Source organism: Shewanella denitrificans OS217, from assembly GCF_000013765.1.
Taxonomy (GTDB): Bacteria; Pseudomonadota; Gammaproteobacteria; order Enterobacterales; family Shewanellaceae; genus Shewanella; species Shewanella denitrificans.
Genome location: NC_007954.1, coordinates 4,496,014 through 4,545,906, shown reverse-complemented (window position 1 = coordinate 4,545,906; position 49,893 = coordinate 4,496,014). Strand labels below are relative to the sequence as shown.

Genomic DNA, 49,893 nt, shown 5'->3' with positions numbered 1-49,893 from the left:
CCCCGAATTTTTTGCCAAAGGAGATGTATTCTATAGTGAGAAGTGTCAGATCGCTATCCTTTAAAACATAATTATCCCCAAGGAGATCATTCGGTGTGGATATCTGGGATCTTGCGGGATCAAAACCGATCCACTTTTAGGGATCTATTTAGCAAATACACGCAATTGCTGCTTTCTTATCGGATCGAGATTGATCTATAATGCCCCCGCTTTGATCGGCTCAAACACACTATGAACCACTAGATATTGTGTTGATGCACAGAGTTATCCACAAACTATTGTGTGTGGAACGGCTTTTATCGCAGAATTGATTTAAAGTTTATCGGCAGAATTTTTTCATATTATGGCTTTGCTTATTGACGCTAGCTATTAAAGTGATTACAATTCGGCCTCTTTTTTGCTCTTACCTCAAATCGAGGTAAGCAATATTCACTTAACAAAGACGGATTGCCATCATGAGTAAACGTACTTTTCAACCTAGCAACCTGAAGCGCAAGCGTTCTCACGGCTTCCGCGCTCGTATGGCCACTGTAGGCGGCCGTAAGGTGCTTGCACGTCGTCGTGCGAAAGGTCGCGCTCGTTTATCTGCGTAAGTAGATAACTAGGTGACTAGCTATACCTTTTCGCGGGAGTTACGCTTGTTAACTCCCGCGCAATTTAAATCTGTGTTCTCCAATCCTATCAAAGCATCTTCTGCTGAAATCACTCTGCTTGCTATTCCAAATATTGAGCAACATCCACGTCTTGGGTTAACTGTCGCTAAACGTTTCGTTAAGCGGGCAAATCAGCGTAACCGTATTAAACGTGTGATAAGAGAAAGTTTTCGTTTGAATCAACATGATATTCCAGCTTTGGATATTGTTGTGTTAGTCAGAAATGGCGTGATGGAAATGGAAAATGCAGACCTAAATAAACTGATAGAGAAGTTATGGCGCAAGCTCAGTCGCCGCTACAATGGCTAGCTACCACGGTAATTCGTGGCTATCAACTCTTCATCAGCCCTCTTATGGGACCTCGATGTCGTTTCAATCCTACTTGCTCACACTATGCTATCGAAGCAATTAAATTGCACGGAACAGCGAAAGGTAGTTGGTTTGCATTGAAACGCATATTAAGATGTCACCCTTTACATCCCGGCGGAAGCGATCCCGTCCCTCCTAAAAATGACAGGTGTAATAAATAGGCTATGGAATCTCAACGCAATATATTGCTTATCGGTTTGTTGTTTGTCAGTTTTTTACTTTGGCAACAGTGGCAAACAGATAATGCGCCGCAAGTAGCGGCTCCACAAACACAAGTTAAATCCCACGTTTCAGCTGAAACTAGCTCAGATGTACCTGAAGCCGATGGCAGTGTGAGTACAGCTGTTGTGGCTTCAACAAATCTTATCAATGTCACCACAGACCAACTGGTAATAAAAATTAATCCACTGGGTGGCGATATTGTTTATGCAGCATTAGTTAAGCATAAGACTGAAATCGATAAGAATGACCCTTTCATATTGCTCGAGCAAAGCAGTGATTTTAACTATATCGCTCAGAGTGGCCTGATTGGCCGTGATGGTATTGATAGCAGCACTAAAGGCCGCGCTCAATTCACCACCACCTCAAGTGACTTCAGCTTAGCCGATGACCAAGACAAACTCACAGTACCACTTACTTTAGTGACTGATACTGGCGTTCGTTACACTAAGGTATTTACTTTTACTCGTGGTCAATTTGATGTTGGCGTCGACTATCAAGTAAACAACACCTCTGATAAGTCACTGCAATTGCAGATGTACGGTCAAATCAAGCAAACCATCAAGCCTACCGAAGGTAGCATGATGATGCCGACTTACCGTGGTGCAGCTTTCTCTACCTCTGATGTGCGTTATGAGAAGTATGACTTCGAAGACATGGCTGACATGAACTTAAGCAAGTCGACCTTAGGTGGTTGGGCGGCTATGTTACAGCACTACTTCGTATCCGCTTGGATCCCACCTGCGACAGATGCCAATACCATCTTCTCTAGTGTCAGTGCCGGTGGTTTTGCCAACATAGGTTTCCGTGGTGCTGTTTATGATGTCGCCCCGGGTAGCGAGCAGAGCATAAGCGCTCAGTTTTATGTGGGCCCTAAAGATCAAAAAGCCCTTTCTGCCATTTCAGAAACCTTAAATCTCGTTGTAGATTATGGTTTCCTATGGTGGTTAGCGATTCCTATTTATAAGTTACTGATGATATTCCAATCACTAGTAACTAACTGGGGTATCGCTATTATCTTAATCACCTTAACAGTGCGTGGTTTGTTATACCCACTGACTAAGGCTCAGTATACCTCTATGGCTAAGATGCGTAATCTACAGCCTAAGCTTGCTGACATGAAAGAACGTTTTGGTGATGACCGTCAGAAGATGGGTCAGGCCATGATGGAGCTCTACAAGAAAGAAAAAGTAAACCCTATGGGTGGCTGTTTACCTATCTTGTTACAGATGCCTATCTTCATCGCACTCTACTGGGTATTGCTAGAAAGCTACGAGCTACGTCACGCTCCATTCATGTTGTGGATTAATGACTTATCGGTTCAAGATCCTTACTACGTGCTGCCATTACTTATGGGTGTGTCTATGTGGTTAATGCAGAAAATGCAACCGATAGCGCCAACCATGGATCCAATGCAAGTTAAGATGATGCAGTGGATGCCTGTTATCTTTACGGTATTCTTCCTCTGGTTCCCAGCAGGTCTAGTGCTTTACTGGTTAGTGGGTAACTTAGTGGCCATCACTCAGCAAAAGATTATTTATGCAGGTCTTGAGAAAAAAGGCTTAAAATAAGCCCAAGCTCAGCAAATAATTTATTGTGTAGTTAGATAGAAAGGCGGCTTAATGGCCGCCTTTTCCTTTGAAAAATTAGCAGGTATTCCCGTGACAACAGACACTATCGTGGCACAAGCCACAGCGCCTGGCCGAGGCGGCGTAGGCATCATTCGTATTTCTGGTGATTTAGCCACTAATGTGGCCATGGCAGTGTTGGGTAAAGTGCCTAAGACACGTTACGCCGATTACTGCGACTTTAAAGATGCCGATGACAGGGTGATAGATCAAGGTATAGCGCTGTTCTTCAAAGGGCCCAATTCTTTCACAGGTGAAGACGTATTAGAACTGCAAGGTCACGGCGGGCAAATCGTGCTGGATATGCTGATCAAACGTGTGATGCAAGTCAGCGGCGTGCGCATAGCTAAACCCGGTGAGTTCAGTGAGCAAGCCTTCTTAAATGATAAGTTAGACTTAACTCAGGCCGAAGCCATCGCCGATCTAATCGATGCCACCAGCGAGCAAGCCGCCAAGAGTGCTTTGCAATCCTTACAGGGTGAATTCTCAAAGGAAGTGCATGAGCTGGTTGAGCAAGTGACTAACCTGCGCCTTTATGTGGAAGCGGCGATAGATTTCCCCGATGAAGAAGTGGATTTTTTATCTGATGGTAAAATAGCCAATGCCCTTTACCGTATTATCGCAAAGCTCGACACAGTACAAGACAGCGCTAAGCAAGGTTCTATCATACGTGAAGGCATGAAAGTGGTTATTGCTGGGCGCCCCAATGCCGGTAAATCAAGCTTGTTAAATGCCTTAGCAGGGAAAGAGTCTGCCATAGTTACAGAAATAGCGGGCACCACCCGTGATGTACTGCGTGAACACATTCATTTAGACGGCATGCCGCTGCACATTATCGATACTGCAGGCCTTAGGGATACCTTAGATACTGTAGAGAAAATTGGTATTGAGCGCGCCTGGGCCGAGATAGCCACCGCCGACAGAGTCTTGTTTATGGTCGATGGTACTACCACAGATGCCGTCGACCCCCATGATATTTGGCCTGATTTTATTGACCGCTTACCCACAAGACTTGGGGTCACTGTGGTGCGTAACAAGGCTGACTTAACTGGCGAATCGCTCGAGAAGTCTCAAGAGCAAGGCTTTGATGTTTACCGCATTTCGGCGAAAACCGGTTTAGGCGTTGAAGAACTCAAACAGCACTTAAAATCATTAATGGGTTACCAGAGTAATCTTGAAGGTGGTTTTATCGCTCGTCGCCGTCATTTGGAAGCCCTAGAATTAGCCGCCAGCCACTTACAACTCGGTAAAGAACAACTAGAGGTCTACCTTGCAGGAGAACTGCTGGCCGAAGAACTGCGTATGGCCCAGATGGCCTTATCTGAAATTACCGGTAAATTCACCTCAGATGATTTGCTCGGTAAGATTTTTAGCTCCTTCTGTATCGGTAAATAATGTATCGGCAAACAGTGTCTCGGTAAATAGGCGTAGATAGTATGACTCTGGCGAATAATGTTGTTGTGCTCGACTTTGAAACTACCGGTTTATCCCCAGACATGGGCGATCGCGCCATTGAAATTGGCGCGGTTAAGTTGGTTGATGGCCAAGTGGTAGATAGCTTTCAAGCACTGATAAACCCGGGTCAAAGGGTAAACAGCTTTATTGAGCAATACACAGGCATTAGTAATCAAATGCTTAAAGATGCCCCAAGATCAAACGTGGTGATGGGGCAATTTACAGAGTTTATTGCTGGATTTAATTTAGTGGCCCATAACGCCAGTTTCGATAAGAAATTCTTAGATGCCGAGTTTTCAGCCAATAAGCTCAGTTATAGCGGCCAATTTGCTTGTTCTCTATTGTTATCGCGGCGCATAAGCCAAGAGGCCCCCAATCATAAACTCGGCACCTTGATCCAGCACCATCAATTAGCTAACGACGGCGTATTTCACCGTGCCTTAGCCGATGCCACCATGACAGCTAATCTATGGTTACATCAAGTGTCTTTACTGCAGCAACGACTCCCTACTCAGCAAATCACCTTAGATATCATCAATAAAATATCCCGCTTGCCTAAGGCTAAAATAGCCAACTTCTTTCAGACAATCAAATAGATAACATGAAATCGCATAAATTCATGTAAAACAGATAACTAGCTTAATTAAGAGATGATTATGCTATGGCATTTTATCATCATTTTTTAGCTTGCCAGCTATTGCTATTTGAGCGGCTTACCGATTAAATTGCGCTGCTTTCTCCCCCCTATGATGGAGACTTAAAACATGAGAGCAGTGGTTTGTAGTTTGTTGATGTTCAGCGTAATAAATCTGACGGCTTGTGTTGCAACCCAGCATACCTTTGCCACAAAAATAAAAGCGGAAAGCGAGCAACATTTAGATCTTTCTCAACAATGGGAACAAGGCCATAAAGATGTAAAAAATGCTAGAGAGCTCCTAAATGACGGCCAAAAACAGATAACTAAAGGTAGAGCTGAAATTTTAGAGGGTGAAAGACGGCTTGCACAGGCGCGAATTGAAGCACAAAGACAACGGCAGATTTTTATCAATAAAGCCAATAGCCTGAGCAATGTTCAATCAGGAATTCAGGCCACTAAAGTAACGGAGCAGCTAGAAGATATAGCCGATCTCTGGGAAGATGCAGATGATAAGTTCGTTGACGCTAAAGCGTTAATTGAAGACGGCAATACCAAGGTTGCCGAAGGTGAAAGCCTACTACAACAAGGTCAAACCTTATTGGGCAATGGACGCGCTAGAATGCAGCAAGCCGAAGCTAAATACAAACAACGCACAGGCTCGACAGATCAAGGCCAAGGCCTAGTTGAACAAATGTATATCCAAGAACAACCACGTAACTTCTAATAGATAAAATAACCGATATTGGACTCTGGCTACCCAGTATCGGTTTGACATAAACTAAGCTAATTTGGGCTAGCGCTTAACCCCGCAAAACCCTGCAATTATATCCCTCAGCGATTATCTAAGTGTAACTGTAGCCAAAGTTCTAATAACGTCACTTGCCATAAGCGCGAACCGAAACGAGTCAACTGCTGCTCGGGAGAGGCCAGCATGGTATCGATATAATCTAAGTTGAATATCCCCCGTGTTCTGGCGATGGGTTCACTAAACACTTGTTTAGCGAGCGCTAGGTAGGGCCCTTGCATGTTCCTAAGTCCAGGTACAGGAAAGTACCCCTTAGGTCTGTCTATGACTTGGTTGGGGATAAGCTTTCGCGCCATCTGCTTTAATAAATACTTGCCGCCATCTTTAATCTTAAGCTGATAAGGCATTCGGCTGGCGAGCTCCACCAGCTTATGATCGAGAAATGGCACCCTAGCTTCAAGGCCAAAGGCCATGGTCATGTTATCGACTCGCTTGACGGGATCATCAACCAGCATGACTAAGGTATCTAGCATTAAGGCTTTATCTATGGCATGAGTCGCTTTGCACTGAGCAAAGTAATCACGAACAAAATCTCCCGCATGATCGCCATCGGCCATCTTAGGCGTCACCAACTGCTGATACTCACCATATTGCCAAGAAAAATAATTGTCCTGATACACTTGGGCCGCCATTTGCTCACTGGCATCGACCATAGGTGGATACCAATGATAGCCAGCGAACACTTCGTCGGCCCCCTGACCACTCTGTACCACTTTGACATGCTGACTGACGGTTTTTGATAACAAGTAAAAGCCAATAACATCATGGGAAACCATAGGTTCAGACATAGCAAGGATGCAATCGGGAAGATGTTGCAGCAGCTCTGCGTGATTAACCTGTATTTTTTGGTGCTTGGTCTGGTAATGTTCTGCTATCACATCAGAATAAATAAATTCATTACCGAGTTCATCCGCCACATCATCGAAACCAATGGAGAAGGTATGGATTTGTTTTTGCCCTAGTTCATGCATTAGCCCCACTAAAAGTGAGGAGTCCAATCCACCAGATAACAAGACTCCCACAGGAACATCAGCCTCTAATCTGCGCCTGACACTGTCATACAAGGCTTGTTCGAGTTGCTGTGACCACAGCTCTTCACTCATTGCCTCTGCTGACGGCTGTGACATCTGATATTGCTCGGTATCACTGTTATCCAGTTGCCAATAGCTCTGTTGGTTAATCTCTCCAGCGGCAGATATTGTCATCCAATGACCTGGTTGGAGCTTTTTGATGCCCTTAAACAAGGTGTGCTCAGTCACTATGGCGCGAAAACACATATAGTGATTGAGTGCCACTGAGTCTATTTCGGTACTCGCCTCAGTGTGAACTAATAAGGCGGGTAAGCTAGAGGCAAAGACTAAGCCCTTATCATGAATAAAGTAGTACAAGGGTTTAATGCCAAGTCTGTCTCTGGCTAAGAAAACCTTACCCGTATCGCGCTCATAAATAGCGAAAGAAAACATGCCATTAAACTGATTTACACAAGACTCACCCCAATGGTCATAGGCTTTCAATATGACTTCAGTGTCACTGGAGGAAAAGAATTGATAACCCAGATGTATCAATTGCTCCCGTAAGGCGCGGTAATTATAGATACAGCCATTAAAAACCAAGGTTAGCCCTAAGGTGGCATCCACCATGGGCTGAGATCCTTGCTCAGACAGGTCGATAATTTTAAGGCGTCTATGACCGAAACAGCAGCGCCCCTGACTAAAAACCCCGGTTCCATCAGGCCCTCTAGGTGCAAGCTTGGTTAACATTCGAGCCACCTGGTTCACGTCAGCTTCGCCTGCAAAGGCTATTTCTCCGGCAAGGCCGCACATACTCTCTCCCTTTGATCTACTGTTGTATTAACTTAGTAAAAAACTGCAGCTTCTCAAGGAAACTCAGATAAATAAGCCAGATTTCCCCCCGCTACCCCCCATGAAATGAGTGAATGCCGCCGCGGTTATCGACGCTGACTGCTACACTTTCTCATTCAGGTTATAAATTAAATAGTAGAAGCAATCATGAAGATAGCCATACTCACAACCAATCAGGCCGCGGATGATAGCCGCTTAGTTGCCACGGCTCGTAAAAAGGGACACAGTGCCAACCTACTCGATTTGCGTCAGATGAGTATCGCACTAAGGCCCAGTGTGGCGGATATTTACTATCAGAATGAATTAATCACGCATCATTTTGACGCCATTATTCCACGGCTCAATGTCTCCTATACGGATTATGGGATTAATCTTCTGCAGCAATTTATCTGTTCCAATACCTATGTCAGTGAGTCCCCTGAGGCTTTGCGCCTGGGTAGAGATAAACTTAAGTGTCTGCAGCATCTGCTCAGTAAAGGACTGCCTTTTCCAACCACAGCCATCGCCTATACGCCGGATTTTTTTAACGCCATTATGCAGCAGCTGCAATTGCCGCTGGTGGTTAAACTCATAGAAAGCACCGAAGGCACTGGGGTGTTTCTGGCAAGGACACACAAAGAAGTCGACAACTTATGCAAAACATTTTCTCTTGCGGGAGTGAGTTACCTTATCCAAGAGTTTATTGCAGAAGCCGCCGGCCATGATGTTAGGGCATTTGTGGTGGGCAACAGAGTGGTCGCCGCGATGCAAAGGGATTCACAAGATGATGATTTTAGGGCCAACGTATCCTTAGGGGCGCATTCATCAGCAGTCACGCTCAGTGCAGATGAACAAGAATTAGTGCTAAAAGCGACTCAAAGCATAGGGGTTCATGTGGCAGGGGTGGATTTTGTCCGCTCTAACCGAGGCCCCTTGTTGTTAGAAATCAATGTTTCCCCCGACTTTACTGGCGAGCAAGGCATAGAAGCAATCACCCTGCGCGATGTGGCCGCCGACATTATCGATTATACCGTCCAGCATGCTGAGGCTTTTTATCAAGGGCGTAGCAAATATTAGAAACACTAGGAGATAACGCAAATGTGTAGATGGTTAGCTTATTCTGGCAGGCCTATTTTCCTCGACTCATTAGTCACTCAACCTTCTCACTCCTTGGTTGCCCAAAGTTTACATAGCCAACTCAATGTCAGTTCCGCCGGCGTGCTGTTAAGTACTAACGGCGATGGCTTTGGTATAGGTTGGTACCATAAGCGCCCAGAACCTGGGGTATTTAAAGATGATAAGCCTGCTTGGCATGATGAGAATCTGAAAAACTTATGTCATCAGGTCAAATCACATATTTTCTTTGCTCATATAAGGGCCACCACCACAGGCGATGTACAGCGCACCAATTGCCATCCATTCCAATACAAGAACTGGTTATTTCAGCACAATGGCCATGTCAGTCATTTCGACAAAATTCGCCGTGAATTACAGCTAGAGATAGCCCCAGAACTCTATCCACACCTTAGGGGAACCACAGACAGTGAGACATTTTTTCTTTTGGCTTTAACCTATGGTCTGATGGAGCAACCTAAACAGGCCATGCAGAAAATGGTGCGGCGGGTAATAACCGCGTTAGAAGGGGTAGATAAAGCAGGGGTACTGAATTTATCCTGTGCCTTATCTGATGGCGAAAAATTATTCATCTTACGCTTTGCCCATAATGAAGCGGCAATGACACAGTTTTACTCTGCCGATACCGACTGCTTTCATGAGTTTAATGGACAATGTAACCCTATCCCCAATGGCAGCTTAGTCGTGGTGTCTGAACCACTGGATAAAGCCAGTGATAAATGGACCTCCATCCCCACCAATACCTTCACCAGCATAATTAAGAATAGAGTCCACAGCGAAGTCTTTCTATGATTGTCAGCCTGTAGACCTTTTACAGGGTATCTAAAGCGGATCTAATTAAGGTGTATGTCACTCAGCCAACTCATCGGCCAGCTTATCCACCAGTAAACGCACCTTAGGCGAAAGGTGGCGATTGTGAGGATACAGAGCCCATATCCCTTCTTTAGATTGCTGAAAAGGCTCGAGTAATACCATAAGCTTACCTTCAGTCAGTGCTTGGCTAACGTAGTAATCCGGTAATTGCACTATCCCAAGCCCCCGAATAGCGGCATCCAGTAAGCTAAAACCACTGCTGCAGTGCAAACTACCCTGCACTTTTATATTCTTCACCTTGCCCTGTTCGATAAATTGCCATTGAGACTGGCTGCCTATCAGGCAATTATGTTGGCTCAATTCAGACAAGCTATATGGGGCGCCATAGGTTGCTATGTAGCTAGGTGCAGCGCACACGTATTGACGCCGGCTACTGAGGCGCTTGGCCATCATGCTCGAATCCCCCAATTGCCCTAGACGAATGGCTAAATCAAACCCACCATCGATAAGATCTAGCCTTTGATTGGTCAGCTCACATTGCACTTCGACTTGTGGGTATTGGGCCATAAAAGCAATCACTATCGGCATAATATGCGTCTCACCATAGGTGACTGGTGCCGTCATCTTGATAAGGCCTTGAGGTTTATCCTTAAGGCTTGATATGGCGCGCTCTGCATCATCCAAACCATTGAGCACCTGACGACAATGTCGATAATAAACAGCGCCTTCTTCTGTTAGGGCCACTTTGCGGGTGGTGCGATAAAACAACTTAGTGCTTAAACGATCTTCAAGCTGGCTGACTTGACGACTCACCTGTGCTGTAGAAATACTGAGTCTTTTTCCCGCAGCGGTAAAACTCTCAGTTTCAGCCACAGCGACAAATTCAGATATGCCCTCCCACTGCATCATTATTACACCCTCGTAAAGGTTATTTGTAAAATAGGCTAATTATCATCTGAATATAAAGAAATACAATAGATAAATCGACTAAGGACTAAACTTAGTCAACTCAAAGTTAACCCTCACCATTAGGACATTATTATGACAGCGCAATTTATCAAGTCTAAAGCCGCTATCGCCTGGGGCCCAGGACAAACACTCTCCGTTGAAGAAGTTGATGTGATGTACCCCAAGGCCGGTGAGGTTATGGTGCGCATTGTTGCCACGGGTGTTTGCCACACTGATGCTTTTACTTTATCAGGCGACGATCCTGAAGGGGTATTCCCAGCGATTTTAGGTCATGAAGGCGGCGGCATAGTTCACATGATTGGCGAAGGCGTCACTAGCGTAAAAGTGGGCGACCATGTCATTCCGTTATACACGGCAGAATGTGGCAAGTGTAAGTTTTGTACTTCAGGTAAAACTAACCTGTGTAGCGCAGTACGTGAAACTCAAGGTAAAGGCTTAATGCCTGATGGCACCACGCGTTTTTATAAAGATGGTCAGCCAATATTTCATTACATGGGCTGCTCGACCTTCTCTGAATACACAGTATTACCTGAAATTTCACTGGCTAAAGTCAATCCTACCGCCCCCCTTGAAGAAGTGTGTCTATTAGGTTGTGGCGTAACCACAGGCATGGGCGCCGTGCTTAAAACGGCTAAAGTTCAAAAAGGCGATACCGTGGCAATATTTGGCCTTGGCGGCATAGGTTTATCCGCTGTGATTGGCGCGACTATGGCGGGTGCAAGCCGGATTATCGGCATAGATTTAAATGAATCTAAGTTCGAGCTGGCGAAAAAGCTTGGCGCCACAGATTGCATTAATCCCAAAGATTTCGATAAGCCTATCCAAGAAGTGATTGTTGAAATGACTGATGGCGGCGTGGACTTCTCTTTTGAGTGCATAGGCAATGTCAACGTGATGCGCAGCGCCTTAGAGTGTTGCCATAAAGGCTGGGGTGAGTCTGTGATCATAGGTGTTGCTGGTGCTGGGCAAGAAATATCAACCCGTCCTTTCCAGTTAGTCACAGGCAGAGTCTGGCGTGGCAGTGCCTTTGGTGGCGTAAAGGGACGCAGTGAATTACCCGGTATCGTAGAGCAGTACCTTAATGGTGACTTTAAGTTAGATCACTTTATTACCCACACCATGGGGCTTGAGGATATCAATAATGCGTTCGAATTGATGCATAAGGGCGAAAGCATTCGCACAGTTATCCATTTCGATAAGTAATGTGATTACTATCAATAATTTACTGCCGCCCTAGCCAAAAGCTAGGGCCAAAAGGACATGCTATGACGCTAGATAATATCAGCAGTAATAAAAGTTTTTCAGGTTGGCACAAGCAATATCGTCACCATTCACTCAGCTTAAACTGTGACATGCGCTTTGCTATTTTTTTACCGCCACAAGCCATGAATGAAAAGGTACCTGTGCTCTATTGGTTGTCAGGACTCACTTGCACAGATGAAAACTTCATGCAAAAAGCGGGAGCCCAAAGACTCGCGGCAAAGCTTGGCATCGCCATTGTGGCGCCTGATACTAGCCCTAGAGGCAATGATGTACCCGATTGCCCAGAGGGTGCTTATGACTTTGGTTTAGGTGCAGGCTTCTATGTTAATGCCACCGAGGCCCCCTTTGACACTCATTACCAGATGTATGACTACATAGTGAATGAATTGCCAAGCTTGATTGAAGCCCATTTCCCTATAAACAACAAACGCAGTATTGCAGGCCATTCCATGGGCGGTCACGGAGCACTCACTATCGCCCTAAGAAACCCTGACAGATACCAAAGTGTGTCGGCATTTAGCCCTATTTGTAATCCCATCAATAGCCCATGGGGCATAAAAGCCTTTAGCGGTTACCTAGGTAAAGATAAGCAAAACTGGCTGAATTACGACAGCTGCGAGCTGATAAAAAAAAGTCATCATTTTGTGCCCGCGCTGGTGGACCAAGGTGAAGACGATAACTTCCTTAAGGAGCAGCTAAAGCCTGAAAATCTACAAGCAATAGCTAAAAACATCAACTACCCACTGAAGTTAAGGATGCAGCCAGGCTACGATCATAGCTATTACTTCATCGCAAGCTTTATTGAAGACCACTTAGATTTCCATGCAAAACACTTAGGCTAACTTATACCAATCACATTAATTATGTGATCTATCAGAGCGCCTCAAGCTTTTCAATTCAAGGCGCATTAATGCAGTAAGGGTTATTCCCTTTCAAACCTCATTCTTACACAGGAATGCAACGATGAAGAGGAACGCTTGAGACACTCCCAAGGGGCGGGTTTCAAAGGGGATTTCTCTGCGTTGAAGACTTTTGACATAGCACCACTATGCCTTCAAGCCTCCGCCTTGATTAATCCCCTTTGAATTCCCGCTGAATGACCAGATAATTAATACGATTGGTATTACCCTATTTTAGGCGAGCAAAGTAATCCTTTGCCGCCGCCCTCACCTTAGGCGCTAACAACAAAGCAGATGTCATGGTTGGTATGGCCATCAAGGCATAAGCGCCATCGATAATATTAATAATCTCACTCACGGTTGCCGTTGCAGCGAACAAAATAGCCAGCAAATAGAAGTATTGATACAAGCGAATGCGCTTGCGACCAAACAAGAAGGCGAAACACTGGCCCCCATAAAATGCCTGAGTAAATATGGTGCTGATACTGAAAAAAACCACACATAAAATCAGTAAATAAGGCCCAACACCTGGCATAGTGATATCAAAAGCTTGCGCCGAAAGATTCACCCCTTCAGCTTCTGTTCCTTGCCAAACCCCTGAAATCAAGATAATAAATGCCGTCGCCGTGCACACCAATAAGGTATCGATTGCAGGTCCTAACACAGCCACTAAACCTTCTTTTACAGGCTCATTGGTTTTCGCACTGCCATGGGCCATCACCTTAGTAGCGACCGTGGCAATACGTTTAATTCCGCCTAAAATCACACTGGCAACGATACACATCACCACTATGCCTAAGCTTAAATCCAGCCAAAATGTCGGCTAAATCCATGGTTTTCTCGTTAATTATTGGTTAAACACTTACAAGGAAAATACTGGCTAACTTGGCTCTACGCAATGGAAATTCAGGTAAACTAGCCACAAAAGCACAGACAATTTGGAGTTTATATGGCAAATATAGCCTTAATAGTAGGCACGACCTTAGGCGGAACAGAGTATGTTGCCGATGATATGGCAGCACAATTGACGGAAATAGGCCACCAAGTAGAGGTATTAATGCAGGCAGATCTGCTGCAATTATCAGCAGATTCTCTATGGATAATTGTCAGTTCAACCCATGGAGCAGGTGAATTACCGGACAATATTCAGCCTTTTTATGAGCAATTAATGGCAAGTGATCGCGATCTTAGCGGCTTGAAATTTGCCTTATGTGCCATTGGCGACTCAAGCTATGATACTTTTTGCCAAGGTCCTGAAAAAATAATAGATCAGCTAAAACACTTAGGTGGCGATCCCTTTGTGGATAAGATCCAAATAGACATCCAGTCCACCCCCGTGCCTGAAGAGCCAGCGCTTGCTTGGTTAGCCCAATGGCAAGATCAATTAACTTAAGCCTATATTGTTAACTCAATCATAAATACCCACAGTTCAAACCTCTCTTATCCACAAATAACTATTTTATCTAATAAGTTTGTGGATAAGCTATTATTTTTAGCGATCATAACTCTGTACTGTTCTAGGTCCGATCTGAGCAAAGATCCACCTTGTGGATAAGTACCCGATCTATCCCCACCTTATCTTGAGTTTGATCGCTAATTGATCACAGGATCGAGAACTCGTTATCTTATGATTATAAAGGCTTTTTAGGGTTACACACAGAAAAGTGCGATCCTAATAGTAAACATAATAAAGAGATCTATATAAAGATCTTAAGATCTATTAAGCAAACCCTCTGCGATCAAACCAGTGAAATAGATCATTCACGTACACCAAAGCAAGTGCTAAAATAACTTCCTTACTCAATTTTAAATTGAACGTTACGGTTAAGAAATCTAAGGTCGCAAAATGCATTTTCACGAAAGGTTTGATGTTATTGTTGTAGGTGGTGGTCATGCCGGAACTGAAGCGGCATTAGCGTCTGCAAGAATGGGTTCGAAAACGTTACTGCTCACTCACAACATAGATACGTTAGGGCAAATGTCTTGTAACCCAGCGATCGGTGGGATTGGTAAGGGCCATTTAGTCAAAGAGATCGATGCTTTAGGTGGTGCTATGGCAATAGCCACTGATTTCGCAGGCATACAATTTAGAACCTTAAATTCGAGCAAAGGCCCAGCAGTGCGTGCAACCCGGGCACAAGCGGATCGCGCCTTGTATCGTCAAAAAATCCAGCAAATTTTACAAAGCCAACCAAACTTACGTATTTTCCAACAAGCCGTTGATGACTTAGTTGTTGAAAATAATCAAGTGGTTGGTGTGGTAACCCAAATGGGATTGGCCTTTGAATCACCAACGGTAGTGTTAACCACAGGCACGTTCTTAAGCGGTAAAATTCATATTGGCATGCAAAACTACAGTGGCGGCCGTGCTGGCGATCCACCGGCAATTGCTTTAGCCAATCGACTACGTGAATTGCCTATTCGTGTTGGACGCTTAAAAACCGGTACACCACCTCGAATCGATGCCAACAGCATAGATTTCTCACAAATGACTGAGCAAAAAGGCGATACTCCTTTGCCTGTGATGTCGTTCGTTGGCAATGTAGATCAACATCCGCGACAAATTTCGTGTCACATCACCCATACCAACGAGAAAACTCACGATATCATTCGTGGTGGACTAGACAGAAGTCCTATGTATTCAGGGGTTATTGAAGGTATTGGTCCAAGATACTGTCCATCAATTGAAGATAAAATCCATCGCTTCGCCGATAAGACTTCTCATCAAATATTTATCGAACCTGAAGGCTTAAGCACCAACGAAATCTACCCTAATGGTATTTCGACTAGCTTGCCATTTGATGTGCAATTGAATTTAGTCCGTTCAATCAAAGGCATGGAAAACGCTGAGATTATTCGCCCAGGCTATGCCATTGAATACGATTATTTTGATCCTAGAGATCTTAAAAACTCGTTAGAAACCAAAACCATTAATGGTTTGTTCTTTGCAGGACAAATTAACGGCACCACGGGCTATGAAGAAGCCGGTGCTCAAGGTTTATTAGCCGGTATGAATGCCTCCTTGCAAGTGCAAGGCAAAGAGACTTGGTGTCCACGTCGGGATCAAGCCTATTTAGGGGTATTGGTTGACGATCTATCCACCCTAGGGACTAAAGAACCCTACCGCATGTTCACCAGCCGCGCCGAGTACCGTTTGCTGTTACGTGAAGATAATGCTGATTTACGATTAACTGAAAAAGGCCGCGAACTTGGCTTAGTCAATGATGATCGCTGGGCTAAATTTACCGAAAAGCGAGAGTCTATTGAACTTGAGCTACAACGTTTACGTGGTCAGTGGATCCACCCCAACTCACCTTTACTTGGAGTATTAAATCCTGAATTAAATACCCCTATTTCTCGTGAAGCATCTTTTGAAGACTTATTACGTCGTCCTGAAATGGACTATCAGAAATTAATGTCGTTAGAAGGATTTGGTCCGGGTCTTGAAGATCCTAGTGCAGCAGAGCAAGTGCAGATACAGGTTAAATATTCAGGTTATATTCAGCGTCAACAAGATGAAATTGATAAGGCTATTCGCCATGAAAACTCCTTGTTGCCGCTCGATCTGGATTATCAAGAAGTCCCAGGGCTCTCTAATGAAGTGATAGCAAAATTGAATAACCACAAGCCAGATACCATAGGCCAAGCATCACGGATCTCGGGTATTACCCCAGCGGCAATTTCAATTTTACTAGTTCACCTTAAAAAGCGCGGTTTGCTACGCAAAACTGCTTAAAAACAAGGCTAAGTAAGCCTCAATTCACTGAGGGAAGTCATAGGGCTTCCCTTAGTGCTTTTACGGCTTCATAATAGCCAACGACTGTTAATTTCACTTACGAGGCTTTGCCGTGTTATCTTCCCAACTCAGTGCGTATTTAGCTGAAATGAACCTATCGGCCACTGAGCAACAACAAGGCCAATTGGTTGGTTTTGTTGAAATGCTAAATAAATGGAACAAGGCCTATAACCTCACCTCGGTTCGTTCACCTGAGCAGATGTTAATTCGTCATGTGATGGACAGTTTGACCGTTTCTCCTTATCTTAGCGGTAAGCGATTTATCGATGTTGGCACCGGACCTGGTTTGCCTGGGATCCCACTTGCTATCATGAATCCAGATAAAGAGTTTGTACTGCTCGATAGCTTAGGTAAGAGAATACGTTTTCAAAAGCAAGTGCAGTTTGAGCTTAAAATTAACAATATCAGTTCAGTAGAAAGCCGAGTGGAGGCTTTTCAGCCCGAGATTAAATTTGACGGCGTACTGAGTAGAGCCTTTGCATCTGTGCAAGATATGTTAACTTGGTGTCATCACCTTCCACACAACGAAGGGATTTTCTACGCCTTAAAAGGGCAATTAAACCAAGTTGAGCTTGAAGCTATCCCTGAAGGATTTGAGCTGCTAGAAACCATAGTACTGCAAGTGCCCCAATTAGATGAACAGCGTCATTTGCTGAAACTGAGAAAAAAACTCGGTTAGTTCATCAAAAAATTTAGATTTAATCTATTGATATATAGAATAATTTAATAACAATTAAACAAGACAGGATGACATTGTGGGTAAAATCATTGCCGTAGCTAATCAGAAAGGTGGAGTTGGAAAAACAACAACTTGTGTCAACCTAGCCGCGTCTTTGGCTGCAACAAAACGTAAAGTCTTGTTGATCGATCTCGATCCCCAAGGTAATGCCACCATGGGCAGTGGCGTCGATAAATATGGCGTCGAGCATACTGCCTACGAGTTATTGGTCGAAGAAAAGTCGTTCGATGAGATAGTGGTTAAAAATACCATAGGTAAATACGATCTTATCGCAGGTAATGGTGATGTTACCGCTGCAGAAATTAAGCTAATGGAATTCTACGCGAGAGAAATCCGTTTACGTAATGCCCTAGCCCCCATTAAAGACCAATACGATTATATTTTTATCGATTGTCCGCCCTCATTGAACATGCTCACGGTCAACGCCATGTCGGCGGCAGACTCTGTGCTTGTGCCTATGCAGTGTGAGTACTATGCCCTCGAAGGATTGACCGCACTGATAGACACTATTTCCAAATTAGCCACCATGGTTAACCCAGGTTTAACCATAGAAGGCATTTTACGCACCATGTACGATCCCCGTAACCGCTTGTCTAATGATGTTTCAGATCAGTTGAAACAACATTTCGGAGATAAGGTGTATCGTACTGTAATTCCACGAAATATCCGTTTAGCTGAAGCCCCTAGTTTTGGTGCGCCTGCCATGTATTACGATAAAACCAGTGCAGGAGCTAAAGCCTATTTAGCCCTAGCCGGTGAAATTATCCGCCGCGCAGAGCAAACCAGTATTAAACAGGCGTAAGGAAAAATAATGACGTTAAAAAAACGCGGTTTAGGCAAAGGTTTAGACGCATTACTCAGCCACAGCAATGCGGCGAGTCGTAAAACAGAACAACAAGAACAAGCCAACACTGACGCTATGGATGGCAAGCTTATCGAGTTAGATTTGGATTTACTGCAGCCTGGTAAGTATCAGCCACGCCGCGATATGTCGCCCGAAGCCCTAGAAGAGCTTGCTGAGTCAATTCGCTCTCAGGGGGTTATCCAGCCAATCGTGGTGCGTCAGGTCGGTAGCGGTCAATATGAGATTATTGCCGGTGAACGTCGCTGGCGTGCAGCGCAATTGGCCCAATTAAATAAAATTCCTTGTTTGGTTAAGCAAGTCGCCGATGAGGCTGCTGTCGCTATCGCCCTGATTGAGAATATCCAGCGTGAAGATCTTAATGCCATGGAAGAAGCCGTGGCATTAAATCGACTGCTGGAAGAATTTGAGCTCACTCATCAACAAGTGGCCGACGCCGTGGGTAAATCACGGGCAAGTGTCTCTAACTTGCTGCGTTTGAACAGCTTAAACGAGCCGGTAAAGCGTTTGTTGGAGAACGGTGATATAGACATGGGCCATGCTCGTGCTTTATTGGCCATAGAAGGTGATGAGCAAACTGAACTGGCCCGTTTAGTGGCGTCGAAGGAAATGACTGTTCGCGAAACCGAACGTTTAGTCAATAAAGCCCTTTTGCCGGCAAAAACGGCAGAATCTAAAGAAAAAGATCATGATGTTAGTCGTCTAGAGCAAAGCTTAGTTGAGCGATTAGGCGCTAAAGTGTCTATCAATCATAGCGCTAAAGGAACGGGTAAGATTGTTATCAATTATCAAAACTTAGGCGAACTCGATGGCATTCTTGCCAAAATAGGTTAAAAACAGTCTGTTTTATAAATAATCTGCAATCAGCTAAATGAGTGAAAATCTGTTATTTTGCATTTTTAACACGATTTTCACTTAAAAGTCGCGTTTTTCCCCCTCTCAAAGTTGCATTGAAAGCTTGAAAAGGTATACTTTCGCAAGCTTTTTGTGCATGACTTTATTCGGATATTGAGTCCGGTCATCGAAACAAAAAGTATTAATGCGGAGAAGGTTCATTGAGCAAAGTTTTAGCACGTCGTGGCCGTTGGTCAGCCTACAAGTTAGTGATGACGCAGGCGGCGGTGGCTGGAAGTGTTTCGATAGTCTTTTTCGCCGTGTGGGGAGTTCAGTTTGGCTACTCTGCTTTGGCAGGTGGTTCAATTGCTGTACTCCCTAATTTTGTATTCGCAACCCTGGCCTTCTCTCATATGGGAGCAAGTTCATCGGCAAAAGTCATTAAGACTTTTTACTGGGGGGAAGCGGTAAAGTTGCTGTTAACCATTGCGATGTTCTCACTGGCGTTTATCAAGTTAGAGGTGGTGTTTATGCCGCTTTTTGTTTGTTACACACTGGCGTTAATCGTGCATTGGACGGCTCCTTTATACTTCAAGCAAAGTTAAGTGGGATGAATCATGGCTGCAACTGGTGACGCGTTAACACCGCAGGGCTATATCCAGCACCACCTTACTAACCTATCGGTTGGTGAAGGCTTTTGGACATGGCACATTGATTCGTTGCTCTTTTCGGTTGGTCTTGGCGTATTGTTCCTGTGGATTTTCCGCAGCGTTGGTAAGAAAGCGACTACCGGTGTTCCTGGTAAACTTCAATGTTTAATCGAGATGATCGTTGAGTTCGTTGATGCTAGCGTTAAAGAAACCTTCCATGGCCGCAATCCTGTGATTGCACCTTTAGCTCTGACAATTTTCGTTTGGGTATTCATGATGAACTTCATGGATATGATCCCAGTAGATTGGTTACCTTCTCTAGCATTACTTGCTGGCGTAGAGTACCTAAAAGTTGTTCCGACTACTGACGTTAACATTACCTTCAGCTTAGCTATAGGTGTGTTTGTGCTGATTATTTACTACAGCATTAAAGTCAAAGGTGTGTCTGGTTTTGTGAAAGAACTGACGCTACAGCCCTTTAACCATTGGGCAATGATACCCGTCAACCTCTTGTTAGAATCTGTTACCTTGATTGCAAAACCAATTTCATTGGCATTGCGTCTGTTTGGTAACTTATACGCAGGTGAGTTGATCTTCATTCTTATTGCGCTTATGTATAGTGCTAATTGGGCGATGGCTACTCTAGGTGTAGGTTTACAACTAGGTTGGTTAATTTTCCACATATTAGTCATTACGCTACAAGCATTTATTTTCATGATGTTAACCATTGTTTATTTAAGCATGGCTCATGAAGATCATTAAGAATTGCTGAAGAAATTTTTAAACTAAATTATCTAACTAACTTAGATTTAGATACTGGAGATACAGATGGAAACGATTTTAGGCATGACAGCTATCGCTGTTGCTTTGCTGATTGGTATGGGTGCGTTAGGTACTGCAATCGGTTTCGGCTTACTAGGTGGCAAGTTCTTGGAAGGCGCTGCGCGTCAACCAGAAATGGCTCCTATGCTACAAGTTAAAATGTTCATCGTTGCTGGTCTTCTAGACGCTGTAACCATGATCGGTGTTGGTATTGCGTTATACATGCTATTTACCAACCCACTGGGTGCAATGCTATAACAAACGCTTCTGTCTTAACTATTAATAGGAGGCTGTTGTGAATTTCAACGCTACCCTAATCGGACAGTCGGTCGCCTTTTTAATCTTCGTGTGGTTCTGCATGAAGTTTGTATGGCCCCCTTTGATGAATGCCATCGAAGAACGCCAAAAAAGGATTGCTGATGGATTGGCTGATGCCGATCGTGCAGTAAAAGACCTAGAGTTGGCTCGCTCAAAAGCGACTGATCAACTAAAAGAAGCCAAAGCGACGGCTAACGAAATTATTGAGCAAGCTAACAAGCGCAAAGCTCAAATCGTTGACGAAGCTAAAGCTGAAGCAGACGCTGAGCGTGCAAAAATTATCGCTCAGGGTAAAGCAGAAATTGAAGCCGAACGTAATCGCGTGAAAGAAGATCTGCGCAAGCAAGTTGCTACTCTTGCCATTCTTGGTGCAGAGAAGATTCTTGAGCGTTCGATTGATCCAGCCGCCCACAGTGACATAGTTAATAAACTTGTTGCTGAAATTTGATAAGGAGTTGAGTTATGGCTGAATTAACCACCATCGCTCGCCCTTACGCAAAGGCAGCTTTTGATTTTGCGATTGAAAATAATGCCGTCGATAGCTGGGCCGAAATGCTCAACTTCGCCGCATTGGTAAGTGAAAACGAATCAATGAAGCCATTATTAACTGGCGGTTTAGCCAGTGGCAAACTTGCAGCACTGTTTATCAGTGTGTGCGGTGAGCAAGTCAATACGCAAGGTCAAAACCTGATAAAGGTAATGGCTGAAAACGGTCGCTTAGAGGTACTAGCTGCTGTATCTGAGTTATTTACTGGATACCGCAATGAGTGGGCAAAAGAAGTTGAGGCCTCAGTGGTTTCAGCGATTGAGCTTAGCTCTGAGCAACAACAGCAAGTTAGTGTTTCTTTAGAGAAACGTCTCGCACGCAAAGTAAAGCTGAATTGCAGCACGGATACCACGCTAATCGCGGGTATGATCATTAGAGCAGGCGACTTAGTCATAGATGGCTCAGTCAGCGGTCAGTTGGCCCGCCTCTCTGATAAGCTGCAATCGTAATTGGGAGTTTGAGCATGCAACTGAATTCCACTGAAATCAGCGATCTGATTAAGCAGCGGATCGAGCAGTTCGAAGTCGTTAGTGAAGCTCGCAACGAAGGTACTATCGTTGCAGTAAGTGACGGCATCATCCGCATCAACGGCCTAGCCGATGTAATGCAAGGTGAAATGATCGAACTGCCTGGTAACCGTTATGCCATCGCGTTGAACTTAGAACGTGATAGCGTCGGTGCCGTAGTAATGGGCTCGTATGCCGGTTTGGCAGAGGGCGTAAAAGTTAAGACTACAGGTCGTATTCTGGAAGTTCCAGTTGGCCGTGGTCTGTTAGGTCGCGTACTTAACACTCTAGGTGAGCCTATTGATGGAAAAGGACCTGTCGACAACGACGGTTATTCTCCAATCGAAGTAATTGCTCCTGGTGTTATTGAGCGTCAATCAGTTGATGAACCAGTGCAAACTGGTTATAAGACTGTTGACTCCATGATCCCTATCGGTCGTGGCCAACGTGAATTAGTGATTGGCGATCGTCAGACTGGTAAAACAGCACTGGCCATCGATGCCATCATCAACCAGAAAGAATCAGGCATTAAGTGTGTCTATGTTGCCATTGGTCAGAAAGCTTCTACCATAGCAAACGTAGTACGCAAACTAGAAGAGCACGGCGCGCTGGCTAACACCATCGTTGTTGTTGCTACTGCTTCTGAAGCAGCTGCATTGCAGTACCTAGCACCATATTCTGGTTGTTCTATGGGTGAATACTTCCGTGACCGCGGTGAAGATGCACTAATAGTTTATGATGATTTGTCTAAGCAAGCAGTTGCTTACCGTCAAATTTCATTGCTACTTAAGCGTCCACCAGGCCGTGAAGCTTACCCAGGCGATGTTTTCTATCTACACTCACGTTTACTTGAGCGTGCTTCACGCGTAAACGCGAACTATGTAGAAAAGTTTACCAAGGGTGCAGTAACAGGTAAAACCGGTTCTTTGACCGCGCTACCTATTATTGAAACTCAAGCGGGTGACGTGTCTGCATTCGTACCGACCAACGTAATTTCTATTACAGATGGTCAGATCTTCCTTGAGACTGACTTGTTTAACTCAGGACTACGTCCTGCGGTTAACCCAGGTATTTCTGTTTCTCGTGTTGGTGGTGCGGCTCAGACTAAGATCATCAAGAAACTGTCTGGCGGTATTCGTACTGCACTAGCACAGTATCGAGAGCTTGCTGCGTTCTCACAGTTTGCATCAGATCTTGACGATGCAACGCGTGCTCAATTAGAGCATGGTGAGCGTGTTACCGAACTTATGAAACAGAAGCAATATGCTCCAATGAGCGTAGCGGCACAGGCTGTGGTTATTTACGCAGCTGAAAAAGGCTACCTCAAGAGTGTTGCGCTGAATAAAGTCGGTCACTTCGAAGCCGCTCTGCTCTCGTTCATGAACAGCGAGTACGCTGCCCTGATGACTAACATCAACGCTACCGGTGATTACAATGCCGATATCGAAGGTGAAATCAAGGCTGCTCTCGACAAGTTCGTGGCGACCCAAACCTGGTAAACATTTGCGAGGTGTCTTAAGACACCTCAGGTCCAGATTGGAGAGTAGAGATGGCCGGCGCTAAAGAGATTAAAACCAAGATCGCGAGTGTTAAAAACACTCAAAAGATCACGTCCGCCATGGAAATGGTGGCAGCCAGCAAAATGCGCAGAGCGCAGGAACGCATGGCTGCAAGCCGTCCATACGCGGAAAGCATGCGTAAGGTAATCGGTCACGTAGCGCAAGGTTCTCTCGAGTTTAAACACCCCTATTTAGAGGTGAGAGAGGCTAAGCGGGTTGGTTACATAGTTGTAGCAACCGACCGTGGCCTTTGTGGTGGTCTAAACGTTAACCTTTTCAAAAAGGTGACCTTAGACGTGAAAAACTGGAAAGCCCAAGGTGCAGAAGTTGAATTCTGCCCTATCGGCGCGCGAAGCGTACAGTTTTTCAAAAGTTTTGGCGGTCAGGTATCTGCACACGCTTCAGGTTTAGGTGATGCTCCAAAGCTCGCCGACTTGATCGGTACAGTACGTGTGATGCTACAAGCTTACAACGAAGGCAAACTGGATCGTTTGTATGTGGTATTTAACAAATTCGTTAATACCATGGCACAGACTCCTGTGATCGAGCAGCTGCTACCTTTGCCGAAATCTGCAGACGATGTGAAGACTAATCGCTGGGATTATATATACGAACCAGATCCAAAAGAAATTTTGGAAACCTTATTGGTACGTTATGTAGAATCTCAAGTGTATCAAGGTGTTATTGAAAATCTTGCCTCTGAACAAGCTGCCCGTATGGTAGCGATGAAAGCGGCAACGGATAACGCTGGCGATATGATAGATGGCCTTCAGTTGGTCTATAACAAGGCCCGTCAGGCTGCGATTACGCAGGAACTGTCGGAAATTGTTTCAGGTGCCTCTGCAGTTTAGGTTTAGGTAACGAATACAAGTTTTAGAGGATTAATCATGAGCACAGGTACTGTTGTCCAAGTGATTGGCGCGGTTGTGGACGTAGAGTTTCCACAAGATGCCGTACCTCAAATATATGACGCTCTTAAGATCACTGGCGAAGGCGCTTGTAAAGGCTTAGTGCTGGAAGTTCAGCAACAGCTTGGTGGTGGTGTAGTTCGTACCATCGCTATGGGCTCTTCTGATGGTTTGCGTCGTGGTCTTGAGGTTGTAAACACAGGTTCACCAATTTCTGTTCCGGTAGGGGTTGCGACCCTTGGCCGTATCATGAACGTATTGGGTGAGCCTATCGATGAATGTGGCGAAATTGGCGAAGAAGAACGTTATGTTATTCACCGCAGCGCCCCTTCATATGAAGATCAATCGAGCTCTACTGAGCTTTTAGAAACCGGTATCAAGGTTATTGACCTTGTATGTCCGTTTGCTAAGGGCGGTAAAGTAGGTCTGTTCGGTGGTGCGGGTGTTGGTAAAACAGTTAACATGATGGAACTGATTAACAACATCGCTAAAGCCCACTCGGGTCTTTCTGTTTTCGCAGGTGTGGGTGAGCGTACTCGTGAGGGTAACGACTTCTACTACGAAATGAAAGATTCTGGCGTTCTCGATAAAGTGGCCATGGTTTATGGTCAGATGAACGAGCCACCAGGTAACCGTTTGCGTGTAGCACTGTCTGGTCTAACTATGGCAGAGAAGTTCCGTGACGAAGGCCGTGACGTATTGTTGTTTGTTGACAACATCTACCGTTACACCTTAGCCGGTACTGAAGTATCTGCATTGCTAGGTCGTATGCCTTCAGCAGTAGGTTATCAGCCAACATTGGCAGAAGAGATGGGTGTTCTTCAAGAACGTATCACTTCAACCAAGTCAGGTTCGATCACTTCTGTTCAAGCGGTATACGTACCAGCGGATGACTTAACAGATCCATCACCAGCAACAACCTTCGCTCACTTAGATGCGACTGTTGTACTATCACGTCAGATTGCTTCGCTAGGTATTTACCCAGCGGTTGACCCATTGGATTCGACTTCACGTCAGTTAGATCCACAGGTAGTTGGTCAAGAGCATTATGATGTTGCTAACGGTGTACAGACTGTATTACAGCGTTACAAAGAGCTGAAAGACATCATCGCTATTTTGGGTATGGACGAATTATCTGATGAAGATAAAACGGCCGTGGCACGCGCACGTAAAATCGAGCGTTTCTTGTCACAACCATTCCACGTAGCTGAAGTCTTTACAGGATCTCCAGGTAAGTACGTATCTCTTAAAGACACTATCCGTGGATTTAAGGGGCTGCTAGAAGGTGAGTTCGATCACATTCCAGAGCAAGCGTTCTACATGGTTGGCACGATCGACGAAGCTGTCGAAAAAGCTAACAAAAAGAAATAATTAAGTAATATTACTTAGTTTCTTAAGGAGAACCTATGGCAGCCATGACAGTACAGCTTGATATTGTGAGTGCAGAAGGCGGAATCTACAGTGGTCGTGTGTCACATCTACAAGTGACCGGCTCTGAAGGTGAACTAGGCATTATGCATGGTCACGCCCCTCTGATTAGCAAAATTAAGCCTGGCATGGCGCGTGTTACCAAGCAAGACGGTAGCGAAGAAGTGTTTTATCTTTCAGGTGGTATCCTGGAAGTGCAACCTGCTTCGACCTCTATCCTTGCAGACGTGGTATTACGTGCCGATGACATTGATGAGAAAGCGGCAATTGAAGCTAAGAATCGCGCAGAAGCCCATATGGTTGATGCTGGTTCTGACTTCGATTACCAAGCGGCGCTGATTGAGATTGCTAAGGCAACGGCTCAATTACGTGTGCTTGAGACCATCAAGAAGAACATTGCCAGATAAGGTTATTGTTGAAAAAAAAGCGGTGTTTCTTAATTGAAACACCGCTTTTTTGTTTTTACAGTCTAAATAAGTACTTATAGCCACATTTGTTTTACAATTTGGGTGTATCTTATTAGTATGATCATTATTTAACACTTATCATTGTAAATTTAAGGGTTGTGGCTATCTCATTGAACAGTAAATTTATCATCGGGCGTTATATTTATTGTACTCAGGAGAGGTTTCTTTACCTCGACGGTGAGCCGATAAACATTGAGCCAAAAATGGCCGATGTACTGGATTATTTATTACTCAATACCGAACGTTATGTGCCATTGCAAGAACTGCATGATGAAGTGTGGGCTGGGCGTATCGTCACCGACACTGCGGTGAGGCGAGTGGTCAGTCGCCTACGCTCCTTGATAGAAGTGGATCCCAGTAAGCCTGAAATCATCAAATCCCTGCCAAAGCGAGGCTATCGGTTATTCTCCATGCCAGCCAACGCTGATGTTTTAGTTAAAACATTTCCCCAACAAGTTAGCACTATTAGAGGACAAGACGAGTATCAACAAGGTGAAGGCCAAACAACAATAAGCATAGTAGATCCAAGCAAAGTTGAAGAAAGCGTCCAAGCTGAAACCGAAGTTAAATCCGAAGCAATAACCGAACAAGTCGTGGCGGATAGAATAGAAGCCTTAGTGGATGAACAGATTAAGAAAAGCGTTGAGCAGCTTAATCAGAATGCGCTTTTAACTGAGCTCGCCAATAGCGGCGCCCAAACTGAATCCACCTCCACATTAAGCACTGCAATAAAATACGTTGGGCTGCTGCTCTTATTGCTGTTTACCGGCTTAGCCATCTTTTATGTCAATCAACCCGCCAAGCTAGAACCCGCTGTGGAAAAACTGTTCACTGCGGCGAAAGAAGTCGAGCGTTCACAAGTGCAATCAACACAAGCCCAGACTAAAGCACAGTTAGTGCACCTAGATTCGCTTCCCTTAAGTACTAGGATGATCACCCTGTCGCAAAATGGTGAGCTGGCCCTCTATGAGAAGCAGCTTAGTAGTGGCGTGTTTGAGTTATACCTGTATCAAATAAATAGAGGTAAGCAGTGGCTAATTGCCCGTAATAACATCAGCTCCAGCTATGGGGTGTTCGTTGAAAACGACCAGGCACTATTATTGTCATTTAATTCCGGCTCGAGGACCGCAGGCAGCGTCCAGCTGTGGCGTCTCGATGACGCTAACATGGTTTCCAGTAAGCAAGTTTTTATCGACAATATCCAGGGCGCTACCGCTGTGATGCGAGGCGACAAGCCTAATTCGGCCTACGTGAGTTTAACTTCCCAAGTGAACAGTAAATCTAAGAGTGAATTTCATTATTTAGTCTGGAATGACAATAAGTTAATTAAACAAAAGCAAATCACCTTAAGTAATAATGGCCTAAGTTTGGATATATATGGTGCGCTGTCACCCAATAAACAATATCTGGCCTATGTGCGCATGACAAGGTTAGATCATGAGCAGGAACTGCAAGTGTTAGAACTAGCCAGCGGTAAAGTGGTAAAACGTTTACCTTGGCCACAAGAAGTGCGTGGGCTCGTCTGGGAAGATGCTGATAACTTGTTGGTGCTTAATAAGCAAAACCTTACCCGCTTAAACCTCAAATCTGCCAGTAAAACTGAGCTTCTAGTGCACTTTTATGGCAAGTTTTGGGGATTGTACTTAGTGCAAAATAAGATAATGCTCTATCAGCGCGAGCCGCTGAATCATAGCTATATAGAGGCTGTGATTGTCGATGGTAAGGTTCGTTCTATGCAAAGAGAGCGGCCGCCTACGTCGGTTGAGATTGACATAAGTAAGCAAAATAGCCAGCAGTGGTTTGAGGTGACCAAGGTTGGCACTCAGTATTTTTTAGACCTTATTGATCTAGAAGATCCAGAAAAAGGTGCGCGACTATTTAGCTCAGACGAGTACTTTTATATGCTGGATGAATCAGCAACGGGTGAATTACTTCTTAGGGTGGGGGATAGGGTCGGTATTCTAAAAATTGATGGCAGTATCGATTATATTAACTCAGAGCAGCAAATCGTCGATGATGCGGTGTTCGATAGGGACGGCATCAATATTCTTTATAGCGAAATCATTAATAATAACTGGTCCATCAGCCGCTATGACAGAAACACTCAAAGCGCTAAGCTCATTCGTGAAGGTATGATGAGTGTGCGAGTATCCGATGAATATTATCTATTCTGGGGGGATAATGGCCAGCTGTTTAAAGCGCCAACCTTGACGGGGGATCTGGAAACTTTGCCAGTGAAAGGAAATCATTTCTTCTCCCCCATCTGGGGCATGGCTTACCCTAATGTTGTCTGGCTTGATTATATATCAAGTAAAAAAATGATAACTCAATTTAATTTAATCTCAGAAGAAACCACAGTTTTAGAAACTGACATTATTCAACAGTTGGGGTTCAGCTTAAGTCATGATGGAAAAACAGTGGTTTTAGAAGGTATCAGTGATGTAACCTCTAAGCTTTATCTTGTTGAAAATAAGCATTAATCATTTTAGTGTTACATAAATATCACCTTATGGTTATTTGATATTCTACTCATTGATGTTGTATTAACATTGAATGATGCATTTAAAACTTGCATCGTAACTCTTGCATCTCAATCCACTCAGATTTTGAGGATACTATGAACAAAATATTAATTGCTTTGGCTATGACGTCACTATTGATGGTGCCCACCTTGTCTTTTTCTGTGCAGGCTGAAGAAACGCCTGTTCTAACCTCCTCGGGTTCTGAAAATGTGCCTAATGGTGGGGATAATAAATGCCCTCAAGGTGTTGGTGCTTGTAGTGTACATAAATAAAATAGAATGCAGTACTTACTGAGTATTCAAATTAAAATCAATAACTTGGGATCCCTTGGGCAAATTAGTGAGTTTCTAAGCGATATAGGGCAAGACTTTAATTATTTGAGTTGCACCCTGTTGCTTAGAAACAATCTATTGGCCAACAAGGCTCTGGGTAAGCAATCTAAACCGCTGCAAAATTGCCTATCTGGCAATTTTGACGCGGTTTGGGCCCAGCTGCCTAGCGCCAATGTGCCCCAATGGGTGATATTATCTGGGGTGGCTTATCTTGCTTGCGCCTTTAATCAAGGTGCAGCAGTGATTTTGATTGAACCTAAACAATTATTAACCGCAGAACAGAAACAGGCCACAGCGCTGTTTTGGCAGCTATTGGCATCACCATTGTCAGAATGTGTTCAGCGGGTGTTGGTAGGTGATGAATCTCCCTTTACTCAAGCTGAGATAGCTTGCATTCAGTGGACTGCAGATTGTAAAACTCCGAAAGAAATTAGCTTGTTGCTCACCATGAGTGAACAGGAAGTGCATGATCACATACAACACAGCCTGCAAAAAACCGGTGTTAGTCATATCAGTCAATTAATAGGTTTTTGTCGTCAATGGGGCTTGTTAGCTTACTAAGTCACCGCTATTGGTGCCTTCCCCTTTCATAAGTATCATCATCGAACATCAAGAATTACTACCCATGATATTTTACCCGACTCTTTAATTCTGACTTTCCAGCATCTTCTAAAAAGTTACCGCTTGAGATAGAATTCGTTGAACCAAGCAGTAGAAAGGTCTGTCACAGCTGGCTATCACGGATGTCGACTCTAATGTGATTCCTGTTATGGATTCAGTCTAATACAGGTTAAGTATCTGAAAACAAACCATGTTATAGCCATGTCACATCAATATCATCGCTTTGTAGTTACTTCTCCGAGGATTTTGGTTTTATATAAGCGTCCCAAGTTTGAATAGGATGTGTAGCTATGAGCAGCAATCAATTTAAAGCTCCTTGTATGGTTAATCATATGTCAAATGGCTTAATTGAATTAATTAGTCTTGCTGAATTAGATGCGATCATGCTGACTATGTTGACACCAAATAAAAACAATAAGCGGGAGGTTAATGAATTCTGTTTGAGCTCTTTTGAGCACACTGAAACTTAGTATTTAGAAAGATTAACTTTCTCGTTAGCTTATTTGTTTTACCTTTTATAATGTGAATTGTGTTTCCCCCCAGATTATGGGGGTGATCTGATTATTGAAGTTTTGTTTCTTGTTAGCGCAAATAGATCCAATAGGTCCTTAATCATTTCACCCCCATTCCCTATGATGTTTTTTAAGCGAGTTGCTTTTTCAGCTTTCGCTTTTAAGCATTTTTTCCGTTAAAATTGGCGCCATTATTGTGCCTCGATTATTAAAGGAAGTCCCATGTCGTTAAATGTTGTGATCTTAGCTGCCGGAAAGGGAACTCGGATGCGCTCAGATCTGCCTAAGGTCTTGCATCCCATCGCTCATAAAAGCATGGTACAGCATGTCATAGACACGGCTAACTCTTTAGGTAGTCAGGCCATTCAATTGGTTTATGGTTATGGCGCCGATAAATTGCAAGCAAGTTTAGGTGAACAGCAAGTGAATTGGGTATTGCAGGCCGAGCAGCTAGGTACAGGTCATGCCGTGGCTCAAGCCAATGCCAATATTAATGATGATGACACTGTGCTTATTCTTTATGGTGATGTGCCGCTTATTCAACAATCTACCCTCAATGCTTTGTTAGATGCTCGCACACATGATGGCATGGCGATATTAACCGTGGATTTGCCAAACCCAAGCGGCTATGGCCGTATCGTGCGTATTGACGGTAAAGTGGTGGGCATTATCGAGCAGAAAGATGCCAATGAAGAACAGTTGCAGATAACCGAAGTTAACACAGGCATTATGGCGGTGCCGGGTAAACAACTTAAAGTATGGTTGAGCCGATTATCAAACAGCAATGCCCAGGCCGAATATTATTTAACCGATATTGTGGCCATGGCCCATGAAGACGGTGTGGCAATAGACACAGCACAGCCACAGTCGGCCATCGAAGTGGAAGGGGCCAATAATCGAGTGCAACTTGCCCTGCTTGAACGTGCTTACCAGACCCGCGCCGCTGAAAAGCTGATGCTCGAAGGGGCTAATTTGCGGGATCCAGCCCGTATTGATATTCGCGGCGAAGTCACTGTGGGCATGGATGTGATGATAGACATCAATGTGATTTTCCAGGGCAAGGTCGTGCTAGGTAATAACGTCACTATCGGCGCAGGCGCTATCTTAATCGATTGCGAAATAGCTGATAACGCTGAAATTAAACCTTATACCATTGTCGAAGGTGCCAAGCTTGGACAAGCCGCCAGTGCAGGGCCTTTCGCGCGCTTACGCCCCGGGGCTGAGCTTAAGGAAGATGCCCATATAGGCAACTTTGTCGAAATTAAAAAGTCTGTATTAGGTGTTGGCTCAAAAGCGGGTCATTTAGCATATATTGGTGATGCTCAAATAGGCGCGGGAGTAAACATAGGTGCCGGCACTATTACTTGTAATTATGATGGTGCAAACAAACATTTAACTGTGATTGAAGATGGGGTGTTTGTCGGCAGTGACACCCAATTAGTGGCGCCGGTGACCATAGGCAAAAATGCCACTTTAGGTGCAGGCTCTACCATCTGTAAAGATGTGGCTGAAAATGAGCTGGTGATCACCCGGGTTAAACAGCGTCACATTCAAGGTTGGCAACGTCCAATCAAACAGAAAAAATAACCACAGGCTATAAAAATTAGATAATAAAAAATACACTGTAAAACACAGGTAAATAACAAAAAAGCAGCTGAAATAGCTGCTTTTTTGTTAATTCTATTGCCCTCTAATCCTCATCGAAAGAACGATAATACTCAGATAGAAAATCAATCAGCGCCCGCACCGAAGGTAACATGCCTCTTCTGGAAGGATAAACCAGATGAATAATTTCCCGCTTTGGCAGCCATTCAGGTAATACATGAATTAAAGAACCATCTTTAAGTTGCTCAGTAGCCAAGATAGAGGGTAATAGCACCACACCAACACCTTTAACTGCGGCTTCCCGTAGCGCCAGCATGTCAGTGGTCACATAGCGTGGTGAGTGATTGAGATTAATTGCGTCGCCATCAGGCCCGTAAAGCGTCCAGCTATGTTGATACTGGGGCTCTCCCAAGCCTAAGCTTGGCCATTCGGCTAAGTCACAGGGTTTACTAGGCATAGCGTATTTATCGACCAGAGAGGGGCTGGCTAATAATCGCCGCCCCCTGTCTGAGAGTACTTTTAAAATCAATTCACTATCTTCAAGCGGAGGTGGACGCACTCGAATGGCGATATCCACGCCTTCAGAGATAAGATCGACCCTGCGATTGCTGGCCTCTAAGTGTATGACTATATTTGGATATTTCAGCATGAAGTCGGCAAGAACATAACGAATATGGGCATTGAGTAAGGCTATTGGACAGGTTAGCTTAATGGTGCCACTGGGCTCTGATGTTATAGATTTAATCACATCTTCAGCAGCCTCAGCTTCGATTAACATCGCCTTGCAATGCTCTAAAAATTTGAGCCCAATGTCGGTCACTTTAAATTGACGGGTGGAGCGATAGATTAATTTCACCCCGAGTCTTTCTTCTAACAAGGCAATCCTGCGACTGAGTTTAGATTTCGGTATGCCTAAGGCTCGTCCCGCAGGAGAAAAACCGCCGTACTCTGCTGTTTTTACGAAATAATAGAAATCGTTTAGATCCTTCATTAACTTTCCCTGTTAAGTTTTTGTCGTTCTAAAAATAGGACGATCTTAGTCATTTTAGCTGTCTAGTCAATGGTTGTTGCTGATAATAGAATGATTGAACGTTTAGCGAGTGGAGCAGATTATGAAAAAAGTACTAGGCATTTATTCACCCTCATCTCCCCATTGGGTGGGTGATGGTTTTCCAGTGAAAACCCTCTTTTCCTATGATGTGTTTGGCGAGCAAATCAGTCCATTTTTGCTGCTCGATCATGCTGGACCGATGAATTTCTCGCCGTCTTCTAAAAAACGTGGCGTAGGCGTTCATCCACACCGTGGCTTTGAGACTGTGACCTTAGTTTATCAAGGCGGTGTGGCTCACAAGGACTCTTCAGGACAAGGTGGCGTCATTGGCCCAGGTGATGTTCAGTGGATGACGGCGGGTAGCGGGATTTTACATGAGGAATATCACTCTGATGAATTTGCTCAAAGCGGTGGCCAGATGGAAATGGTGCAGCTTTGGGTGAACTTACCTAAGACTCATAAGATGACGGCACCAAAATATCAGGCCATTACGACAGAGCAAATACCTCAAATCAGCATACTGGAAGGTAAAGGGAAAATTCGTTTGATTGCCGGCGAGCTATTTGGACAGCAAGGGCCCACGAGCACTCATACCCCTATGATGGTGTTAGACATGTCTTTGACTTCGGGCAGTAAATATCTTTTACCTGTGGCGCAAGCTTGGTCTGGGATAGTCATGCTGCGAAAAGGCCAGGCCAATATTAATGGTCAATTGGTGACAGAGGGACAGACGATGATCTTGTCCCATGATGGTCAAGATATTGAAATAGAGAGCCCAGATGCCAGTGAGTTAGTGATCTTAAGTGGTCAGCCCCTAGGGGAACCTATTTTTGGCTACGGTCCTTTTGTGATGAACAGTCAGACAGAAATAGACGCAGCGATAAAAGATTTCCAACAAGGAAAGTTTGGCGATATCGAGCGCTAAAACCGCTTAATAAAGGCCATTTTTAAAAGTAAACACTATATAAATTTTAAATGGAGAATTAGCATGACTAAACCTTATGTACGCTTAGATAAAGATGATGCGGTAGTGCTATTGGTGGATCATCAGACGGGTTTGCTGTCACTGGTTCGCGACATAGACCCTGATAAATTTAAAAACAACGTACTCGCCTTGGCTAATTTGGCTAAATATTTCGAGTTACCGACTATCTTGACCACCAGTTTTGAAGATGGCCCTAACGGCCCCTTAGTGCCAGAGTTAAAAAATATGTTCCCCGATGCGCCGTTTATTGCTCGTCCTGGACAAATTAATGCTTGGGATAATGAAGACTTCGTTGCGGCAGTCAAAGCGACAGGTAAAAAGCAAATTATTATCGCGGGTGTGGTTACCGAAGTTTGTGTTGCATTTCCAACATTATCGGCACTTGCAGCCGGTTTTGATGTGTTTGTGATTACCGATGCATCGGGCACCTTTAACGATATCACCCGTAATGCAGCCCATAACCGCATGTCGGCGGCAGGTGCACAGCTTATGTCTTGGTTTGGTGCCGCAGGCGAATTACACCGAGATTGGCGTAACGATGTGGAAGGTTTAGGCAGCCTATTCTCTCAACATATTCCAGACTATCGAAATCTGATGAATAGTTATCTGACAGTTAATGCTAAAAAGTAACTAACTCAAATTGGGTTATTGGGTTAACAGATGAATAAATGGCATTGAAATAGCCAAAATCAACGGTTCTGACTCAAAATAGCGCTTTGCTCGATGAAGAAAAGCACGCCAATAGGTGTGCTTTTTTGTTTGTTTACAACAAAAATAGCTAGATAAAGTTTCATTCGTCGCTATAATATCTTTCGCTTCGAAACTTACATGAAAGAAATGAGTTTAAATGACCAAACGTAACACTCAGCAACGTAGACATTCGATCATAAAGCTTGTTAATGACCAAGGCGAAGTCAGCGTTGATGAGCTAGCCAGCTTGTTTTCAACTTCAGAAGTGACCATACGTAAAGATTTGGCCAGCTTGGAAACCCATGGGCTGCTGTTGCGTCGTTATGGCGGCGCCGTGCCTGTGCCACAAGAAATGACTCAAATAGCCAGTGAAAAATTGTCATCGAATAAGCAGGCTATCGCCACTGAGGCTGCCAAGCTAATACGGGATCATAACCGTATTATTATCGACAGCGGCAGCACCACTTCCGGCATAGTGCAGCAATTAAACGGCAAGCGCGGCTTAGTGGTGATGACAAATTCCTTGCAGTTAGCTAATGCGATTCATGAACTCGAACATGAGCCCACCTTATTGATGACCGGTGGCACTTGGGATCCTCATTCTGAATCTTTCCAAGGCCAAGTGGCCGAGCAAGTATTACGCTCATACAATTTTGACCAGCTTTTTATCGGCGCGGACGGCATCGATCTCGCCCGGGGCACGACCACCTTTAATGAACTCACTGGCCTTAGCAAGGTGATGGCAGAAATGTCCCGTGAAGTGGTGGTGTTACTGGAGTCGACCAAGATAGGTCGTAAAATTCCCAATTTGGAACTGCCTTGGGGGGTTGTCGATGTACTGGTTACCGACGACAGGATCGCTATTGATGCCATTAATACTATTACAGACCAAGGCGTGAAAGTGATCCTTTCTGCCTACGTTAGCTAAATTCTCATTCTAATTCTTATTTAAATTTAACATCAAACAATCAAGGAAATTACTATGTGCGGAATCGTTGGCGCAGTAGCGCAAAGGGATGTAGCTGAAATTTTAGTGGAAGGCCTGCGCCGTTTAGAATATCGCGGCTATGACTCGGCCGGTGTTGCAGTCATTAACAATGGCGAGTTAAGCCGTACTCGCCGCGTGGGCAAGGTGCAGGAATTAACTGCCGCTTTAGCTGACGCACCGTTAATGGGCGGCACGGGTATTGCTCATACTCGCTGGGCGACTCATGGTGAGCCAAGTGAGCGTAATGCTCACCCCCACGTATCAGCAGGTGATATCGCTGTGGTGCATAACGGCATTATTGAAAACCATAATAAGCTGCGCGACATGCTTAAAGGTCTGGGTTATGTGTTTACCTCAGAAACTGACACAGAAGTGATTTGTCACTTAGTGCATCATGAGTTAAAAACTGCAGCAAGCTTATTAGCTGCGGTACAAGCCACAGTAAAACAACTCGATGGTGCTTATGGCACTGTGGTTATCGACCGTCGTGATAGCGAGCGTATGGTTGTGGCTCGTTCAGGCAGCCCGCTAGTGATAGGTTTTGGCCTAGGTGAAAACTTTGTGGCTTCCGATCAGTTAGCCTTACTGCCTGTCACCCGTAACTTTGCCTTCTTAGAAGAAGGCGATGTTGCCGAAGTCACTCGTCGCAGCGTGGCAATATTCGATCTTAACGGTAACCCTGTTGAGCGTGAAGTGAAAGAGTCTGACGTTACCCATGATGCGGGGGATAAGGGCGAATACCGTCATTATATGCTCAAAGAAATCTATGAGCAGCCAATGGCATTAGCCCGCACCATAGAAGGACGCATCGCTAACAAGCAAGTGTTGGACACTGCCTTTGGTGACAATGCTGCCGAGTTCTTAAAAGACATCAAACACGTACAGATCATCGCCTGCGGTACTAGTTACCATGCCGGTATGGCGGCGCGTTACTGGTTAGAAGACTGGGCGGGGGTATCTTGTAACGTGGAAATCGCATCTGAATTCCGCTACCGCAAGTCTCACCTATTCCCAAATAGCCTTTTAGTGACGATTTCTCAGTCTGGCGAAACAGCAGATACCTTGGCGGCCATGCGTCTTGCAAAAGAAATGGGCTACAAGGCCACATTGACCATCTGTAACGCACCGGGTTCATCATTAGTGCGTGAATCTGATATGGCTTACATGATGAAAGCTGGCGCCGAAATTGGCGTGGCATCAACTAAAGCCTTTACCGTGCAATTAGCGGGTCTATTGATGCTAACGGCTGTGATTGGTCGCCACAATGGCATGTCGGCGCAAATGCAGGCTGACATCACCCAAAGCCTGCAATCTATGCCTGCCAAAGTAGAGCAAGCCTTAGGTTTAGATGATGCCATCGCCGAACTTGCAGAAGACTTTGCCGACAAGCATCACGCACTATTCTTAGGTCGCGGCGATCAATACCCCATAGCGATGGAAGGTGCGCTTAAGCTTAAGGAAATTTCTTATATTCACGCCGAAGCTTACGCCTCTGGTGAGCTAAAGCACGGTCCGCTAGCGCTAATCGATGCCGATATGCCTGTGATAGTGGTGGCACCTAATAACGAATTATTAGAAAAACTTAAGTCAAACGTGGAAGAAGTCCGTGCCCGTGGCGGTTTGATGTATGTGTTCGCCGATAAAGACGCCGAGTTTAAGTCTGACGACACAATGAAAGTGATCCCAGTGCCACACTGCGACATCTTCATGGCGCCGCTGATGTACACTATTCCATTACAGTTATTGTCTTACCATGTTGCCTTAATCAAGGGCACTGACGTAGACCAACCACGTAACCTAGCAAAATCCGTAACTGTGGAGTAAGCATTGGGTTTGTAATTATATTGTTTTGAGTGATTCTATTAATTAGTCGCCACATGGATTAAAAGCAATATTTGTAAATTATCATAATCCAGATATGTTTATAAAAAGCATATCTGGATTTTTTACCTCAATTCACGCCAATAACAAAATATCACATTCAGCAACCTGATCTTTAGTGCATAGTACATAAAACCCATAAGCCAGTACTGAACCCTTGTCTCAGGACAATTCATACATCAGGTTTGTGGCACTTCAAGCGTTTCTTCGGCTTAATCTGCAAGTTCAGCTCTACTCGTGGTAAATCTTATACACCTACCTATGGTCCCCAATAAACTGCTTATTACGCGAAATAGTATGCGAAATACGGTGAGTAACATGCTGTGATATATGCATTTTTTTTATTACGCGTTGACTTGTTAATACTTTATATGTAAGTTGATGCGTTTTTTAACATGTTATTCCCCAGTGTGGCTTACGCATAATTTTGCCCACAATTGATTTCAGCGACTACATAATGGAGTAGATTGCAATGTACACCTATGTACCTAAGAGTTTTAGTACGGAATGCTCAGAAACGCTTCGCAACTTGGTGTTGCAAAACAGTTTTGCCACTTTAATCACAGTCGATAACGACGGTGAACTCCATCTCTCTCATTTGCCAGTTATCCTGGAACAAAGTGACCATCAGTGGCGCTTTTCCTTTCATTTGGCCGTAAGTAATCGTCACAGCCAAGTGTTGGCTGACTCCGCAAAGAGCGTGCTGATTTTTAAGGGGCCACATGCCTATATCAGTCCGACTTGGTATCAGAAGCAGTCGGGGGTACCAACATGGAACTATGCTATAGCTCATTTCGAAGGTCGTGTTAGACCACTGGATGCAGGAGATTTGCTGGGACATTTGAGACAGCAAGTGCACTTATATGAACCACAACTGAACGGCAGCGAAGTCATGCCTGATGAATTGGTCGATAGGTTGAGCGGTATGATTAGTGGTTTCGAATTGACCGCAGACCAAGTTCTGAGCAAATTCAAGTTGGGTCAAAACCGCTCTGCCGAAGATCAGGCTGGTATTTTTGAAGCTTTGAGAAACAGTGATAAACCACAAGCCAGGGCACTGGCCAAGCTGATGGAATAGGCGGGGCTTGTAATGGAAATTCAATTGCTCGAATACGAGCGAAGCTATCAGAAACTGTTGGCCCATCGGCAGGACGTGTACGAATACGCACTGCTTGAGCATTTGACTAACAAGTCAGCCCACTTCGATGTTGAACTTACCCAAGACAAGGCTTCACTGCTATTTTGCGGCATTATCGATGATGAGATCATTGCCTCATGCCGGATCACTGAATTGGCTTATCTTGATTTTGACTTTCAACAACGGGTGATGAGCCTTTGCCCTGAATTGGATATAGATAAGACGTTTATGATCTCTCGCTTGTGTATCAGTGCCGCTCACCAAGGCCGCCAGCGGTACAAACAACTGTTGGTCCACGTATGTCGTTGGGCCAAGATTAATCATCACAATGAATATTATCTCGCCAAGTGCCGTGTTGCACTTGCGCCTCTATATCGGGCATTCGGCTGTGTGGTCATAGAGGGCAGTCGCTATTACGACGAACTCGGCGGTGCCGATTACTTACTGCTTTTAGGCAGTATTCAACAAACCTACGATACGTTCACCAAGGAAAAATACTAATGTCTATCATTGATTTAACTAAATTGGAGCAAAAGGTCGCCACTATGTGGGACAGTATTTTGACCAACTCTCCGTTTATCCACGAGGTCTTGGATGGCAAAGCAACTAAAGCTTTGTATGCCATCTATATGACCGAAACCTACCATTACACCAAACACAATGCTAAGAACCAAGCATTGGTTGGTATTATGGGTAAAGATTTACCGGGTAAATATTTGTCTTTTTGCTTCCATCATGCTCATGAAGAAGCTGGTCACGAGTTGATGGCATTGTCAGATATCGCTTCTATTGGTTTCGACCGTGAAGATGTGCTTTCTTCCAAGCCGTTGCCTGCGACTGAAACCTTGATAGCCTACCTTTATTGGATCTCTGCAACAGGTAACCCTGTTCAACGTTTAGGTTACAGTTACTGGGCTGAGAACGTCTATGGCTACATTGATCCGGTACTTAAAGCAATTCAATCGACATTGGACTTAACACCGCAAAGCATGAAGTTCTTTATTGCTCACTCGAAGATTGATGCCAAGCACGCTGAAGAAGTCAACGAGATGTTGCACGAGGTGTGTAAAACCCAAGAAGACGTTGATTCAGTTGTTGCTGTAATGGAAAACTCTTTGGTATTGACTGCACGTATTCTTGACGATGTGTGGAAAGAGTATCAATTGTTCCAAAGTGGTGCTTCAGATCGCTACGCATTTTTGCGCGACAACGCTTAATTTGTCGATGCGCTTTTATGTCCGGTGCATGCTCTAAAGGCATGCACCGAATAGCAATCAATAGGAGAGACCATGGCTTATTTTTCAAAGCTCAATTATGCGCTTGGTGATGAAGATACTTTGCCTGAGTATCAATTATTACCTCAGGATGCCGGGCATGTTGTTGCTGTTGCTGGTAGTGGCGGACGCATTGTTCCGCTGGTCGCTAAGCGCCCCAGAGCCATTACTTGTGTTGATATTCTCCAAGAACAACTGGATTTGACTGAGCTTAGGGTCGAGTCTATTCGACAATTGTCGTTTGGCGATTTTATGGCATTGTTCGGTTATCCCGAATATCCGATAACCGTGGATAAGCGTAAAGCATTGTTTGAGTCGTTGACCTTGCGCCAACAGACGGGTCAGAGGTTGGCTGAGTTTTTCAGTAAATCTGAGTGGCAACCTATCATCTATCTTGGTGAATTTGAGCGAATGTTGATGACAGTCTCTAAGCTTATCCGTTTTGTGGTAGGAGATAAGCTTGACATATTGTTTGAATTCGACAACTTAGAAGATCAGCGAAACTTTGTTAAAAGTACGGCATTTCCACGTAAGCGTTGGACATTGGCATTGGCATTATTCGGCAATGCTACGGCACTGAATGCATTGTTGTATCGTGGTGACTTTCCTAAAAAGAACCGCATGGGGTCGACGTTCTCGATTTATCGAAATATGTTTGAGACCTTGTTCGGGCAGATACTGTGCCGCGACAGTTATTTTTTCCAGATGTTGGTGCTTGGACGCTTGGTTAATGCACGCAGTGCGATGATGGAAGCCGATGAAAATTTGTATCAAACGATTAAAGAAAACTTAACGTATACCCAAATCCATTATATCCAAACCGATATTGTCAGCGCCATTAATAAGATCGAAGAGCCTGTTGATTTCGTTTCCATATCCGATGTGCCGTCATTTATGTCCGATGGCCCAGCCAATACATTTTTAGTCGATATCGCCGCTAATTTGTCACCCAATGCCACTGTCGTATCAAGAGGGCATTTACGGGTGGTAAGACCGGACAGTAAGGGATTCAATGATATCAGTGCACAAGCTGGCGAGGTGTTCAGCAGTGAAAGAACGGGATTATGGCAAATTCAATGTTACGAAAAACAATAATAAGCTTACTGGCATTATGTGCTTTTACCTGTGTCGCCGAACCCTCAGTCGTAGTGCAAACTCCATGGACGGCACCATTTGAATATCAATATCACACAGTAGGGACACTTAAAAGTCGTTATGTTATTGAATATAAAGTACAAACAGATGGTAGGGTTGAGTCTGTTTTGACTCCTGGAACCAATATTGCCGCAGGGGATACCTTGGTTCGTCAATCCGACCCACTTAAACAATTGGCACTAGAGCGCAGTGAATTGGTGTCTCTGGAACTTGCTGCCAGTCGCGATTTGGCACAATTACAAGTCGATAACCTCGATGTTTTGGTTCGCTCGAACAACGTTTCGAGCCAAGAGGCGCAGGCACATCGATTGAAGTTGGTAAAGGCACAAGCTGCTTTGAATGCCCAGCGCAGTCAGGCCAAACAGTTGCTGCAGTCGTTGGCATTTTTAGTCACACAGGCTGTAAGACCCGGTATTGTTGTCGAACAACACGCTAATATCGGTGAATTTGTAGAAAAGGGTGACTCGCTATTAACCACAATTGATATGAGTGCGGTGCAATATTGGGTGACCTTGCCCTTGGAACAAGCGGCTCAAGTCAATGAATATACCCGTGTGACTCCTATATTTGATGAGAAGGCCTTGCCCATTGCTGCAGTGATCCCAAGTGGCAAAACTTCAGTTTCGCTGCTGACATCTGTGTTCGATGTGTCACATCGTCCTATTGGTCATCTGGCTACACAAGCTGTAGTGGTAACATTTCGCGCTGATGAGCCACTTCAGTGGTTTCATCGCGACGGTATTGTCGACAGCGGTGGTGTCAGCCAAGTCAAAGTCATTGATAGTCAAGGTCAAGTGGTAGAACGCAGTGTTGTCATTGCGGCAGAAAAAGGCGAATTCATCGGTGTTGCTGGACAATTACACATGGGTGATAAAATCATTTTGCGCGGTATGGATGGCTTGAGTATCGGTAGCGAAGTGCATATCAAAGCCGACCGCACCCGTGATTTAAGAAAGCAGTTTGCTGATGTCGGTATGCTCAGTGGTGGACGACAAACATGGTGATGGATTTTTGTTTGAAGTATCGCCGCACAATATTGGCCTTGTGTGCATTGTTGGTGGCACTAGGTATCGCACAAGGGTTGCGCATGCCGGTACAGTTATTACCGACAATCGAGCGTACAGAAATCCAAATCAGCGGTCGCTGGCAGCAAAATGCTCCTGAGGATGTCGAAGTACAGATGGCTGTACAATTGGAGAATGCCCTCGCTTCTTTGCCAGGGCTGAAACTGATGGAGTCTCAGGTATCGACTGGTTCGGTTACGACTCGTCTGTTGTTTGAAGACGGTGCTGATCCGGTGGCATCGCTGATAGCCACAAGTGCAAAACTCAATCAAGTACAAAGTTGGCCCCAAAGCGCCGATGAACCGCAGATCACCCAAGATGGTATCAGTGAATCAGAAACCGTTGCCACATTGATGCTGTATCCGCGTGCTGGTGTTGATGCCGATTTTGCCTTGCTGGATGAAGCTGTGCGTCATCAGGTTATCCCTGCGCTACTTCGGATCCCTGGTGTTAGCCGTGTCGACAACAGTTTTTCCCATCGTGATAAGGTCATTTGGGTTAACTTCGACCCTGCTAAAATGAGCCGTTTTGGTATTTCTGTGGCGCAGTTACAGCAAAAAATTGCACAACTGCAGGACCAAAGTGGTGGCTCCATGGATTTGGGCAAAGACAGCGTGGCACTGAGATTCAAAGGTCAGCCTTCAAGATCCGCATTGTCACAACACATTATTCATTGGCAGGAGGGGAGACCTGTCTATTTAGGTGATGTTGCTGAGTTTGTGGATGGCTTTGCGCCAGGCCGAAATATTACCTTCAAAAGTGGTCGAGAAGCCTACTACCTCAGTCTCAATCGCAGCCGTGGTCACAACTCTTTTGATATCGTACAGGGCATAAAACAGCGCATAGAAGAACTCAATGCTGTTGAATTACAACCCCTGGGTTTAGAGCTTGGGATGAGCTTGGATACTTCTGAAAATATCGAACGAGCCATCGCTATTGTTGGCAGTAACATGTTGATAGGTATTGCATTAGTCTATTTAGTATTGTTTTTTTTCATTCGTCGCCATAGTGCGGCATTGGTGGTAATTACCACTGTACCCCTATCTATTTGCCTGACTCTCTTGTTGCTTTCAGCCACGGGTGCCAGCTTGAATGTGATTTCGTTGGCTGGCTTGGCATTTTCAGTTGGTCTGATTATAGACGCGGCAGTGGTGGTGCAGGAAGCCATCGAAGCACGTTGTGCAAGCATGCAAAATACAGCCCAAGCAATAAAGGAAGCCGTTTCCAAAGTGGCTAAGGCACTGTTTGCCTCGACGTTAACAACTTTGCTTATTTTTGTGCCAATTGCTGGGTTTGCTGGCGATGTTGGGCAGTTACTGGCAGATTTGGCGCTGACTATGGCTTTGGCTATCACGGTATCACTACTCGTTGCTTTGGTTGTCGTGCCCCTATTGGTATTCGTTAGCCGTCGTGCCGATGGTAAAGACTATCATTCAGATTATTGGGTGAAAATGGCTGATGTTGTGCTTTCCTCGAGCAATACTCGCGCTAAGCAAACCTTATTGTTGCTCATGCTTATCGTATTCCCCGTTGTCGCTATACCGCTATTGTTACCGCCTAAGGATCTATTACCCAACGCCGGCGATACTCTATTACGTGCATCCATACAGCTCCCCCAAGGGCGTAATATTGAAACTTTACGTCGTGACGTGGCCGAAGTATTGATCGCACGACTTAGGCCTTACATGCTCGAAGATGCGGCTATTCCCGTGCGCTCTTACAACTTGGTAGTAGCAAGCAACTTTGCTTTTTTAGTCGCTTACCCGAAAAATCCTGAGCAACTCGACATGTTGATCGCTGAATTCAATCAGAAGATATTTGCTGATTTGCCAGAAGTCAGCGTTTATGTAGAGCAGGAGCCGATGATCTACTTCCGTTCGTCGGCATCGAAACAAATTCACCTCAATGTACATGGTGACGATCTATCCAAAATGTTGGTAGTTGCAGAGGACTTAAAGAAAGAAATTATCGAGCAAGGTATAGCCCAAGGCGTGCAGATCACCCCCGCCGCTGATGATGACGCTCAGCGTTTGTTAGTTTATCCCAATAGTTGGGCCGACCATGATTTCGGTCTGAGTCAACAGCAGTTGGCTGATATCGTAAGTGCTTACAGTGGTGGCCTTTATGCTGGTGAATTTATCGACGGCCTAGAAACCTATGATTTTTATCTAAAGGGACCTAAGTGGTACAACCCGCAACAATTGAGACAGCTGCAGGTACAGACCCCAAATGGCGATACTGTGGATCTAGGCACACTAGCCGGAGTGCAACAGCAGCGTGGCCCAAGCCGGTTGCTGCGATTTGACGGTCGGCGAACGGTACGTTTGATCATTACGCCCCCAGCAGGCAGTTCTTTAGGCGGGCTGACCGACAGCTTACGTCGTCTGTTGGCTCAGGATTATGCGGCACAGCTGACTGCACAACAAATGCACGTCAGCTTTAAAGGCAGCGCAGATGAGTTCGAACAAGCGATGAATAATATTATGTGGGTTGTTGTGGTTGCACTGGGTGGATTGGCCTTGGTGTTGATGTTGATTTTGGGTTCTGCTCAGGCGGCCGGTCATATTTTATTAACGTTACCTATTGCCTTGTTTGGCGGCGCCTTTGCCTTGTGGTTTATTAATTTGATCACACCCGTTTCGATGGATATTTTGACCATGATGGGTTTTATCATTTCCGCAGGACTGGTGCTCAATAATGCCATTTTGATCGTGGCCGAACAGCGTGATGGGATAGTACAAGGCTTGAATAGCAACCAAGCCCTGCATCAAGCGGTACTGAGACGCTCTCGGGCCATTTATATTTCCGGTTTGACTTCCGTATTCGGTATGTTACCGCTGATGCTTTCACCGGGTATCGGCGCCCAGATGTATCGCGGTATGGCGACTGTACTGGTTGGTTCAATGAGTTTTAGTTTGGTGTTTTGTGTGTTTGTGGTCGCGGCTTTGAGTTATCGCGGTAACATGCCAGTTGGGAGAGGTTAGATGAATAACTTAATTGATGGTTTGGGTCTGAGCCTGCAAGCGCATGGTGAGCGTCATTTTATCTATATAGAAGATGGTGAGTATAGAAGTTTGAGTTTTGCCGAGATCTATCGTCTGGTGCAGCAACTTACTGACGAGTTGAAAGGTTTTGGTGTGTGCCGTGGGATGGCGGTAGGTATCGGCGGTGACAATTCACTCAGTTGGGTGTTGTACGATTTGGCACTAACTCAATTGGGGGCAGTAGTTGTCGGTTTACCACAATCCTTATTTAATGATAACAGTGACTTAGTTGATGTTTTTGGTCTTTATGCACTGCTATTGTCTGATGGCTATTACCATCAGTATAAAGCCGAGCGAACAAGCGTTATCAACATCGATATTCCTCTGGTTGAGCAATCAGCCGTATTGGCCGCTACTGGGGCAGGATTTACGGATGATGAGATCTCGGTAACATTTTCATCAGGCTCTAGTGGCAATATTAAAGGTTTGGTGATTTCAAAGCGTGGTGCAGATGCACAGATCCGCGCGTACAAAGACATGTTTGATGCAGAAGATGGTAGGTTGATTGTCTACATGCCTTTTACCAGTTATCAGCAACGACTCTATATATATGGCGCCATCGCTTTTGGTTTTGATCTTGTTTTGGTGCCCCCCTATCGTTTGCCTGAGGGACTGGTTCGGATGCAACCGACCGTTTTAATGGGCCCACCAGTGCTGTTTGAAACCTTGGCTAGGCAGTTGGCGAGTGCTGATAGTGCAACTGTTCAGGCTGCTTTGGGTGGAAAAATGCACATCATGACCACAGGTATGGCCAAAATTCGTCAAGATGCCATCGATTTTTTTCATCATCATGGTATTCGTTTATGCGAAGGCTATGGTTTAGGCGAATGTGGATCTGTGTGCGTCAATACTCTTGGGGCCGAAGTGCCCAATTCAGTTGGAAAACCTTTGCCTGGCACCTTAGTGCGGATAGCACAAGATGGCGAAATACTTGTAGCGAAAGATGACCCGCTACTCAGTCGTTATCTTGTTGAAGATGATAATCCAATGGATGTCCAAGATACACGCTTACAGGATGGGTGGTTTCATACTGGTGATTTGGGACGACTTGATGAGTTGGGTAACTTATATATTGAAGGCCGTAAAAAGACCACTTTGGTGTTAAAAGATGGCAGAAAATTCCAACCCGAGCCCATTGAAAAGGCCTTGGAACAGGCCGTTGAAGTTAAGCGCGCAGCCATTTTATTACATGCTAACCAGCAAGGATTTTTAATCGCTATCGAACCGCATCTCGTCGATGTTGTGCAAGTGCCCGCAGTTGTTGCCAGTGTAAAACAATGGTTTACAAATTATACTGGTGGATCCTATTTACTTGTTGATGTGCAGGTAGCCACTTGCGAGTTTACTTCAGGGAATGGCTTGCTACTGCGTAATCTTAAGTTGAACCGTCGTGCCATTGCCCAGCATTTCGGCTGGGAAGTATGATGGCTTCCCGTATTTGGCTAGTTGTTAAAATATTACTTTTGTTGTTGCTATTGGCTATAGCCGGCATTTGGGTCGCACTGAGTTTAAGTGTGCCGCTTAATGAGTCCAAGGTGGCCCATCCTGATTTGCAAAGTCAGGTTTTGGTCGATATGGATGAATACGGCGTACCTCATATCAAAGCGGAAAATCGTGCTGATGGGGCTTGGGTTACTGGTTATTTGCATGGTCAGTCACGTTACTTTCAGATGGATTTGTTACGACGTCGTGGGGCTGGTGAGTTATCGGTGTTATTTGGTGCTCGTGCGCTTGATATGGATAAAACATCACGGCTGCATCAGTTTCGCAAACGTGCGGCTCATCAACTTTCTCTCTTACCAGCAGCCCAACAACAGTTACTTGATATTTATGTTAAAGGCGTCAATGCTGGTCTAGCTGCGCTTAGAGTGCGGCCACCTGAGTATCTGATGTTGATGCAGCAACCCGAACCCTGGACGGCTGTAGATTCATTGCTGGTGGTCTACGCCATGTATTTTGGTTTACAAGACGGCAACGGCGATAAAAAATTGCTGCGAACCTTGATCCATGACCGTTTTCCTCAGGATTATGCCTTGTTGTTACCTAATCATACAGAATTCGACTCTCCAGTGATCGGCGAAAACCAAGCTGTACCATATGATTTAAGTTCCTTATATAGGCAGTTGAAAAAGGGCGAGACAAGTCAGGGAAATGCTGAATTGGGAGAGACGGAACCTGCTCATGGTAGCAGTAGTTGGGTGGTATCAGGTGCCCATACTGCAGATGGTAGAGCCATTCTTTCCAACGATATTCATCTGGGTCTTTACTTACCAAATCAGTGGTATCGCTTGGGCTTGAGTATTGGCGAACATCGCATTACAGGTGTGACGTTACCAGGAATGCCTTTGGTGGTGGCTGGCTCGAATGGTTTTGTCAGTTGGGGGCTGACCAACAGTTATGGCAATTGGAGTGACCTTACTGTGGTCGACGACAAAGTGGTCGTAGATCGTGAAGAAATTGAAGACATTAAAGTTGGCGAAGCGGTGGAGCAATTAACCATCAAGCATACTCGATTTGGGCCAATATTACCTGACGGTGGCTATGCGGTGAAATGGTTGGCTCATACCGACAGAGCGGTTAATTTAAACCTATTGGCGTTTGAGCAAGCCCGTTCAGTAGAGCAGATAATAGCACTTGCACCCAGTATAGGAGTGCCGCCACAAAACCTGTTGGTAGCAGACTCTCAAGGACATATAGGTTGGACGATTATTGGTCCTTTACCTCAACGAGACAAGGCTAGGTTTGCAACTACTGCCGCCGAACACGGACCTTGGACTTGGGTTGAGGCCGAGAATTATCCGCAGTTGATTGATCCCAAGTCCGGATTTATCTGGTCTGCGAACAACCGTATGTATGAGAAGTCCGACTGGCCAACTATTGGAGAAGACGATTTCCTCAATGGCGCCCGAGCGTGGCAGATCCACGAATCATTGGTGCGATTGCATAAGGCAGACGTAAAAAGTGTAGCCGCTATCCAATTTGACAATCGGGCGTTGATGCTAGCTCGTTGGCATAGGCGTTTGACCCAAGCCCTTGAAGCTCAAGCTCAACCTGATGATGATTTGCAGCGTTTGATGGGAGATTGGGATGGCCATGCATCGAAAGACTCTGTGGCCTACACTCTCACTCGTGCTGCTCGTAACCAGTCGATTGCCGATTTTTATCAACCCTTCTTGGCGCAGTTGCAACAGCCTGAGCTTATCAAATCTTTCCGACGGATTAATAGCAACGTCGAGCAGACAGTTTGGACTGCTATTGACACTGAGCAGGCCGGATTATTTGGTGCTGAAAAACTGGATGACTATCTCTATGGGGTATTACTGTCGAGCTATCAGACATTATTGAAAGAACATGATGATGAAGAAAAGTTACGTTGGGGCTGGCAAAACCGTTTACGTATGAATCATCCTCTAGGATTACCGCTGTGGCCGCTGGATAGTGTGTTCAATATGGCTCCGCAAGAACAGGCTGGGGATCAGTTTATGCCGGCGATCAATGAGCCGCGTTTCGGTGCATCCATTCGTTATAGCGTTAGCCCTGGTCAAGAGCATTTGGCATTGGTGGCTATGCCGGGTGGGCAATCTGGCCATCCGTTGTCCGAACATTATTCCATGGGACATCAGCGATGGCTTGAACAAAAATGGTTGCCGTTCTTGGGTGGCGAAACACAACAGACTTTTGAATTTTCACCCAGCCGCTAGGTTTGGGTGTCACAGTGAGATATAAGAGGTAAATCAATGGATATGACAAGCGTTTTGCTCGAGACTGCACAGCAAGTATTTCAATATCCGGTCGAAGCGGATACACCGTTTATCAGCATTCCTGGCTCATCGCTGCAGCTGATGCATTTTAAGGCTCAAATCGAAGCGAAAACGGCTTGTAGCATTCCTTTAGAGCAACTTTATCAGGTCAGTAGCATTCGACAATTGGCGGCACTATTGCCGCAATTTGCTCTAAATGTGACTTTCGGGGATATCTGATTATGAACGATAGCCTGTATAAGGCAGCAGACTTATTGCAACATTGTGCCGAGCAAGGCATGGCTTTGAGTCTGAATGGGCAAGGTGGCCTATCGTTTCAGCATTATGGTCAAGGTGATAGTACACCTTTGTTGGTTCAGGTTAAAGCGTTGAAATCTGAGCTTGTCGACTATTTTCACTTACTTGGAACGGCACCACAACGAGTACCTATAAGAGCCGATGTACAGCAATTGTTACTTTACCGTCAACAAATCGCTGAGCAAAATTCTGCGTTTAATATCGCCCTGCAATTTGAATTAGTTGGTGAGTTGGACTTTAGTGACTTTAAAGTTTGGGCCGAAACTTTAGTGCAACGTCACACTCGGTTACAAAGTCGCTTTGTTATGCATAAGGGGAAACTTTATGCTCAATTTGACCCCTTTGTTGCAGTCGTTGTCGGCCATCATAGACAACAAGCGAATCTTGACGCATTTAGGACGGCTCCGTTTGACTTGCAAAACGGTCCGTTATATCGCTTCGATTGGGTAGAAACCGCAGATAATAAGCGTTTTGTGTCGCTAGTCTTTCATCATTTGGTATTTGATGGTCACTCACTGCAATTATTGGTTAAAGATGTTCGTCAGTACCTTTGTCAAAACGTAGCAAGTCTAAATTTAATACCTGCAACAGCATCTTGGCTACCCCAGGTCCACTCAAATCAGGTGGATATGGCGACCTATGTTGAGCATATCAATGGCTTTGAAACGCTTGATTGGCAACAGACTTTTGGAGGTAGCAGCAACGGCTCTGGTATGGCGCTACTTCATCGTGAATATTTAAGCGCATCCCATTTTGCACAGCTCAACAGATTAGCGCAAAAGCATCAGATGAGTCCGTTTGCGCTGCAGAGCGCTATCACGGCGCTAGTTATCGGTATTTATAGCGACAGTC

48 protein-coding genes (1 of these 48 only partly in view) are annotated in these 49,893 nt (G+C 44.9%); 44 read left to right on the top strand and 4 right to left on the bottom strand.

From position 1 onward, the window contains the following. Positions 1 to 455 precede the first annotated feature (455 nt). The 7 genes from rpmH to SDEN_RS19620 all read left to right on the top strand — a co-directional run bounded on the left by rpmH (position 456) and on the right by SDEN_RS19620 (position 5,685). Positions 456 to 593, top strand: a complete 138-nt coding sequence (gene rpmH, locus SDEN_RS19645; protein WP_006083827.1) for a 50S ribosomal protein L34 — start codon at positions 456 to 458, stop codon at positions 591 to 593. A gap of 12 nt (positions 594 to 605) precedes the next feature. Then, positions 606 to 962, top strand: coding sequence for a ribonuclease P protein component (rnpA, locus tag SDEN_RS19640; RefSeq protein WP_011498188.1), 357 nt, complete (start codon positions 606 to 608; stop codon positions 960 to 962). After that, positions 929 to 1,183 carry a membrane protein insertion efficiency factor YidD gene (yidD, locus tag SDEN_RS20320; protein WP_011498187.1) on the top strand — a complete coding sequence of 85 codons (255 nt, stop codon included), beginning with the start codon at positions 929 to 931 and terminating at the stop codon, positions 1,181 to 1,183. The genes rnpA and yidD overlap by 34 nt, the downstream gene beginning before the upstream one ends. A gap of 3 nt (positions 1,184 to 1,186) precedes the next feature. Continuing rightward, on the top strand, positions 1,187 to 2,812 hold the full coding sequence (yidC, locus tag SDEN_RS19635; protein WP_011498186.1) for a membrane protein insertase YidC: 1,626 nt from the start codon (positions 1,187 to 1,189) through the stop codon (positions 2,810 to 2,812). Positions 2,813 to 2,902: 90 nt separating this feature from the next. Beyond that, the gene (mnmE, locus tag SDEN_RS19630; RefSeq protein ID WP_041406602.1) at positions 2,903 to 4,264 is read left to right on the top strand and encodes a tRNA uridine-5-carboxymethylaminomethyl(34) synthesis GTPase MnmE; all 1,362 of its coding nucleotides are present in this window, start codon (positions 2,903 to 2,905) and stop codon (positions 4,262 to 4,264) included. Positions 4,265 to 4,305: 41 nt separating this feature from the next. Next, positions 4,306 to 4,920: a 3'-5' exonuclease gene (locus SDEN_RS19625; protein ID WP_011498184.1), complete on the top strand. Its 615-nt coding sequence runs from the start codon at positions 4,306 to 4,308 to the stop codon at positions 4,918 to 4,920. Between the two features lie 168 nt (positions 4,921 to 5,088). Beyond that, positions 5,089 to 5,685, top strand: a complete 597-nt coding sequence (locus SDEN_RS19620) for a hypothetical protein (protein WP_011498183.1) — start codon at positions 5,089 to 5,091, stop codon at positions 5,683 to 5,685. A 107-nt stretch (positions 5,686 to 5,792) separates the two neighbouring features. Here SDEN_RS19620 and SDEN_RS19615 read toward each other — a convergent pair whose 3' ends face one another. Beyond that, positions 5,793 to 7,589: an N-acetylglutaminylglutamine amidotransferase gene (locus tag SDEN_RS19615; protein ID WP_011498182.1), complete on the bottom strand. Its 1,797-nt coding sequence runs from the start codon at positions 7,587 to 7,589 to the stop codon at positions 5,793 to 5,795. Positions 7,590 to 7,775: 186 nt separating this feature from the next. On the opposite strand from SDEN_RS19615, the gene SDEN_RS19610 reads away from it, so the two are divergent. Both SDEN_RS19610 and SDEN_RS19605 read left to right on the top strand, forming a co-directional pair. Then, positions 7,776 to 8,684, top strand: a complete 909-nt coding sequence (locus SDEN_RS19610) for an ATP-grasp domain-containing protein (protein WP_011498181.1) — start codon at positions 7,776 to 7,778, stop codon at positions 8,682 to 8,684. Positions 8,685 to 8,705: 21 nt separating this feature from the next. Continuing rightward, a complete protein-coding gene (locus SDEN_RS19605; RefSeq protein WP_011498180.1) occupies positions 8,706 to 9,533 on the top strand; it encodes a class II glutamine amidotransferase in 828 nt (275 codons plus the stop codon). A gap of 57 nt (positions 9,534 to 9,590) precedes the next feature. On the opposite strand, the gene SDEN_RS19600 is transcribed toward SDEN_RS19605, so the two are convergent. Continuing rightward, positions 9,591 to 10,463, bottom strand: a complete 873-nt coding sequence (locus SDEN_RS19600) for a LysR substrate-binding domain-containing protein (protein ID WP_011498179.1) — start codon at positions 10,461 to 10,463, stop codon at positions 9,591 to 9,593. 132 nt (positions 10,464 to 10,595) lie between these two features. Between SDEN_RS19600 and SDEN_RS19595 the strand changes: the two genes are divergently transcribed. Next, positions 10,596 to 11,726 carry an S-(hydroxymethyl)glutathione dehydrogenase/class III alcohol dehydrogenase gene (locus SDEN_RS19595; protein ID WP_011498178.1) on the top strand — a complete coding sequence of 377 codons (1,131 nt, stop codon included), beginning with the start codon at positions 10,596 to 10,598 and terminating at the stop codon, positions 11,724 to 11,726. Between the two features lie 62 nt (positions 11,727 to 11,788). Then, positions 11,789 to 12,628 carry an S-formylglutathione hydrolase gene (fghA, locus tag SDEN_RS19590; protein ID WP_011498177.1) on the top strand — a complete coding sequence of 280 codons (840 nt, stop codon included), beginning with the start codon at positions 11,789 to 11,791 and terminating at the stop codon, positions 12,626 to 12,628. A 286-nt stretch (positions 12,629 to 12,914) separates the two neighbouring features. On the opposite strand, the gene SDEN_RS19585 is transcribed toward fghA, so the two are convergent. After that, positions 12,915 to 13,469, bottom strand: coding sequence for an alanine:cation symporter family protein (locus SDEN_RS19585; RefSeq protein ID WP_011498176.1), 555 nt, complete (start codon positions 13,467 to 13,469; stop codon positions 12,915 to 12,917). A gap of 165 nt (positions 13,470 to 13,634) precedes the next feature. Between SDEN_RS19585 and mioC the strand changes: the two genes are divergently transcribed. The 19 genes from mioC (at position 13,635) to glmU (ending at position 31,695) form a co-directional block, all read left to right on the top strand. Next, positions 13,635 to 14,078, top strand: coding sequence for an FMN-binding protein MioC (gene mioC / locus SDEN_RS19580; protein ID WP_011498175.1), 444 nt, complete (start codon positions 13,635 to 13,637; stop codon positions 14,076 to 14,078). Positions 14,079 to 14,531: 453 nt separating this feature from the next. Beyond that, on the top strand, positions 14,532 to 16,421 hold the full coding sequence (gene mnmG / locus SDEN_RS19575) for a tRNA uridine-5-carboxymethylaminomethyl(34) synthesis enzyme MnmG (RefSeq protein WP_011498174.1): 1,890 nt from the start codon (positions 14,532 to 14,534) through the stop codon (positions 16,419 to 16,421). A gap of 112 nt (positions 16,422 to 16,533) precedes the next feature. Next, the gene (gene rsmG / locus SDEN_RS19570) at positions 16,534 to 17,160 is read left to right on the top strand and encodes a 16S rRNA (guanine(527)-N(7))-methyltransferase RsmG (protein ID WP_011498173.1); all 627 of its coding nucleotides are present in this window, start codon (positions 16,534 to 16,536) and stop codon (positions 17,158 to 17,160) included. Between the two features lie 76 nt (positions 17,161 to 17,236). After that, positions 17,237 to 18,022 carry a ParA family protein gene (locus tag SDEN_RS19565; protein ID WP_011498172.1) on the top strand — a complete coding sequence of 262 codons (786 nt, stop codon included), beginning with the start codon at positions 17,237 to 17,239 and terminating at the stop codon, positions 18,020 to 18,022. Positions 18,023 to 18,031: 9 nt separating this feature from the next. Further along, a complete protein-coding gene (locus SDEN_RS19560; protein ID WP_011498171.1) occupies positions 18,032 to 18,916 on the top strand; it encodes a ParB/RepB/Spo0J family partition protein in 885 nt (294 codons plus the stop codon). Between the two features lie 221 nt (positions 18,917 to 19,137). Beyond that, positions 19,138 to 19,521, top strand: a complete 384-nt coding sequence (locus SDEN_RS19555) for an ATP synthase subunit I (RefSeq protein WP_011498170.1) — start codon at positions 19,138 to 19,140, stop codon at positions 19,519 to 19,521. A gap of 12 nt (positions 19,522 to 19,533) precedes the next feature. Further along, complete coding sequence (gene atpB / locus SDEN_RS19550) at positions 19,534 to 20,328, top strand: F0F1 ATP synthase subunit A (RefSeq protein WP_011498169.1); 795 nt, start codon at positions 19,534 to 19,536, stop codon at positions 20,326 to 20,328. Between the two features lie 66 nt (positions 20,329 to 20,394). Further along, complete coding sequence (atpE, locus tag SDEN_RS19545) at positions 20,395 to 20,646, top strand: F0F1 ATP synthase subunit C (protein WP_011498168.1); 252 nt, start codon at positions 20,395 to 20,397, stop codon at positions 20,644 to 20,646. Positions 20,647 to 20,683: 37 nt separating this feature from the next. Further along, complete coding sequence (atpF, locus tag SDEN_RS19540; protein WP_011498167.1) at positions 20,684 to 21,154, top strand: F0F1 ATP synthase subunit B; 471 nt, start codon at positions 20,684 to 20,686, stop codon at positions 21,152 to 21,154. A gap of 14 nt (positions 21,155 to 21,168) precedes the next feature. Next, positions 21,169 to 21,702, top strand: a complete 534-nt coding sequence (atpH, locus tag SDEN_RS19535) for a F0F1 ATP synthase subunit delta (RefSeq protein WP_011498166.1) — start codon at positions 21,169 to 21,171, stop codon at positions 21,700 to 21,702. 14 nt (positions 21,703 to 21,716) lie between these two features. Next, entirely contained in the window at positions 21,717 to 23,258 is a 1,542-nt protein-coding gene (atpA, locus tag SDEN_RS19530; protein ID WP_011498165.1) for a F0F1 ATP synthase subunit alpha, read from the top strand. Positions 23,259 to 23,308: 50 nt separating this feature from the next. Further along, entirely contained in the window at positions 23,309 to 24,169 is an 861-nt protein-coding gene (gene atpG, locus SDEN_RS19525; RefSeq protein ID WP_011498164.1) for a F0F1 ATP synthase subunit gamma, read from the top strand. A 36-nt stretch (positions 24,170 to 24,205) separates the two neighbouring features. After that, positions 24,206 to 25,597 carry a F0F1 ATP synthase subunit beta gene (gene atpD / locus SDEN_RS19520; RefSeq protein WP_011498163.1) on the top strand — a complete coding sequence of 464 codons (1,392 nt, stop codon included), beginning with the start codon at positions 24,206 to 24,208 and terminating at the stop codon, positions 25,595 to 25,597. A gap of 35 nt (positions 25,598 to 25,632) precedes the next feature. Then, the gene (locus SDEN_RS19515) at positions 25,633 to 26,061 is read left to right on the top strand and encodes a F0F1 ATP synthase subunit epsilon (protein WP_011498162.1); all 429 of its coding nucleotides are present in this window, start codon (positions 25,633 to 25,635) and stop codon (positions 26,059 to 26,061) included. 170 nt (positions 26,062 to 26,231) lie between these two features. Next, positions 26,232 to 28,601, top strand: coding sequence for a winged helix-turn-helix domain-containing protein (locus tag SDEN_RS19990; protein ID WP_157599899.1), 2,370 nt, complete (start codon positions 26,232 to 26,234; stop codon positions 28,599 to 28,601). Positions 28,602 to 28,738: 137 nt separating this feature from the next. Beyond that, on the top strand, positions 28,739 to 28,915 hold the full coding sequence (locus tag SDEN_RS20615; RefSeq protein ID WP_157599898.1) for a hypothetical protein: 177 nt from the start codon (positions 28,739 to 28,741) through the stop codon (positions 28,913 to 28,915). Between the two features lie 6 nt (positions 28,916 to 28,921). Further along, complete coding sequence (locus tag SDEN_RS19505) at positions 28,922 to 29,536, top strand: helix-turn-helix transcriptional regulator (protein ID WP_011498160.1); 615 nt, start codon at positions 28,922 to 28,924, stop codon at positions 29,534 to 29,536. A 350-nt stretch (positions 29,537 to 29,886) separates the two neighbouring features. Further along, positions 29,887 to 30,066: a hypothetical protein gene (locus tag SDEN_RS19500; protein ID WP_041405919.1), complete on the top strand. Its 180-nt coding sequence runs from the start codon at positions 29,887 to 29,889 to the stop codon at positions 30,064 to 30,066. Positions 30,067 to 30,330: 264 nt separating this feature from the next. Further along, positions 30,331 to 31,695 (top strand): bifunctional UDP-N-acetylglucosamine diphosphorylase/glucosamine-1-phosphate N-acetyltransferase GlmU, encoded by a 1,365-nt coding sequence (gene glmU, locus SDEN_RS19495; RefSeq protein WP_011498159.1) that lies wholly within the window; start codon positions 30,331 to 30,333, stop codon positions 31,693 to 31,695. Positions 31,696 to 31,798: 103 nt separating this feature from the next. Here glmU and SDEN_RS19490 read toward each other — a convergent pair whose 3' ends face one another. Further along, entirely contained in the window at positions 31,799 to 32,704 is a 906-nt protein-coding gene (locus SDEN_RS19490; protein WP_011498158.1) for a LysR family transcriptional regulator, read from the bottom strand. Between the two features lie 121 nt (positions 32,705 to 32,825). Here SDEN_RS19490 and SDEN_RS19485 point away from each other — a divergent pair, with 121 nt between their 5' ends. The 14 genes from SDEN_RS19485 to SDEN_RS19420 all read left to right on the top strand — a co-directional run. Beyond that, positions 32,826 to 33,689, top strand: coding sequence for a pirin family protein (locus tag SDEN_RS19485; RefSeq protein ID WP_011498157.1), 864 nt, complete (start codon positions 32,826 to 32,828; stop codon positions 33,687 to 33,689). A 63-nt stretch (positions 33,690 to 33,752) separates the two neighbouring features. After that, positions 33,753 to 34,379 carry an isochorismate family cysteine hydrolase YcaC gene (ycaC, locus tag SDEN_RS19480; RefSeq protein WP_011498156.1) on the top strand — a complete coding sequence of 209 codons (627 nt, stop codon included), beginning with the start codon at positions 33,753 to 33,755 and terminating at the stop codon, positions 34,377 to 34,379. Positions 34,380 to 34,596: 217 nt separating this feature from the next. Further along, positions 34,597 to 35,367 (top strand): DeoR/GlpR family DNA-binding transcription regulator, encoded by a 771-nt coding sequence (locus SDEN_RS19475; protein ID WP_011498155.1) that lies wholly within the window; start codon positions 34,597 to 34,599, stop codon positions 35,365 to 35,367. 54 nt (positions 35,368 to 35,421) lie between these two features. Then, positions 35,422 to 37,251: a glutamine--fructose-6-phosphate transaminase (isomerizing) gene (gene glmS / locus SDEN_RS19470; RefSeq protein WP_011498154.1), complete on the top strand. Its 1,830-nt coding sequence runs from the start codon at positions 35,422 to 35,424 to the stop codon at positions 37,249 to 37,251. Positions 37,252 to 37,780: 529 nt separating this feature from the next. Continuing rightward, positions 37,781 to 38,386 (top strand): FMN-binding negative transcriptional regulator, encoded by a 606-nt coding sequence (locus SDEN_RS19465; protein ID WP_011498153.1) that lies wholly within the window; start codon positions 37,781 to 37,783, stop codon positions 38,384 to 38,386. Between the two features lie 12 nt (positions 38,387 to 38,398). After that, positions 38,399 to 38,947, top strand: coding sequence for a hypothetical protein (locus tag SDEN_RS19460; protein ID WP_011498152.1), 549 nt, complete (start codon positions 38,399 to 38,401; stop codon positions 38,945 to 38,947). Continuing rightward, positions 38,947 to 39,663 (top strand): iron-containing redox enzyme family protein, encoded by a 717-nt coding sequence (locus SDEN_RS19455; RefSeq protein WP_011498151.1) that lies wholly within the window; start codon positions 38,947 to 38,949, stop codon positions 39,661 to 39,663. Before SDEN_RS19460 ends, SDEN_RS19455 begins: the two co-directional genes overlap by 1 nt. 72 nt (positions 39,664 to 39,735) lie before the next feature. After that, a complete protein-coding gene (locus SDEN_RS19450) occupies positions 39,736 to 40,815 on the top strand; it encodes a DUF3419 family protein (RefSeq protein ID WP_011498150.1) in 1,080 nt (359 codons plus the stop codon). Beyond that, on the top strand, positions 40,797 to 41,879 hold the full coding sequence (locus tag SDEN_RS19445) for an efflux RND transporter periplasmic adaptor subunit (RefSeq protein ID WP_011498149.1): 1,083 nt from the start codon (positions 40,797 to 40,799) through the stop codon (positions 41,877 to 41,879). Before SDEN_RS19450 ends, SDEN_RS19445 begins: the two co-directional genes overlap by 19 nt. An 11-nt stretch (positions 41,880 to 41,890) precedes the next feature. Then, a complete protein-coding gene (locus tag SDEN_RS19440) occupies positions 41,891 to 44,923 on the top strand; it encodes an efflux RND transporter permease subunit (RefSeq protein WP_198134615.1) in 3,033 nt (1,010 codons plus the stop codon). Further along, positions 44,924 to 46,408 carry an AMP-binding protein gene (locus SDEN_RS19435; protein ID WP_011498147.1) on the top strand — a complete coding sequence of 495 codons (1,485 nt, stop codon included), beginning with the start codon at positions 44,924 to 44,926 and terminating at the stop codon, positions 46,406 to 46,408. Further along, the gene (locus SDEN_RS19430) at positions 46,405 to 48,684 is read left to right on the top strand and encodes a penicillin acylase family protein (RefSeq protein WP_083759671.1); all 2,280 of its coding nucleotides are present in this window, start codon (positions 46,405 to 46,407) and stop codon (positions 48,682 to 48,684) included. Before SDEN_RS19435 ends, SDEN_RS19430 begins: the two co-directional genes overlap by 4 nt. A 36-nt stretch (positions 48,685 to 48,720) precedes the next feature. Beyond that, positions 48,721 to 48,963 (top strand): acyl carrier protein, encoded by a 243-nt coding sequence (locus SDEN_RS19425; RefSeq protein ID WP_011498145.1) that lies wholly within the window; start codon positions 48,721 to 48,723, stop codon positions 48,961 to 48,963. 2 nt (positions 48,964 to 48,965) lie between these two features. Next, positions 48,966 to 49,893: the 5' end (the start) of a non-ribosomal peptide synthetase gene (locus SDEN_RS19420; protein ID WP_011498144.1), read on the top strand. The gene runs 6,209 nt beyond the window's last position; the window shows 928 of its 7,137 coding nt (coding positions 1–928); it begins with the start codon at positions 48,966 to 48,968; the stop codon falls past the right edge of the window.

Excerpts from the sequence above, each read along its gene's own strand:
- rpmH (WP_006083827.1), top strand. The coding sequence starts at position 456 with ATGAGTAAACGTACTTTTCAACCTAGCAACCTGAAGCGCAAGCGTTCT.
- yidD (WP_011498187.1), top strand. The coding sequence starts at position 929 with ATGGCGCAAGCTCAGTCGCCGCTACAATGGCTAGCTACCACGGTAATT.
- yidC (WP_011498186.1), top strand. The coding sequence starts at position 1,187 with ATGGAATCTCAACGCAATATATTGCTTATCGGTTTGTTGTTTGTCAGT.
- SDEN_RS19625 (WP_011498184.1), top strand. The coding sequence starts at position 4,306 with ATGACTCTGGCGAATAATGTTGTTGTGCTCGACTTTGAAACTACCGGT.
- SDEN_RS19620 (WP_011498183.1), top strand. The coding sequence starts at position 5,089 with ATGAGAGCAGTGGTTTGTAGTTTGTTGATGTTCAGCGTAATAAATCTG.
- SDEN_RS19615 (WP_011498182.1), bottom strand. The coding sequence starts at position 7,589 with ATGTGCGGCCTTGCCGGAGAAATAGCCTTTGCAGGCGAAGCTGACGTG.
- SDEN_RS19610 (WP_011498181.1), top strand. The coding sequence starts at position 7,776 with ATGAAGATAGCCATACTCACAACCAATCAGGCCGCGGATGATAGCCGC.
- SDEN_RS19605 (WP_011498180.1), top strand. The coding sequence starts at position 8,706 with ATGTGTAGATGGTTAGCTTATTCTGGCAGGCCTATTTTCCTCGACTCA.
- SDEN_RS19600 (WP_011498179.1), bottom strand. The coding sequence starts at position 10,463 with ATGATGCAGTGGGAGGGCATATCTGAATTTGTCGCTGTGGCTGAAACT.
- SDEN_RS19595 (WP_011498178.1), top strand. The coding sequence starts at position 10,596 with ATGACAGCGCAATTTATCAAGTCTAAAGCCGCTATCGCCTGGGGCCCA.
- fghA (WP_011498177.1), top strand. The coding sequence starts at position 11,789 with ATGACGCTAGATAATATCAGCAGTAATAAAAGTTTTTCAGGTTGGCAC.
- SDEN_RS19585 (WP_011498176.1), bottom strand. The coding sequence starts at position 13,469 with ATGTGTATCGTTGCCAGTGTGATTTTAGGCGGAATTAAACGTATTGCC.
- mioC (WP_011498175.1), top strand. The coding sequence starts at position 13,635 with ATGGCAAATATAGCCTTAATAGTAGGCACGACCTTAGGCGGAACAGAG.
- mnmG (WP_011498174.1), top strand. The coding sequence starts at position 14,532 with ATGCATTTTCACGAAAGGTTTGATGTTATTGTTGTAGGTGGTGGTCAT.
- SDEN_RS19560 (WP_011498171.1), top strand. The coding sequence starts at position 18,032 with ATGACGTTAAAAAAACGCGGTTTAGGCAAAGGTTTAGACGCATTACTC.
- atpB (WP_011498169.1), top strand. The coding sequence starts at position 19,534 with ATGGCTGCAACTGGTGACGCGTTAACACCGCAGGGCTATATCCAGCAC.
- atpE (WP_011498168.1), top strand. The coding sequence starts at position 20,395 with ATGGAAACGATTTTAGGCATGACAGCTATCGCTGTTGCTTTGCTGATT.
- atpH (WP_011498166.1), top strand. The coding sequence starts at position 21,169 with ATGGCTGAATTAACCACCATCGCTCGCCCTTACGCAAAGGCAGCTTTT.
- atpA (WP_011498165.1), top strand. The coding sequence starts at position 21,717 with ATGCAACTGAATTCCACTGAAATCAGCGATCTGATTAAGCAGCGGATC.
- atpG (WP_011498164.1), top strand. The coding sequence starts at position 23,309 with ATGGCCGGCGCTAAAGAGATTAAAACCAAGATCGCGAGTGTTAAAAAC.
- atpD (WP_011498163.1), top strand. The coding sequence starts at position 24,206 with ATGAGCACAGGTACTGTTGTCCAAGTGATTGGCGCGGTTGTGGACGTA.
- SDEN_RS19515 (WP_011498162.1), top strand. The coding sequence starts at position 25,633 with ATGGCAGCCATGACAGTACAGCTTGATATTGTGAGTGCAGAAGGCGGA.
- SDEN_RS20615 (WP_157599898.1), top strand. The coding sequence starts at position 28,739 with ATGAACAAAATATTAATTGCTTTGGCTATGACGTCACTATTGATGGTG.
- SDEN_RS19505 (WP_011498160.1), top strand. The coding sequence starts at position 28,922 with ATGCAGTACTTACTGAGTATTCAAATTAAAATCAATAACTTGGGATCC.
- SDEN_RS19500 (WP_041405919.1), top strand. The coding sequence starts at position 29,887 with ATGAGCAGCAATCAATTTAAAGCTCCTTGTATGGTTAATCATATGTCA.
- glmU (WP_011498159.1), top strand. The coding sequence starts at position 30,331 with ATGTCGTTAAATGTTGTGATCTTAGCTGCCGGAAAGGGAACTCGGATG.
- SDEN_RS19490 (WP_011498158.1), bottom strand. The coding sequence starts at position 32,704 with ATGAAGGATCTAAACGATTTCTATTATTTCGTAAAAACAGCAGAGTAC.
- SDEN_RS19485 (WP_011498157.1), top strand. The coding sequence starts at position 32,826 with ATGAAAAAAGTACTAGGCATTTATTCACCCTCATCTCCCCATTGGGTG.
- ycaC (WP_011498156.1), top strand. The coding sequence starts at position 33,753 with ATGACTAAACCTTATGTACGCTTAGATAAAGATGATGCGGTAGTGCTA.
- SDEN_RS19475 (WP_011498155.1), top strand. The coding sequence starts at position 34,597 with ATGACCAAACGTAACACTCAGCAACGTAGACATTCGATCATAAAGCTT.
- glmS (WP_011498154.1), top strand. The coding sequence starts at position 35,422 with ATGTGCGGAATCGTTGGCGCAGTAGCGCAAAGGGATGTAGCTGAAATT.
- SDEN_RS19465 (WP_011498153.1), top strand. The coding sequence starts at position 37,781 with ATGTACACCTATGTACCTAAGAGTTTTAGTACGGAATGCTCAGAAACG.
- SDEN_RS19460 (WP_011498152.1), top strand. The coding sequence starts at position 38,399 with ATGGAAATTCAATTGCTCGAATACGAGCGAAGCTATCAGAAACTGTTG.
- SDEN_RS19455 (WP_011498151.1), top strand. The coding sequence starts at position 38,947 with ATGTCTATCATTGATTTAACTAAATTGGAGCAAAAGGTCGCCACTATG.
- SDEN_RS19450 (WP_011498150.1), top strand. The coding sequence starts at position 39,736 with ATGGCTTATTTTTCAAAGCTCAATTATGCGCTTGGTGATGAAGATACT.
- SDEN_RS19445 (WP_011498149.1), top strand. The coding sequence starts at position 40,797 with ATGTTACGAAAAACAATAATAAGCTTACTGGCATTATGTGCTTTTACC.
- SDEN_RS19435 (WP_011498147.1), top strand. The coding sequence starts at position 44,924 with ATGAATAACTTAATTGATGGTTTGGGTCTGAGCCTGCAAGCGCATGGT.
- SDEN_RS19430 (WP_083759671.1), top strand. The coding sequence starts at position 46,405 with ATGATGGCTTCCCGTATTTGGCTAGTTGTTAAAATATTACTTTTGTTG.
- SDEN_RS19425 (WP_011498145.1), top strand. The coding sequence starts at position 48,721 with ATGGATATGACAAGCGTTTTGCTCGAGACTGCACAGCAAGTATTTCAA.